At 42.2% G+C, this 57,671-nt stretch carries 53 protein-coding genes and 3 tRNA genes (2 of these 56 running past the window's edge); 45 read left to right on the top strand and 11 right to left on the bottom strand.

Annotated features, from left to right (window positions below):
* From CYCME_RS13175 to CYCME_RS08850, 7 genes are all read left to right on the top strand, one after another.
* Positions 1–417 carry the 3' portion of an alpha/beta fold hydrolase gene (locus CYCME_RS13175; RefSeq protein ID WP_020932801.1) on the top strand. Its footprint begins 120 nt before the window's first position, so the window shows 417 of its 537 coding nt (coding positions 121–537); its start codon lies off the left edge, out of view; its stop codon occupies positions 415–417.
* Positions 418–464: 47 nt separating this feature from the next.
* Positions 465–749: an alpha/beta fold hydrolase gene (locus CYCME_RS13170; RefSeq protein WP_020932800.1), complete on the top strand. Its 285-nt coding sequence runs from the start codon at positions 465–467 to the stop codon at positions 747–749.
* 133 nt (positions 750–882) lie between these two features.
* Complete coding sequence (locus CYCME_RS08870; RefSeq protein ID WP_015005575.1) at positions 883–1,425, top strand: zinc ribbon-containing protein; 543 nt, start codon at positions 883–885, stop codon at positions 1,423–1,425.
* Positions 1,426–1,606: 181 nt separating this feature from the next.
* Complete coding sequence (locus CYCME_RS08865; protein WP_020932799.1) at positions 1,607–3,400, top strand: ABC transporter transmembrane domain-containing protein; 1,794 nt, start codon at positions 1,607–1,609, stop codon at positions 3,398–3,400.
* A gap of 186 nt (positions 3,401–3,586) precedes the next feature.
* The gene (locus CYCME_RS08860; protein WP_144276113.1) at positions 3,587–3,835 is read left to right on the top strand and encodes a hypothetical protein; all 249 of its coding nucleotides are present in this window, start codon (positions 3,587–3,589) and stop codon (positions 3,833–3,835) included.
* Between the two features lie 98 nt (positions 3,836–3,933).
* Positions 3,934–4,497, top strand: a complete 564-nt coding sequence (locus CYCME_RS08855; protein ID WP_020932797.1) for a hypothetical protein — start codon at positions 3,934–3,936, stop codon at positions 4,495–4,497.
* Positions 4,498–4,528: 31 nt separating this feature from the next.
* Positions 4,529–5,341: a hypothetical protein gene (locus CYCME_RS08850; RefSeq protein WP_041932944.1), complete on the top strand. Its 813-nt coding sequence runs from the start codon at positions 4,529–4,531 to the stop codon at positions 5,339–5,341.
* A gap of 276 nt (positions 5,342–5,617) precedes the next feature.
* Here the strand turns inward: CYCME_RS08850 and CYCME_RS08845 are convergent.
* Positions 5,618–5,693, bottom strand: a tRNA-Asn gene (locus tag CYCME_RS08845).
* Positions 5,694–5,762: 69 nt separating this feature from the next.
* Positions 5,763–6,953 (bottom strand): pyridoxal phosphate-dependent aminotransferase, encoded by a 1,191-nt coding sequence (locus CYCME_RS08840; protein ID WP_020932795.1) that lies wholly within the window; start codon positions 6,951–6,953, stop codon positions 5,763–5,765.
* 126 nt (positions 6,954–7,079) lie between these two features.
* On the opposite strand from CYCME_RS08840, the gene uvrB reads away from it, so the two are divergent.
* The 18 genes from uvrB (at position 7,080) to CYCME_RS08750 (ending at position 27,791) form a co-directional block, all read left to right on the top strand.
* The gene (gene uvrB / locus CYCME_RS08835) at positions 7,080–9,080 is read left to right on the top strand and encodes an excinuclease ABC subunit UvrB (protein ID WP_015005581.1); all 2,001 of its coding nucleotides are present in this window, start codon (positions 7,080–7,082) and stop codon (positions 9,078–9,080) included.
* Positions 9,081–9,162: 82 nt separating this feature from the next.
* Positions 9,163–9,239, top strand: a tRNA-Val gene (locus CYCME_RS08830).
* A gap of 44 nt (positions 9,240–9,283) precedes the next feature.
* Positions 9,284–11,203, top strand: a complete 1,920-nt coding sequence (gene thrS, locus CYCME_RS08825; RefSeq protein ID WP_020932794.1) for a threonine--tRNA ligase — start codon at positions 9,284–9,286, stop codon at positions 11,201–11,203.
* Between the two features lie 75 nt (positions 11,204–11,278).
* Complete coding sequence (infC, locus tag CYCME_RS08820) at positions 11,279–11,806, top strand: translation initiation factor IF-3 (RefSeq protein WP_223253239.1); 528 nt, start codon at positions 11,279–11,281, stop codon at positions 11,804–11,806.
* Positions 11,807–11,818: 12 nt separating this feature from the next.
* Complete coding sequence (rpmI, locus tag CYCME_RS08815) at positions 11,819–12,016, top strand: 50S ribosomal protein L35 (protein ID WP_015005584.1); 198 nt, start codon at positions 11,819–11,821, stop codon at positions 12,014–12,016.
* 24 nt (positions 12,017–12,040) lie between these two features.
* Positions 12,041–12,394 carry a 50S ribosomal protein L20 gene (gene rplT / locus CYCME_RS08810; protein WP_015005585.1) on the top strand — a complete coding sequence of 118 codons (354 nt, stop codon included), beginning with the start codon at positions 12,041–12,043 and terminating at the stop codon, positions 12,392–12,394.
* Positions 12,395–12,527: 133 nt separating this feature from the next.
* Positions 12,528–13,547 (top strand): phenylalanine--tRNA ligase subunit alpha, encoded by a 1,020-nt coding sequence (gene pheS, locus CYCME_RS08805; RefSeq protein ID WP_015005586.1) that lies wholly within the window; start codon positions 12,528–12,530, stop codon positions 13,545–13,547.
* Positions 13,548–13,567: 20 nt separating this feature from the next.
* Entirely contained in the window at positions 13,568–15,946 is a 2,379-nt protein-coding gene (gene pheT / locus CYCME_RS08800; RefSeq protein WP_020932793.1) for a phenylalanine--tRNA ligase subunit beta, read from the top strand.
* 4 nt (positions 15,947–15,950) lie between these two features.
* A complete protein-coding gene (locus tag CYCME_RS08795; RefSeq protein WP_015005588.1) occupies positions 15,951–16,250 on the top strand; it encodes an integration host factor subunit alpha in 300 nt (99 codons plus the stop codon).
* The gene (locus CYCME_RS08790; RefSeq protein WP_015005589.1) at positions 16,231–16,584 is read left to right on the top strand and encodes a MerR family transcriptional regulator; all 354 of its coding nucleotides are present in this window, start codon (positions 16,231–16,233) and stop codon (positions 16,582–16,584) included. Before CYCME_RS08795 ends, CYCME_RS08790 begins: the two co-directional genes overlap by 20 nt.
* A 12-nt stretch (positions 16,585–16,596) precedes the next feature.
* Positions 16,597–16,673 (top strand) — tRNA-Pro (locus CYCME_RS08785).
* An 809-nt stretch (positions 16,674–17,482) separates the two neighbouring features.
* Positions 17,483–17,872 carry a BlaI/MecI/CopY family transcriptional regulator gene (locus CYCME_RS08780; protein WP_020932792.1) on the top strand — a complete coding sequence of 130 codons (390 nt, stop codon included), beginning with the start codon at positions 17,483–17,485 and terminating at the stop codon, positions 17,870–17,872.
* Between the two features lie 74 nt (positions 17,873–17,946).
* The gene (locus tag CYCME_RS08775; protein WP_189244273.1) at positions 17,947–18,840 is read left to right on the top strand and encodes a M56 family metallopeptidase; all 894 of its coding nucleotides are present in this window, start codon (positions 17,947–17,949) and stop codon (positions 18,838–18,840) included.
* A 9-nt stretch (positions 18,841–18,849) separates the two neighbouring features.
* Complete coding sequence (locus tag CYCME_RS08770; RefSeq protein ID WP_016389605.1) at positions 18,850–20,178, top strand: TolC family protein; 1,329 nt, start codon at positions 18,850–18,852, stop codon at positions 20,176–20,178.
* Between the two features lie 55 nt (positions 20,179–20,233).
* Complete coding sequence (locus CYCME_RS08765) at positions 20,234–21,481, top strand: efflux RND transporter periplasmic adaptor subunit (RefSeq protein WP_016389604.1); 1,248 nt, start codon at positions 20,234–20,236, stop codon at positions 21,479–21,481.
* 25 nt (positions 21,482–21,506) lie between these two features.
* Positions 21,507–24,626 carry an efflux RND transporter permease subunit gene (locus CYCME_RS08760; RefSeq protein WP_020932790.1) on the top strand — a complete coding sequence of 1,040 codons (3,120 nt, stop codon included), beginning with the start codon at positions 21,507–21,509 and terminating at the stop codon, positions 24,624–24,626.
* A 992-nt stretch (positions 24,627–25,618) separates the two neighbouring features.
* Positions 25,619–26,401 carry a 3-hydroxybutyrate dehydrogenase gene (locus tag CYCME_RS08755; protein WP_020932789.1) on the top strand — a complete coding sequence of 261 codons (783 nt, stop codon included), beginning with the start codon at positions 25,619–25,621 and terminating at the stop codon, positions 26,399–26,401.
* Positions 26,402–26,693: 292 nt separating this feature from the next.
* Positions 26,694–27,791: a patatin-like phospholipase family protein gene (locus CYCME_RS08750; RefSeq protein ID WP_020932788.1), complete on the top strand. Its 1,098-nt coding sequence runs from the start codon at positions 26,694–26,696 to the stop codon at positions 27,789–27,791.
* 368 nt (positions 27,792–28,159) lie between these two features.
* Here CYCME_RS08750 and hypE read toward each other — a convergent pair whose 3' ends face one another.
* Genes hypE through hypF form a run of 4 tightly spaced genes read right to left on the bottom strand, consistent with a single transcriptional unit; the run spans position 28,160 to position 32,862 of the window.
* A complete protein-coding gene (gene hypE / locus CYCME_RS08740; protein ID WP_015005592.1) occupies positions 28,160–29,215 on the bottom strand; it encodes a hydrogenase expression/formation protein HypE in 1,056 nt (351 codons plus the stop codon).
* Positions 29,212–30,324 carry a hydrogenase formation protein HypD gene (gene hypD / locus CYCME_RS08735; RefSeq protein WP_020932787.1) on the bottom strand — a complete coding sequence of 371 codons (1,113 nt, stop codon included), beginning with the start codon at positions 30,322–30,324 and terminating at the stop codon, positions 29,212–29,214. Before hypD ends, hypE begins: the two co-directional genes overlap by 4 nt.
* A gap of 5 nt (positions 30,325–30,329) precedes the next feature.
* The gene (locus CYCME_RS08730) at positions 30,330–30,566 is read right to left on the bottom strand and encodes a HypC/HybG/HupF family hydrogenase formation chaperone (protein ID WP_020932786.1); all 237 of its coding nucleotides are present in this window, start codon (positions 30,564–30,566) and stop codon (positions 30,330–30,332) included.
* Positions 30,544–32,862 carry a carbamoyltransferase HypF gene (gene hypF / locus CYCME_RS08725; protein WP_020932785.1) on the bottom strand — a complete coding sequence of 773 codons (2,319 nt, stop codon included), beginning with the start codon at positions 32,860–32,862 and terminating at the stop codon, positions 30,544–30,546. Before hypF ends, CYCME_RS08730 begins: the two co-directional genes overlap by 23 nt.
* A 74-nt stretch (positions 32,863–32,936) precedes the next feature.
* Between hypF and CYCME_RS08720 the strand changes: the two genes are divergently transcribed.
* The 7 genes from CYCME_RS08720 to hypB are packed head-to-tail and all read left to right on the top strand — an operon-like array spanning position 32,937 to position 39,061.
* The gene (locus CYCME_RS08720) at positions 32,937–34,721 is read left to right on the top strand and encodes an NAD(P)H-dependent oxidoreductase subunit E (protein ID WP_223253179.1); all 1,785 of its coding nucleotides are present in this window, start codon (positions 32,937–32,939) and stop codon (positions 34,719–34,721) included.
* Complete coding sequence (locus tag CYCME_RS08715; RefSeq protein WP_020932783.1) at positions 34,718–35,440, top strand: 2Fe-2S iron-sulfur cluster-binding protein; 723 nt, start codon at positions 34,718–34,720, stop codon at positions 35,438–35,440. The genes CYCME_RS08720 and CYCME_RS08715 overlap by 4 nt, the downstream gene beginning before the upstream one ends.
* Positions 35,424–35,963 carry an NADP oxidoreductase gene (locus CYCME_RS08710; RefSeq protein WP_015005598.1) on the top strand — a complete coding sequence of 180 codons (540 nt, stop codon included), beginning with the start codon at positions 35,424–35,426 and terminating at the stop codon, positions 35,961–35,963. The genes CYCME_RS08715 and CYCME_RS08710 overlap by 17 nt, the downstream gene beginning before the upstream one ends.
* 15 nt (positions 35,964–35,978) lie before the next feature.
* Positions 35,979–37,472: a Ni/Fe hydrogenase subunit alpha gene (locus tag CYCME_RS08705; RefSeq protein ID WP_020932782.1), complete on the top strand. Its 1,494-nt coding sequence runs from the start codon at positions 35,979–35,981 to the stop codon at positions 37,470–37,472.
* Positions 37,465–37,974 (top strand): hydrogenase maturation protease, encoded by a 510-nt coding sequence (locus CYCME_RS08700; protein WP_020932781.1) that lies wholly within the window; start codon positions 37,465–37,467, stop codon positions 37,972–37,974. The genes CYCME_RS08705 and CYCME_RS08700 overlap by 8 nt, the downstream gene beginning before the upstream one ends.
* Entirely contained in the window at positions 37,967–38,308 is a 342-nt protein-coding gene (gene hypA / locus CYCME_RS08695) for a hydrogenase maturation nickel metallochaperone HypA (protein ID WP_020932780.1), read from the top strand. Before CYCME_RS08700 ends, hypA begins: the two co-directional genes overlap by 8 nt.
* Before the next feature lie 9 nt (positions 38,309–38,317).
* Positions 38,318–39,061 carry a hydrogenase nickel incorporation protein HypB gene (gene hypB, locus CYCME_RS08690; protein ID WP_015005602.1) on the top strand — a complete coding sequence of 248 codons (744 nt, stop codon included), beginning with the start codon at positions 38,318–38,320 and terminating at the stop codon, positions 39,059–39,061.
* A gap of 128 nt (positions 39,062–39,189) precedes the next feature.
* Here hypB and CYCME_RS08685 read toward each other — a convergent pair whose 3' ends face one another.
* On the bottom strand, positions 39,190–40,452 hold the full coding sequence (locus tag CYCME_RS08685) for an MgtC/SapB family protein (RefSeq protein ID WP_015005603.1): 1,263 nt from the start codon (positions 40,450–40,452) through the stop codon (positions 39,190–39,192).
* Between the two features lie 61 nt (positions 40,453–40,513).
* Positions 40,514–43,228: a cation-transporting P-type ATPase gene (locus CYCME_RS08680; protein ID WP_020932778.1), complete on the bottom strand. Its 2,715-nt coding sequence runs from the start codon at positions 43,226–43,228 to the stop codon at positions 40,514–40,516.
* A gap of 266 nt (positions 43,229–43,494) precedes the next feature.
* On the opposite strand from CYCME_RS08680, the gene CYCME_RS08675 reads away from it, so the two are divergent.
* The 13 genes from CYCME_RS08675 (at position 43,495) to CYCME_RS08615 (ending at position 54,692) form a co-directional block, all read left to right on the top strand.
* A complete protein-coding gene (locus CYCME_RS08675; RefSeq protein ID WP_015005605.1) occupies positions 43,495–43,974 on the top strand; it encodes a Na+/H+ antiporter subunit E in 480 nt (159 codons plus the stop codon).
* The gene (locus CYCME_RS08670; protein ID WP_020932777.1) at positions 43,971–44,276 is read left to right on the top strand and encodes a monovalent cation/H+ antiporter complex subunit F; all 306 of its coding nucleotides are present in this window, start codon (positions 43,971–43,973) and stop codon (positions 44,274–44,276) included. Before CYCME_RS08675 ends, CYCME_RS08670 begins: the two co-directional genes overlap by 4 nt.
* Complete coding sequence (gene mnhG / locus CYCME_RS08665; protein ID WP_041230487.1) at positions 44,273–44,608, top strand: monovalent cation/H(+) antiporter subunit G; 336 nt, start codon at positions 44,273–44,275, stop codon at positions 44,606–44,608. Before CYCME_RS08670 ends, mnhG begins: the two co-directional genes overlap by 4 nt.
* Positions 44,605–45,189 carry a DUF4040 domain-containing protein gene (locus CYCME_RS08660; protein ID WP_015005608.1) on the top strand — a complete coding sequence of 195 codons (585 nt, stop codon included), beginning with the start codon at positions 44,605–44,607 and terminating at the stop codon, positions 45,187–45,189. Before mnhG ends, CYCME_RS08660 begins: the two co-directional genes overlap by 4 nt.
* A complete protein-coding gene (locus CYCME_RS08655) occupies positions 45,179–45,631 on the top strand; it encodes a Na(+)/H(+) antiporter subunit B (protein ID WP_020932776.1) in 453 nt (150 codons plus the stop codon). The genes CYCME_RS08660 and CYCME_RS08655 overlap by 11 nt, the downstream gene beginning before the upstream one ends.
* A gap of 7 nt (positions 45,632–45,638) precedes the next feature.
* Positions 45,639–45,995, top strand: a complete 357-nt coding sequence (locus CYCME_RS08650) for a cation:proton antiporter subunit C (RefSeq protein WP_015005610.1) — start codon at positions 45,639–45,641, stop codon at positions 45,993–45,995.
* The gene (locus tag CYCME_RS08645; protein WP_020932775.1) at positions 45,992–47,482 is read left to right on the top strand and encodes a monovalent cation/H+ antiporter subunit D family protein; all 1,491 of its coding nucleotides are present in this window, start codon (positions 45,992–45,994) and stop codon (positions 47,480–47,482) included. Before CYCME_RS08650 ends, CYCME_RS08645 begins: the two co-directional genes overlap by 4 nt.
* A 10-nt stretch (positions 47,483–47,492) precedes the next feature.
* The gene (locus tag CYCME_RS08640) at positions 47,493–48,968 is read left to right on the top strand and encodes a monovalent cation/H+ antiporter subunit D family protein (protein WP_020932774.1); all 1,476 of its coding nucleotides are present in this window, start codon (positions 47,493–47,495) and stop codon (positions 48,966–48,968) included.
* Positions 48,969–48,980: 12 nt separating this feature from the next.
* On the top strand, positions 48,981–49,268 hold the full coding sequence (locus CYCME_RS08635) for a hypothetical protein (RefSeq protein WP_015005613.1): 288 nt from the start codon (positions 48,981–48,983) through the stop codon (positions 49,266–49,268).
* Positions 49,252–51,000: a Na(+)/H(+) antiporter subunit D gene (locus CYCME_RS08630; RefSeq protein WP_020932773.1), complete on the top strand. Its 1,749-nt coding sequence runs from the start codon at positions 49,252–49,254 to the stop codon at positions 50,998–51,000. The genes CYCME_RS08635 and CYCME_RS08630 overlap by 17 nt, the downstream gene beginning before the upstream one ends.
* A gap of 618 nt (positions 51,001–51,618) precedes the next feature.
* Positions 51,619–52,062, top strand: a complete 444-nt coding sequence (gene cynS, locus CYCME_RS08625) for a cyanase (RefSeq protein ID WP_015005615.1) — start codon at positions 51,619–51,621, stop codon at positions 52,060–52,062.
* Between the two features lie 35 nt (positions 52,063–52,097).
* Positions 52,098–52,907 carry a formate/nitrite transporter family protein gene (locus CYCME_RS08620; protein ID WP_015005616.1) on the top strand — a complete coding sequence of 270 codons (810 nt, stop codon included), beginning with the start codon at positions 52,098–52,100 and terminating at the stop codon, positions 52,905–52,907.
* Between the two features lie 63 nt (positions 52,908–52,970).
* A complete protein-coding gene (locus tag CYCME_RS08615; RefSeq protein WP_020932772.1) occupies positions 52,971–54,692 on the top strand; it encodes a bifunctional protein-serine/threonine kinase/phosphatase in 1,722 nt (573 codons plus the stop codon).
* Between the two features lie 25 nt (positions 54,693–54,717).
* Here CYCME_RS08615 and CYCME_RS08610 read toward each other — a convergent pair whose 3' ends face one another.
* From CYCME_RS08610 to CYCME_RS08600, 3 genes are all read right to left on the bottom strand, one after another.
* Positions 54,718–55,392, bottom strand: coding sequence for an NnrU family protein (locus CYCME_RS08610; protein WP_016389576.1), 675 nt, complete (start codon positions 55,390–55,392; stop codon positions 54,718–54,720).
* Positions 55,393–55,617: 225 nt separating this feature from the next.
* Positions 55,618–57,321 carry a bifunctional protein-serine/threonine kinase/phosphatase gene (locus CYCME_RS08605; protein WP_020932771.1) on the bottom strand — a complete coding sequence of 568 codons (1,704 nt, stop codon included), beginning with the start codon at positions 57,319–57,321 and terminating at the stop codon, positions 55,618–55,620.
* Between the two features lie 18 nt (positions 57,322–57,339).
* Positions 57,340–57,671, bottom strand: partial view of a NarK family nitrate/nitrite MFS transporter gene (locus tag CYCME_RS08600; RefSeq protein WP_015005620.1) — the final stretch only. It continues 1,135 nt past the right edge of the window; the window shows 332 of its 1,467 coding nt (coding positions 1,136–1,467); its start codon lies beyond the right edge, outside the window; it ends in the stop codon at positions 57,340–57,342.

Genomic DNA, 57,671 nt, shown 5'->3' with positions numbered 1-57,671 from the left:
GGAACCGGCGGGCATGCTGAGGCCTACGTTAGAAATATTGAAGAACACGCGAAACACTTTCATGTTTATGCCTACGACATGATTGGTCACGGCTATACAGATAGACCCGACTGTGAATACGATATGGATGATTTTGTTGAACATTTGGTTAACTTTATCGACACAATAGGGGCGGATAAAGTGTATTTGTCTGGTGAGTCGTTAGGGGCAATGGTGGCATCGTGGACAGCTATAAAACACCCTGAAAGAGTTATTAAACTAGTACAAAATACGGGCATCCTAATGGCACCAAACTGTGAAGGGAAAGCCGAATTAGCCGATGCGCTGGAACGTTCAAAAAAAGCAGCGGGTCAATTAACTAAAGAGATCGTGCGAGCTAGAATGAGCTGGTTGATGGCTGAGCCTGAAAAACATTAACTGACGAGATTATAGATGTTCGTTATCAAATCTATGATCAGCCCGGTATGTTGCCGGTGATGGGGAAAATTGCCAATAGTATTTTAGGGGGTGTTATTAATGATCAATGGTGCGATAAATGGGTTAACCCTGAATCCATGCGCAACATTCAATGCCCTACATTGGTTTTATGGACACGACACAACCCAGGTCAGCCTGTTGAGTTAGCGCAAGAAGGCATGAAGAAAATTCCTAATGCACGGATGATTATTTTGGAACAAAGCGCGCATTGGCCGCAATGGGAAGAACCAGAAGAGTTCAATAAACTGCATTTAGAATTCTTGCTCGAATAATTCAACTTTATCGCTCTGTGTTAAGAGAGGTGGCGCTAAGGTAATAATCGCAAAAAATTGCGATAAATCATTTCGTTTGTTTCTTTGTGTGTTATTTTTTAGTAAAGCGAGTCGCCTTTCTATAGGCGACTTTTTGAAAACTAAACCGGAGAATGAAATGAAAAACCAACAAAGCAGTGATTTTATTGATGTACTCGGTGCAGTTTACGAAAGACTATTTGAACAGGTTGTCGAGGGCTTTCATAAAGCGGAAAAAGCCTCTGCACCGGTGCTTCATCAACTAATAGATGATGCAAAAGAAGAAGCCGTTAAGCTCGAAAAGGTTACTAGGGATGAAGGCGAAAAGTTAGCTCAATGGTTAAAGCAAGATATTCATGAAGCGGCTCATTACCTTACAGAAACAGGGCAAGAGTTAGAAGACTGGCTTGGTTTTGAAAGCAATATCTTGCAAAGTGTAGCCTTAGAAAAGCTACTTAAAACGGCAGATAAGGCAACGGTACAAATGTTGGCGCTAAAAATGGAATTGGCCCGGCGCATGACTCCACACACGGGTGAAGTAACAGGGGCAGGTACGCTGGTGTGTGATAAATGCGGCGAGAAACTACATTTCCATAAAGCCGGCAAAATCCCTCCTTGTCCAAAATGCCACGCCACTGAGTTTCACCGTGGGCATTAAATAATTCCTGTCTGGCTTAAAGAGGCTTATTGCTCATAACCAGCAAGGTAAGATAGAACCATTTTCATACCTTAATGGGGCGGTTGATTAGTGGTAAGCCTTAACAAGGCCGGTGGTCACTAACTGGGTATTTGTTATGCCTTAAACCCCCAAATAATTTTAAGAGAGAAAGTTTCAGCTAATGGCGCAAGCAAATAATTCGGATCAACCAAACAGCGCCAAACCAAAACGCGTTATCTCATTAAAAGATTTATGGCCTTTTTTAAGGCCTTATCGCTTACAGCTGGCTATTGCTTTTGTCTTATTAAGCTTGGCGTCTGCCACCTTATTGTTAGTACCCTTAGCCTTTCGTGATTTAATTGATGTAGGCTTTGGTAATAACGATGCTACAACCCCCGCTATTAATATTAATACCAAGTTTGGTGTACTGTTTGGCTTGGCTGCTTTTTGGGCGCTGATGGTAGCTTCGCGCTTTTATGTGGTTTCATGGATAGGTGAGCGAGTAACGGTAGACTTACGTAGCGGGGTGTATGCCCGTGTACTAAGGCAATCACCACAGTTTTTTGAAACGCTACAAACCGGTGAGGTACTGTCGCGCTTAACTGGCGATACAACGCTTATTCAAACGGTTGTCGGTAGTTCGGCATCCATGGGCCTACGCAGCTTGTTTCAGTTTACGGGCGGTATGATCATGCTAGCGGTCACCAGCTTTTACTTGTTTTCGATCAATATTGGATTAATGATCTGTTTGATTTTTCCCATTATCTTAATTGGTCGCTCAGTCAAAAAGCTGTCACGTGAGTCGCAAGATCGTATTGCCGACAGCTCCGCCATGGCGGGTGAAATTTTAAACGCCATGCCCACGGTGCAATCGAATACACAAGAAACGCGAGAAATTGATCGTTTTACCCAGAGCGCACAGTTGAGCTTTTTAGCCGCAATGCGCAGAACAAAGGTAAGAGCCTTATTGACGGCGGTGATTATTACAGCCGTGATGGGTACGATAATTTTTGTATTGTGGCTAGGTGCGCGCCAAGTCAGTGAGGGCATAATGACCGGTGGCGAACTCGCCTCATTCGTCTTATATGCCGCCATGGTGGCTGGTAGCGTTAGCACCATAGCGCAGGTATGGGGCGACATTATGCGCGCAGCAGGCGCCACCGAGCGATTACTTGAATTGCTGCATGCAGAAACAGCCATTACCGATACGCCAACCCCAGTACCATTAGCCAGTGTATCTCAGGCCGATATTCAATTTACCGACGTCACATTTTACTATCCATCACGGCCAGCTAACCCCGCTTTAAATAACGTAAGCTTGCATATTAACGCAGGGGAAACCCTTGCCTTAGTAGGGCCATCCGGCGCCGGTAAAACCACCATTTTTCAATTATTGTTAAGGTTTTACGAAACGCAAAGTGGCAGCATTGCCATCAATGGTCAAGCAATTAATGAGATTAGCTTAGATGACTTACGGCGCTTAATAGCCATTGTCCCGCAAGACCCAGTTATATTTTCTGCCAATGTATTAGAAAACATTCGTTACGGGCAGCCCAATGCCACCGATGAAGCAGTAATCGCCGCGGCCAATGCCGCCCAAGTTGCGCCATTTATTCCGCAACTACCCGATGGTTACAACACCTTCCTGGGTGAACGCGGTACACGTTTATCGGGTGGGCAACGGCAACGCATTGCCATCGCCCGCGCGATACTAAAAAACGCACCTATTTTATTATTAGACGAAGCCACCAGCGCATTGGATGCAGAATCTGAAATACTCGTACAAGAAGGGCTTAATGCCGCCATGCAAAATAGAACCACGCTGATTATTGCCCACCGCTTAGCCACGGTACAAAAGGCCGATAAAATTGTCGTTATGGAAAATGGCGAAGTAGTAGAAACAGGCGATGCGACCGAATTACGCAAAAAAGGTGGTTTGTACGCAAGGCTTGCTGAATTGCAGTTTGAAGGTTAATTGTAAGGGGTAATTTATTAATCAAGCTGGCCGACCCCTTGATTCTCCTTCCGTGCTATGGGGGTTTTTGATCATAGCGTTTTTGAGCCTATAGGTGTTGATGGACACTTTACAGCTGAAAGAGAGCGGATGTGGGCGTTACACGAAAAGCATGTAACTTCAGGCATGGCTCCCGGAGCGGTATATATGAGTAATCCAATAATGACTTCGGGACACCCAACGTATTTAACTAGGCTGTGTGACTATTACGCTCAGATTATTAGAAATAATGACCCCATGCTTGATGAAAGACATTTTATAAACGACCTTTATGGTCAAGGTGGGTTGTCACATCCAGATAAGTACAATTTTGAATGGCGGATGGACAGTCTTGATTTAGGGTTGCTTGATAAGAAAAATGATGTTTTCTTCAGTATACATAAAGGGCATATGTAGCATAGTTAGAAACTTTGTATAACAATCGTGGGCATGCGGGCAAATTTTTTGCTGCGCTACAAATTTGCTGAAAAGCGCTAAGTTTAGTTCTTTAAAATATGACACCAGAGCAACTACATATTTACACGGAAGAAACATATATTCATGCGCAATTAGCGTTGTCGAATTATCAAACGTTTAGGAATATTGTTGATAACCCAGATACCCGGCAACATAAGGAGGCATGGATGTATCTTCAAAGTTTTTTGTCACATTTTGGAATGGTTTCTAAATTGTTATTTGCTCCAACAGGTAACAGGCGCGCAAAAGACCGCGCAACCGAACTTAGTGCACATTTAGAAACAAGTAATGTTAGTGCTCTAAACAATAGGGATGCCAGAAATGCTGTAGAGCACCTTGATGAAAGAATGGATAATTGGCTGGATGCCGACCACAAAGGGATACTAGAAAATATATTCGAAGCGGAAAAAGACTTTGCTTATCTATCTCCTGATAGGTGGATTGTTCGTAGAGTCTTTATTTTGGCTGAGTCCTTGTTTGTTACTGAAGAGCGAGAAGGGCCTAAGAAAATGGAAATTTTGCCTTTAATTGAGGAGTTGAATAGGCTGAATGATCTATGTTATCTAAAACTGAATAGTGAAAACCCATATTATATAATTTAATCAAACCTCGGTTAACAATGGAAATACAGACATGAAAAATAAATCAGGGTGGGTATTCGGCACATTAATGATATTGATAGTGCTTACTATATTTTTCTTCATGGGCTTATCAGTTGGCCTAGGTTCACAAGGAGACCTTGTCTTATCTAGTGATACTCTTTCAGCATGGGTGTCAGCGCTGGCAACGGTATGTATAGCAATATTGACTATTTTCCTAGCAAAAGAAACGTGGGCGTTACGGCAGGTTCAACTGTCTCAAATAGAGCAAATTAGAAAGGATTCCATTAAGCCAAATGTTGACATATACCTAAAGTCATCACATGCGGGGTTTAACTTTATGGACGTTTATATTATTAATAATGGATTTGGGGTGGCTCAGAATATTAAATTCAACTTTGCCAATAAAAATTCACAAGCGGAAGATGTGTTCCAAGAGTTGAATAAGAAATATGAAAAGCTTTCTATGTTGGCAAATGGCATATCTTCTCTAGGCGCAGGAGATAAGCGGTCAAGCTTCATATTTAGCTTTATTGAACTACATGCCTCATTTGGTGATAGGGCGCTCGAATATCAATCAGAAGTTGATATACGGTACCAAGATAATGAAGGTAAAGACTATGTGTCGCGCGCATATTTTAACTTTTCTGAATACAAAGGTATTACTGAGTTAGGCGATGGTGACCCGCTTCGTAAAATATCTAGAATTCTCGAAAAAATACAAAAAGACATTGGGCATTTTTCGAGTGGTTTTAAAAAACTAAAGGCGGATATTTATACAAGTGATGATCGAGAAAGAGAAAGGGAGGAATGGGAAGAGGATAGAAAACAAAATGAAAATAGCTAACAAATAGCTTGTTCGGCTTCTCAACCACGTGAGCAAGAAAAAGCATAACCAGTTGAGGCTGATGCCCAATAAATAAAAAACTATATTTGACATGCCATGATGCCGGTTCAGCACATAGAAATACACATGAGCATTTAGTTATTATTACTTAGGCTGAAATCACGGGGGTGGGTGGTAGTGACTAATCATTATCTTAGACAGAGCTAATTTAAAAGTAGCCCCTGAGTAGCCCCCAATAAAAAAGCCCTAGCGTTTTCACGCTAAGGCTTTGATATATGGCTCCTCCGACTGGACTCGAACCAGTGACCCAATGATTAACAGTCATTTGCTCTACCAACTGAGCTACAGAGGAATTGTTCAGGTCGCGTATCTTACGAAACGCGGCTGTTTTGGTCAATAGCTAATAAGCTTTAAAACACATTTAATTGTCGTTTAGTAACTTTGCTATTCGATCCATGGCGTTTACTAGGTTATCCATGCTGGTTGCAATGGATATACGCATGTGACCATTAAGCCCAAAAGCTGAACCGGGAACAAGCGCGACGCCTGCCTTTTCAAGAATATATTCAGCTAAGTCTACATCGTTGTCGATGCTGTCCATGCGATTCAGTATGGCGTTGAAATCAGGGAAGCAGTAAAACGTTCCGTCAGATGAGATGCAGCTGACGCCATTTATTTGGTTCAGTTGTTCTACAACATAATCGTGGCGTTCTTTAAAGGCGACGAGCATTTCACCGATGCAAGATTGATCTCCTTCTAGTGCGGCTTGCGCAGCGTATTGTGAGATAGATGTTGGGTTTGATGTGCTTTGCGACTGAATCTTCTTCATCGCTTTGATCAGCTCGCTAGGGCCTGCTGCGTAACCAATGCGCCAACCAGTCATGGAGTAGGCTTTTGATACACCATTAAGCACAATAGTTTGGTCGTATAGTGCTGGGCACGCCATAACGATGTTGCTGAAAGGCTCGTCAGTCCAAAGGATGTGTTCGTACATATCGTCGGTCGCGATGAGGATATGTGGGTGTTTGACCAACACATCGCCCAGTGCTGCTAATTCGTCATTGGTATAGGCTTTACCACTTGGGTTTGATGGGCTGTTGATCACAACAAGTTTGGTTTTTTCGGTGATGGCAGCCTCAAGCTGTTCAGGGGTAATTTTAAAAGCTTGATCTTGGCCTGCTTGAACGATGACCGGTACGCCACCTGCCAATAAACTCATATCAGGGTACGACACCCAATACGGTGCAGGAATAATAACTTCATCGCCATCGTCTAATAAGGCTTGAGCTAAGTTGAAAAAGCTTTGTTTACCACCGCATGAGACAAGAATTTGGTCGGCTTGATAATCAAGACCATTGTCGCGTTTTAATTTATTGATAATGGCATCTTTAAGTTCAACCGTGCCATCAACGGCTGTGTATTTGGTTTTACCTGCATTAATAGCGTCTTTAGCGGCTTGTTTGATATGCTCTGGTGTATCAAAGTCAGGCTCGCCTGCGCCTAGGCCGATGATGTCTTGTCCGGCTGCGCGTAAGGAAGCCGCTCTTGCTGTTACAGCAAGTGTTGGAGAAGGTTTTATGCGTTGTACGCGTTGTGACAGTTTAATGCTCATTTGTTATAGCCTCTATGAATAAAATTCAGCTTAAATGGGGTGTTGACAGCTTTTTTAGAATAAAATTAAGTATTTGGTCCCCTAAAGACAGTATTCTACTAGATGCTGCGTTCCCAGATAATCCCTATGAATAAAAAATTCGAAATTCACTCATCTTTTAAACCAGCAGGCGATCAACCAAAGGCGATTAAAGCGCTGGTTGAGGGAGTTAATCATGGCGAAGCGAATCAAACCTTATTAGGGGTAACAGGCTCAGGTAAAACTTTTACGATGGTGCATACCATCGCAGAGCTACAACGGCCTGCTTTGGTGTTGGTGCATAATAAAACGCTGGCCGCGCAGTTGTATGGCGAGCTTAAAGAGTTTTTACCCGATAATGCGGTTGAATATTTTGTGTCGTATTACGATTACTATCAGCCAGAAGCCTATATGCCGGCATCAGATACCTTTATAGATAAAGATGCGTCATTAAATGAGCACATTCAGCAAATGCGCTTGTCTGCGACTAAAGCACTGATGGAACGCAAGGATGCGGTGATTGTTGCGAGTGTTTCTTGTATATATGGCTTAGGTGATCCGGAACTATATTTTAGTATGATTTTGCATTTATCTCGTGGTGAGCGGGTGAGTCAGCGCGAGATTATTCGTCAGTTAACAGACATGCAATACAAGCGGAATGATGTTGAATTACTTCGGGCAACGTATCGAGTAAGAGGGGATGTGATTGATATATTTCCTGCCGAGTCAGACCAAGATGCGCTGCGTGTGGAATTGTTTGATGATGAAATTGAGCGTTTGTCGTTGTTTGATCCATTAACCGGTGAAATTATCCAACGCATACCGCGTTACACAATTTTCCCTATTTCTCATTATGTAACCCCGCGCGAAACCATTTTAGAAGCGATAGAGAAAATAAAATCTGAATTGGCAATTCGCTTAGAACAGTTACGTTCGTTAAATAAACTGGTTGAGGCGCAACGGTTAGAAGAACGTACAAAGTTTGATTTGGAAATGATGCGTGAAATTGGCTACTGTTCGGGGATTGAAAATTACTCACGTTATCTATCCGGTAGAAAGCCTAATGAGGCGCCGCCCACGTTATTTGATTATTTGCCAGATAATGCCTTGCTCTTTATTGATGAGTCACATGTGACGGTGCCGCAAGTAGGGGCGATGTATAAAGGTGATCGTTCAAGAAAAGAAACGTTGGTTGAATATGGCTTCCGTTTGCCATCTGCGTTAGATAATCGGCCGATGCGCTTTGAAGAGTTTGAAGCGAAAGCGCCTCAAACGATTTATATTTCAGCGACACCTGCTAAGTATGAAATCGAGCGCTCGGGGGCGGTGGTGGAGCAAGTTGTTAGGCCAACAGGCTTACTTGACCCGATTATTGAAGTAAGGCCGGCCACAACACAAGTGGATGACCTGTTGTCAGAAATTAAAAAACGAGTGGCAGTTGAAGAGCGTGTGTTGGTTACAACGCTAACAAAACGAATGTCTGAAGATTTAACCGATTACTTAATGGAGCACGGGGTAAAGGTTCGCTATCTGCATTCTGATATTGAAACGGTTGAACGGGTAGAAATTATTCGTGATCTTCGTTTGGGTATATTTGATGTGTTAATTGGTATTAACTTATTACGTGAAGGCTTGGATATTCCAGAAGTGTCCTTAGTAGCTATTTTAGATGCAGACAAAGAGGGATTTTTGCGATCTGAGGTGTCTATGATTCAAACAATAGGGCGTGCGGCAAGGAATGTAAAAGGAAAGAGTATTTTATATGCCGATAAAATAACACGGTCAATGCAACGGGCGATGGATGAGACCAGTCGCCGCAGGGAAACTCAGCAGGCGTTTAATGAAAAGCACGGAATTAGCCCAACCGGAATCATTAAAAAGGTCACCGATATCATGGAAGGGACGGCCCGATCTCAGCGAAGTACAATGAAAAAAGTAGCTGATGAAGCGGCAAAATATCAAGCCTTATCACCAGCTCAAATGGCTAAAAAAATAAAAGAATTAGAAGCGAAAATGTATCAACATTCACGAGATTTAGAGTTTGAGGAAGCCGCTAAAGTACGGGATGAGGTGAATGAGTTACAAAATCAGATGGTTTTGAATAGCTAGCATTGGCAAATTAAATAAACTGATAGCTTCACTAACGAGGCAACATTCAGTACAATGCGCGGTCTTAAGAAAATTGGCTTGCAGGCGCGTAGCTCAGTTGGTTAGAGCGCATCCTTGACATGGATGAGGTCGGTGGTTCGAATCCACTCGTGCCTACCAATTTTTAACACCAAATTCAAACATCAAAACACAAAGGTTCTAACGTGCCAGTTATTACATTACCGGATGGAAGTCAGCGCGAATTTTCACAAGCAGTTAGCGTGCTGGACGTGGCCGCTGATATTGGCGCAGGCTTGGCAAAAGCAACCTTAGCAGGGAAGGTGAATGATGTATTAGTTGATGGTTCTTATTTAATAGAGCAAGACTCAACGCTAGCGATTGTGACCGCAAGAGATGAAGACGGTCTTGAGATTATTCGCCATTCAACCGCACATTTATTAGCACAAGCAGTTAAGCAGCTGTTTCCATCGGCTCAAGTCACCATAGGCCCGGTTATTGATAATGGTTTTTTCTATGATTTTGCATTTGAGCGTTCGTTTACGCCAGATGACCTTGAAAAAATTGAAAAGAAAATGTCTGAACTGGCAGAGCAATCTATACCGGTTGAGCGTTTTGAGCTGTCTCGTGATGATGCAGTAACGTTTTTTAGAGACAAAAACGAGGAATACAAAGCACAAATTATTGAAAGCATTCCGCAAGATGAAGTGTTGTCACTTTATAAACAAGGTGATTTCACTGATTTATGTAGAGGGCCGCATGTACCAAATACTGGTAGTTTAAAAGCGTTTAAACTAACTAAACTGGCTGGTGCGTATTGGCGTGGTGATTCTAATAATGAAATGCTTCAGCGTGTATATGGCACGGCTTGGGGCGATAAAAAGGCGCTGAAAAAGTACCTGCATAGAATAGAAGAAGCTGAAAAGCGTGATCATCGTAAGATTTCTAAATCACTGGATTTGTTTCATATTCAAGAAGAAGCACCAGGGATGATTTTTTGGCACGATGCAGGCTTAAGTGTTTATAGAACAATTGAGCAATATATTCGTTCTAAACTACAAGACAATAATTACGTAGAGGTACGTACACCGCAATTAGTGGATAAGTCATTGTGGGAAAAATCAGGTCACTGGGAAAAATTCCGTGATGATATGTTTACCGTAGACTCGGATAACCACGAGTATGCTGTTAAACCAATGAATTGCCCATGTCATGTGCAAATATATAACCAAGGCTTAAAAAGCTACCGTGACTTGCCCTTAAGAATGGCCGAGTTTGGTTCGTGTCATCGTAATGAGCCATCAGGTACCTTACATGGACTGATGCGTTTGCGTAACTTTATTCAAGATGATGCGCATATATTCTGTACAGAAGATCAGGTTCAATCAGAGGTGTCTGATTTTATTGACCTGTTGTTTGAAGTGTATGCGGATTTTGGTTTTACCGACATTCTTATCAAGTTATCTACACGCCCTGAAAAAAGAGTAGGCTCTGATGAGGTTTGGGATAAGTCTGAAAAAGCTTTAGAAGAGGCCTTAAATGCAAAAGGCTTAGACTGGGAATTACAACCGGGTGAGGGTGCCTTCTATGGGCCTAAAATTGAGTTCTCACTGAAAGACTGCTTAGATCGTGTTTGGCAATGTGGCACCATCCAAGTGGATTTTTCAATGCCGGGTCGTTTAGATGCGCAATTTATTGCAGAGGATGGTTCAAGACAATCGCCGGTTATGTTGCACAGAGCGATTTTGGGTTCTTTGGAGCGTTTTATTGGCATTTTAATAGAAGAATATGCGGGTAAATTTCCTGTGTGGTTGGCACCGACCCAAGTCGTTTTAATGTCAATTACGGATAAAATTGACGAATATGCGACCTCAATTGCAAAAATCCTTCAAAAACAAGGCATCAGAGTCAAATTAGACTTGAGAAATGAGAAGATCGGCTTTAAAATTCGCGAGCATACTTTAAAACGCATTCCGTATCTCATCGTTATCGGTGACAAAGAAGTAGAAAATAACGAGTTGGCAGTGCGTTCGTTAAGTGGAAAAAACCTGGGTCATTTCAATCCTGAGGACTTTATTTCGTTAGTAACCAAAAATGTTACTGAACGAAATGCATTAGAGTCTTAAGTTTTTGCACAAGGTGCATTAGCGTACGTTGCTAATATTAGAAATGGCTTAATTTAGCGTTAAAAATTTTCGGAGATTGTTAAGATCGCAACAAAAAGAGTAAGAGTAAACGAAGAGATTACAATACCAAGTGTAAGACTCATCGATCATGAGGGTGAGAAAGTAGGTGTTGTTACACTAGAACAAGCGATGAGCTTGGCGGCTGAAGTCGATTTAGATTTGGTTGAAGTTTCTCCAACAGCTAAACCACCTGTCTGTAAAATAATGGACTATGGTAAGTTTAAATTCGAGGCTAGCAAGAAATTGCAGGCATCGAAAAAGAAACAAAAAAATGTTCAGGTTAAAGAGATTAAGTTTAGACCTGGAACCGATATTGGTGATTACAACGTAAAATTACGTAATCTGCGTTCATTTTTAGAGAACGGTGATAAAACCAAAATCACAGTAAGATTTCGCGGTAGAGAAATGGCCCATAGAGAGTTAGGTATGGAGTTGTTAAATCGCGTAGAAAAAGATTTAGAAGAATTAGCCTTGGTCGAACAGCGGCCAAAGTTTGAAGGCCGCCAAATGGTAATGGTTATGGCGCCGAAAAAAATTAATTAACGGAGTATTGTAATGCCAAAGATGAAGTCAAATAGCGGAGCATCCAAACGTTTTAAGAAAACGGGTACGGGCGCTTTTAAATGTAAGCAAGCTCACTTGCGTCACATTTTGACCAAAAAAACCACTAAACGTAAACGTCAACTACGTAAAGCATCACTGATTCACGCTTCAGATATGAAAAGCGTGACTCGTATGTTGCCGTATAGTTAATTTTAAGATTTTCGAGGATAAGAAATGCCAAGAGTAAAACGCGGTGTTGTTGCTAGAGCAAGACACAAAAAAGTATTAAAACAAGCAAAAGGATACTATGGAGCACGTAGCCGTATTTATCGTGTTGCTAAACAAGCGGTGATTAAAGCGGGTCAATATGCCTACCGAGATCGTCGTCAAAGAAAACGTCAATTCCGTGCTTTATGGATTGCACGTATTAATGCTGGTGCCCGTAGCTGTGGTTTGTCATACAGCCGTTTTATGAATGGCCTTAAAAAAGCATCCATCGGTTTGGATAGAAAAGTATTAGCTGATCTAGCAGTGTTTGATAAAGATGCGTTTTCGCAATTAGTAGCGACTGCAAAATCTAACCTGTAGAAACAGCTTTTGGGTAATTAACATTACCCACATATTTTTTATACTGTATTGACTACAAGCTGATAGTGAGTCGTGAGGGAAAGGTCTAGAGGCCTTTCCCTTATTTATTTGGATTAAATAAAAAGATAACAACGTGGAAAATTCATTAGAAAACATTGTTAAGCAAGCGCAAAAAGAATTAGCTGATGCGTCATCTCTTTCAGTTGTTGAAGAAATTCGAGTTACTTACCTAGGTAAAAAAGGTGTATTTACGCGCCAAATGAAAACGCTGGGCAAGCTATCTGCTGAAGAAAGGCCAAAGGTTGGTGCCGTTATCAACCAAGCTAAACAAGAATTTCAAGCGCACTTAGAACAGCGTAAGGTACAACTTGAAAATGAATTATTAGCAAAGCGCTTAATAGAAGAAACTATTGATGTGACCTTACCTGGCCGTGGCCAATCAGTGGGTGGTGTTCACCCTGTGACAAGAACGATGCGCCGTATTGAACAGATTTTTAATCGTGTTGGTTTTGATGTGGCAACTGGGCCTGAAGTGGAAGATGATTTTCATAATTTTGAGGCATTGAATATTCCTTCTCATCATCCTGCACGAGCCATGCACGATACTTTTTATTTTGATGAGCATACCTTATTAAGAACACATACATCACCTGTTCAAATTAGAGTGATGGAAAATCAACAACCGCCACTTAAAGTGATAGCGCCGGGTCGTGTTTATCGTTGTGATTCAGATATTACGCACACACCCATGTTCCACCAGGTTGAAGGCTTTGTTGTAGATAAAGATATTAACTTTGCCGACTTAAAAGGTGTTATTAGTGCGTTTCTAAAGGCCTTTTTTGAAAAAGATGTCAAAGTAAGGTTTAGACCCTCCTATTTTCCATTTACAGAACCCTCTGCTGAAGTAGATATTGAATGTGTGATGTGTGAAGGTGAAGGTTGTCGTGTATGCGGGCATACCGGTTGGTTAGAGGTATTGGGCTGTGGAATGATTCACCCAGAAGTATTTCGTCATATCAACATTGATGCAGACCAATTTACCGGCTTTGCTTTTGGTATGGGTGTAGAAAGACTGACCATGCTTCGGTATAAAATCAATGACTTACGGTTATTTTTTGAAAATGATCTTAAATTCTTAAAACAGTTTAATTAAGCTTAAATAAGGACTCATAAATGTTAGTAAATGAAGCATGGCTTAAAGAGTTTGTTGACTATTCAATTCCAACGAATGAATTGACAGAAAAATTAACAATGGCTGGCTTAGAAGTAGACTCTGTAGAAGCGGCTGCGGCTGAGTTTACCGGCGTGTTAGTAGGTGAAGTATTATCAGTTCAAGCACACCCAAATGCGGATAAATTACGCCTTTGTAAAGTCTCTATTGGGCAAGAAGAACCTTTAGATATTGTTTGTGGTGCGAGTAATGTTAGAACTTCGTTACGGATTCCTGTGGCAACTGTTGGTGCCGTCTTACCCGGTAATTTCAAAATCAAACCATCAAAGTTACGTGGTGAGCCTTCTAATGGCATGTTATGTTCCGAAGAAGAGCTTGGCCTCGCTGATTCAGCTGATGGGTTGATGGAGCTACCAAGTGATGCGCCGATTGGAACTGATATTCGGGACTATTTACAACTTGACGACACGATTATCGAAGTAGATTTAACGCCAAATCGTGCCGATTGCTTAAGCGTGGAAGGTGTTGCGCGTGAAATTTCTTGTTTTGCTAAACAGCCTGTCAAAAACAAACCAGCACCAAAAATAGAAACTTCAATAAACGACCATAAAAATGTAAACGTTGAGGCTACTATAGATTGCCCTCGTTACCTAGGTCGTGTGATTAAAGGCTTAGATCGTTCAGCACAAACACCTATCTGGATGCAGGAAAAATTGCGTCGATGTGGTCAGCGTAGTTTAGGTCCGTTAGTGGATGTGACAAATTATGTTCTATTGGAATTAGGGCAACCGCTTCACGCATTTGATTTAGCTAAAATCGATGGTGACATTGTTGTTAGACATGCGAGAGAAAAGGAATCTCTAAGGCTATTAAACGAACAACAAGTTGAGTTAGATGAGAGTGTGCTGGTTATTGCAGACCAACATAAAGCCTTGGCTTTTGCTGGTGTGATGGGTGGTGAAGCGTCAGCAGTTAATGACGAAACAACAGATATATTCTTAGAATGTGCATTTTTTAGTCCTCTGTCAATTGCGGGTAAATCTAGAAAGTTTGGCTTACATACAGATTCATCACACCGGTTTGAGCGTGGTGTAGACCCAGAGCTTTGTTACCGTGCATTAGATCGGGCGATTGAATTGTTGACCGATATTGCTGGCGGGCAAGTAGGGCCATTAACGGACGCATCGTCAACCAAAACGCTTCCGGTTAATAAAGCAGTGCCTTTTAGGTTTCAAAGAGTGCAGCGTGTGCTGGGTATAGAACTTGATGAAAATACAGTCGAAGCATACTTTGATAGCTTGGGAATGATTGTTAATAAGACGGCAAGTGAGTGGTTTGTTACAGCACCAAGTTATCGATTTGATATTGCAATTGAAGCAGACTTGATAGAAGAGGTGGCACGCTTATATGGCTACGATAATCTGCCACAAAATGAATTAACCGTTTCGGGTACTTTAACAGCCATTGAAGAGCAGTTGCAGCCCCTAGACAGGATTAAAGACTTACTGGTTGATTTAGGGTATCAAGAAGCGGTTACATACAGTTTTACAGATGACTCGTCGCTCAAGCTGTTGACTCCTCAGGATGATGTGTACCGATTACAGAATCCAATATCGGCTGATTTGTCTGTTATGCGTACAACCTTATGGGCTGGCTTATTAAAAGCAATGGATGCAAACATTAAACGTAATGAAGAAACAATACGTTTTTTTGAAACAGGCTTAAAATTCACGGTTAAAGATGGGCAGCTAGTGCAAGAGCAAATGTTGTCTATATTAGCGACAGGACTCGCTCAGCCAGAACAGTGGGGTGAGTCATCTAGAAGCATTGATTTTTATGATGTTAAACACGATATAGAAGCTATTTTATCGTTGAATGGCAGTTTGTCAGACTACCAGTTTAAACCGGCTAAGCACGAAGCTTTACACCCGGGACAAACAGCAGAGCTGATTAATAATTCAGGGGAGCATGTTGGTTATATTGGTTTATTACACCCAGCTTTGGAAGGTGAGTTTAATATTAAGAAACCAGTGTATTTAGTAGAACTAAAACAATCTCTGATTCAGACAAAACAGATACCAGAATTTCAAGCAGTGTCAAAATATCCAGCGGTAAGACGTGACCTAGCACTCATTGTGGATGAAAAGTTCCACGTAAATGAAATGGTCGGCTATATTACTAAGCAATACACGCTTGTTAATGAGGTTATTGTGTTTGATATTTACCAAGGCAAGGGAGTAGAAACTGGTAGAAAAAGTGTTGCTTTGGGCTTGATTTTACAGGATAAATCTAAGACACTAGTTGAGCAAGATGTTGAGGAACTCATTAATGAATTGCTCGCTAATCTTAATAATTTATTTAATGCTCAGCTAAGGGAATAAAAAAATGTCATTAACGAAAGCTGATTTAACAGAGCAATTATTTGACGAGTTAGGTCTCAATAAACGAGAAGCTAAAGAGATCGTTGAGCAAATGTTTGAAGCAATAAAGGAATCGTTAGAAAAAGGTGAGCAAGTTAAAATTTCAGGATTTGGAAATTTTGAACTTAAAGACAAAGAGGCTCGACCTGGACGAAATCCAAAAACAGGCGAAGATGTATCTATTTCTGCAAGAAGGGTGGTTACTCTTAGAGCAGGTCAAAAACTTAAAGACAGAGTAGAAGCATATGCTGGAACCCAGTCATAACAATGAGTTGCCGGCGATACCGGCGAAACGTTATTTCACTATTGGTGAAGTGAGTGAGTTATGTGCTGTAAAACCCCATGTACTAAGGTATTGGGAGCAAGAGTTCTCACAACTAGAGCCGGTAAAACGCCGTGGTAATCGTCGTTATTATCAACGTAAAGATGTTGTGCTGATAAGGCAAATTCGTGGGCTGCTTTATGAGGATGGTTACACTATTGGTGGCGCTCGTTCACACCTTTCAGGTGAAAGTTCACAAAAAGACACCTCACAGACAAAAATAGAAATTCAGCAAATAAAAGCTGAATTAGAAGAAATTTTAGACATACTCAAGTAATTTTAATTCCATCGGGGCGTAGCGCAGCCTGGTAGCGCACCAGTATGGGGTACTGGTGGTCGGAGGTTCAAATCCTCTCGCCCCGACCAAATTTACTAACTTATTCAATAAGTTACGTCTATACTAAAACCTTGATAATACAAGATTGTCTAACCTTTCACCTAAAATAAGTCACTTTTGCAACAGCACTAGCAAAGCCACTAAGCCACTAAGGTAATTAGCTTTTCCAGTTCCAACGTTGAAGCTTTTATTATCAGCGTGTTTCTTAGCGTAAGAGGCAGAATGTGTTCCCATGTGCCATCCATCAGCAAGTAGAACCATTGAGCCAGATATGGTACCAACGGTAATTTCAAATGAGGGTAGTAAGCCAAAATGCTATCTTTACTTTTTTATCACTATGATTATTATCAATACCGAAATCATGTGAATGATTCCACTGAATACTGTTATCGTCTTGAACTGTTGCTCCTAACTATAATTTTATTGCGTATTAATACACTGTACCCTCAGGATATTATCTAAAGTAAGCGTAATATGTCTCATGCAACCATTGGTAAAAAAGTTACTAACTCGTGCCCAGAAGGTTAAAGGACTGGTATTAGCTCTAGAAAACAGCTTAGAGGGAGAGCCTGACTGCATGAAAGTTTGCTTCAGATTGAGGCTATATAAGGTGCAGTTAATGGACTAATGAAATAAGTACTGGAAGATGATTTGTGATAACTTTTGGGTGGGGAAGATATGTCACAGGAGCAGCGAACGGAAGAAGTAGAGCAGGTAACCTCAGTTTTAAAAAGTTATTTGAAGTAAATCTCTTAATACCTTTTTAAAAAACCGATTGTTAATCGGTTTTTGTGCTACAATTTTATAAATTATCTTCATAGGCTTGGTTAAATAAAAAATGTTTCTTGGCGAATTGGAAAAATTAGTTCTTCAGTACCTATGGGAAACAGAATCTGCTGATGCGAAACAGGTCTTTGCCTACTTTGAGAAAAGTCGTGGTGGCACACTCAATACAATTCAGAGCACCCTAGATCGCCTGTTTAAAAAAGGATTGTTGGCGCGAGAGAAGCATGGGCACGCATTTCAATACCGTGCGGCAGTCGATCGTGATGTTTTCATTGGGCGATTAATTACTAATATTTCGAGTGACTTCGGTTCAAGTGGCGAGAATATGTTGCTCGCGGCATTTAATTCGCTGTCGAATGGGATGGATGAGAAACAATTAGATGAGCTAGAGCGGTTAATAGATGAGCGGCGTTTAAAAGCAAATTCGGATAGACAAATATGATACTAGGTGATTGGGGGCTAGCACTTAATATACTCACGATTGCTATTCTAAGCGTTTGTTTTACAGTGTTCTTAATGTCATTATTTATTAATAGGTTAGAAGGTTTATTGTTGCGGTTTGATGCCTCAAGTCGATCACTTTTACTTTGGTTTATTGTTATTTTGCCTTGGTTTGTAAGTTGTGCCTGTGTAGCTGTATTAGTATTTCCAGAATTATTTATATGGAAAACTCTACCATTCACATCGCCTTTACATTGGCATCATATTTACACCTTTCCTCTTGTGAGCTGGCATGGAGCTACTTTAGTGCTATTTAGCTTTTTATGTCTATTTTTGATGCTAACGAAGTTGCTTAAAGCCTTAAAGATTACATCGCATTTAAATCAACTCAAGGATTTTTTAAATCCGGCTACTTTGCCTAATGGGTGTGTACTCATTGAATCTCAAGAAATTAGTGCATTCACCTCGGGGTTTTTTAGGCCACAGGCTTATATTACACGTGGGCTGTGCGACCTCCTAAGTAAAGAAGAGAGTTTTATTGTTCAACAACATGAGCTTGCGCATGCTAAGTATGCGCACCCCCTTAAAAAATATATCTTTTCACTTTTTGCATTGTTTTTCCCACAGCGTGTCGAAAATAAACTGAATGATTCTTACGCACTTTCGCTTGAACAGTTAGCTGATGACACTGTGTTAAAACAGACGCTTGATGTCACTTTAATTTCAAAAACCATTCTAAGGGTTGTTCGCTTGCAAGGGGGGGTCCGTGTTAATCAAAGAGAGTTTATCGCAGATTGCGCCTTCACTGCGCACCCATCGGCGCTGAGAATTAAATATTTATTAAATGATAATAAAGGCCGTTCTTTCCCATATCTATTTGTATTTATATCAACACTAACTGTTTTAGCTATTAACTCATTTTCAGTTGATTATATTCATCATTCTTTCGAACACTTATTTAGCCATTAAGGAAACATAATGCTTCTTATCCAATATAAACATGTGCCCAAAAAACCGACCTTTAATCGGTTTTTTGGGCATCGGTTATCTGTCCATGTAGGACTATTGTTTGCAATATATATAGCCGTATCCACTCCTGTATATGCGGCTGATTATTTAGAAAAGTCGCTTTCAATGCAAGAAGCGATTTCACGAAGTCTTAGCCTACATCCAGAGCTTGCAAGCATTGGTTATCGGATAAAAAGCGCAGAAGGTGATATTAAGTACGCCGCCGTTGGCCAAAAACCAGAACTGTCCCTGGCAGTAGAAGATGCTTTAGGTACCGGTGATTATTCAGGCTTAGATAATGCTCAATCTACGTTAAGTATTGGTTGGATTTTAGATGAGGGGTTATCAGGTAGTCGAGTTGGGAAATACCAAGTAAGAAAAACGCTTATAGAGATAGAGAGGGATATCAAACGATTTGATATTGCTGCACAAACTGCGCACCAATTTTCAACCGTGCTTGCTCTTCAGGAAAATTTATCTATTGCTAAGAGAGCGCAGCAACATACAAAAGTGATTCTTTTCGATATTGTGAAACGTGTTAAAGCAGGAAAAGCCCCTGTTGCAGATCAACTTCGTGCGGAGGTTGATCAGGAGCGCCGCGAGCTTGAGGTCGAAGACATCACACATGAATTATTATCTGCAAAAAAAATCTTGGTATCTAAGTGGGGAGAGACTGACATAGATTTCATATCAGCAGTGGGTTCATTGGATACTTCAAGGGCATTAGTTGATTTTGCAAAGTTAGAAAAATCTATAAAAACCACACCAAAAATGCGGTACTTCTTAACGCAACAACGACTTGTTGATAGTGAGATTATTTTGGCAAAAGAAGAGGCTAAAAATAGATTACGTTTCGATGCTGGGGTCAGGCGTTATGAGCGAGAAGAGGATTACAGCCTAACGTTCGGGGTGTCGTTACCGATTGGAAAACCTAGTCGAAATCAAGGGAAAATTTCAGCATTAACTGCGGACAAAGACAGTTATCAAGCGGATGCTAATGCTACCAAAACTCAACTTCTCACTAAAATATTTGTGCTCTATGAGGAGCTGAAACACGGGCATCACATTATAGAGTCTATTGAAAACAAAATTATGCCACGCCTTGAGCGGGCATTAAAAGAAACCCAAAAGGCTTATCAAATTGGAAAATACAGCTATCAGGAGTGGTCAGTAGTTCAGCAAGAAGTACTCGATACGCAGCTAGCACTTGTTGATGCTCGTTTGAAAGCGCATAACAATATGGTTGAGCTGGAGCGCTTAACGGGGTTATCGCTCTTAAGCCGTAAAGTAGCTCAGTAATAAATCAGGTTCTTCCGTACTACGCACTTAAAACATTAATTAATAGAGGAAAGAAATGAAGAAGAAATCACTATTGCGCCCTGTAACTTTTGGGCTTGTATTGTGGACAGTTGTAATGCTCTTAGTGACGACCTCAATATCGGCAGTTGCCGCTAAAAATACTGTAGAAGAGGCGGAGCCAGAAAAAGGCCCACATGGAGGGCGTCTATTAAAACAAGAGGGGTTTGTTATTGAACTATCTATTTTTGAAAAAGGTGTGCCGCCAGAGTTTCGTGTTTGGATAACAAATAACGAAAAAGCAGTACCCCCCGAGGCTGTTTCCTTAACCGTGGAACTCATTCGCTTAGGCGATGTTGTGGATGTAATTAATTTTAAACCACAGGGTGATTTTTTACGTGGTGATCTGGAAATTTACGAACCCCACTCTTTTGTTGTAAGGATTAATGCGAGCTATCAAGACAAGAGTTATCAATGGAAGTACGATAATTTTGAAGGACGCACGTCAATTGAGGCACAAGTCGCAAAAGCCATGAATATACAAACAGAGGTTGCAGGCCAAGCAACGCTTTCTGAGGTAATACATGTATTTGGTCGTATAGAGCCAGCACAGAATGCTCAGCGTCAAATTATGGCGCGTTTTGATGGGCAGATAAAATCGATGCCTGTGAGCCTTGGGCAACCAGTAAAAACGGGCGATGTGCTCGTTAGAGTTGAAAGTAATGAGAGTTTGAAACCCTACTCGATTACGTCGCCCATAGATGGTGTTGTTGCGATAAAAAATGCGAATGTTGGCGAACAAACTGCTGGGCGTGTCCTGTTGTCCGTTACTAATTTACAAGATTTAACGGCAGAATTTTCGGTGTTCTCATCGGATCGTGGGAAAGTTCTCCTTGGTGCTCCTGTGACCATTAGTGTAAACGGAGTTGAAAAGAACTTAATAGGAGAGGTGGTATCTTTTGGTAGCACTGTTCAAAGCAACCAATCCACGATCGTGCGTGTCTCAATAGATAATACTTCTGGCCGTTATTTACCAGGTCAATATGCGACGGGGAGTATAGAGGTGGATCGATACTCTGTTCCTTTGGCGGTTAAACGAGCCGGGCTTCAGGCCTTTCGAGATTTTACTGTTGTTTATGCCAAAGTTGGCGAGCAGTATGAAGTGAGAATGCTCGAGTTAGGGCGAGAAGCAGGGGAATGGGTTGAGGTTTTAGGTGGCTTAGATGTGGGTACTGAATACGTGACACAAAACAGCTTTATCATTAAAGCTGATATTGAAAAGTCCGGCGCGTCTCACGACCACTAACGATAACCACATTTAGGGGATTCCCATGCTCGAATATCTTATTAAGTTTTCTATTCAGCGGCGCGCCTTAATTATGGTTGCCGTTGTTGTTTTAAGCGCACTTGGTTTATGGAACTTTACGAAGTTACCTATTGATGCCGTTCCTGATATAACAAACGTTCAGGTTATGATTAATACTGAGGCTGCAGGTTATACGCCGTTAGAGGTTGAGCAGCGTGTGACTTTTCCTATCGAAACGGCTATGGCTGGGTTGCCGAACCTCCAATATACGCGTTCAGTCTCTCGTTATGGGTTATCACAAGTCACAGTTATTTTTAGCGACGAGACAGATATTTATTTCGCTCGCCAGTTAGTTGGTGAACGTTTGTCGAGTGTGAAATCTAATTTACCTCGTTTACTTGAGCCAGAGCTTGGGCCTCTATCTACAGGCTTAGGTGAAATTTTTATGTTTACGGTAGATGCTGAGCCAGGTGCATTAAATCAAGATGGGTCATTGGTTTCACCTACAGACTTACGTTCCGTCCATGATTGGATTATCCGTCCGCAATTGTTGCGCGTGCCTGGTGTTGTTGAGGTTAACCCAATTGGTGGTTATAAGCGGGAGGTATTGGTCGCTATTGAGCCAGAAAAGCTTCTAGCGTTTCAACTTACACAAGCGGATGTTATTGGTGCAATTCAAAATAACAATCAAAATCGCGGTGTTGGTTTCGTCGAGCACAACGGTTCACAGTGGTTGCTACGTGTTCCTGGTCAGCGTGCAAAGGTGGCGGAGCTAGGTGAATTACTAATACGCAGTGATAACGGTATTCCTATTAGGATAAAAGATGTAGCTAGCATCGAAGAAGGCAAGGAGCTGCGAACAGGCGCCGCGACGCAAAATGGTAGAGAAGTTGTCATGAGTACAGTGTTTATGTTGATGGGTGAAAACAGTCGCACAGTGGCTGAAGCCGTTGCTAAAAAACTCGAGGAAATTAAGAAAGGCCTGCCGGAAGGTATTTCGGCTACAGCCGTATACGACCGTACAGGGTTAGTTGATAAAACACTAAAAACCGTGCAAACAAACTTACTTGAAGGGGCATTGCTAGTTATTGTTATTTTATTTTTTCTGCTGGGTAATGTTCGAGCTGCTTTACTTACTGCAGCTGTTATCCCCATTGCTATGTTAATGACAATAACAGGTATGGTACACGCAGGTGTAAGCGCAAATTTAATGAGCTTAGGTGCATTGGATTTTGGGTTGCTTGTAGACGGTGCGATCATTATTGTTGAAAACTGCTTACGTCGATTAAGTCATGCTTCATCTGATAATAAGAGGATGGCTATCGGGGAGCGTTTTGATATTGTATTTAATGCTACTGGCGAAGTTATTCGCCCTGCCTTATTTGGTGTGTTTATTATTACAGCAGTTTATTTGCCAATATTCGCACTAAGCGGTGTTGAGGGAAAAATGTTTCACCCTATGGCATTAACGGTGGTGATTGCACTGGGGTGCGCAATTGTGCTTTCAATTACGTTCGTTCCCGCCTGTGTAGCATTATTTTTTCGCAAGCCTATTGAAGAGAAAGACAGTGCAATTATTCGAGTTACACGATCAGTATATGAGCCTTTATTAACACTAGCGCTAAAGGCTCGCTGGTTAGTTGTTGGGTGTGCTGTGGTTTTAGTGTTGGCTTCTGCTTTACAGGCAACGCGGCTAGGTAGTGAGTTTGTTCCGAATCTAGATGAGGGCGATATTGCTATGCATGCGTTACGCATACCAGGTACCTCTTTAACTCAATCAATAGAATTACAAAAAGTGCTAGAAGAAAAGATTACAGAACTGCCCGAAGTTGCTCGCATTTTTTCGAAAATAGGCACGCCTGATGTAGCCACGGACCCGATGCCGCCGAGTGTCGCCGATACATTTATTATGCTAAAACCGAGAGGTGAATGGCCGGATCCGAATAAGATGAAATCACAAGTAGTAGAAGAATTAGCTGCATTGGTTGAGCCCATACCTGGTAATCGCTACGAATTTCTTCAGCCTATTCAAATGCGCTTTAATGAATTGCTATCAGGTGTACGGGCAGAGCTAGCCATTAAGGTATATGGTGATGACTTTGAACAGCTGCAGGCTTTGGGGGGTGAGATTGAGAGGGCTATTGCGAAAGTAGAGGGTATTGCCGATATTCAAATGGAAAAAATTACAGGCTTACCTATCATGACCATGCAACCAAAGCTGGATGTACTTGCACAATACGGGGTATCACTAAGTGATTTACAAGATCAGTTGGCCATTGCATTGGGCGGTGAAGTTGCCGGGCAGTTTTATGAAGGTGATCGGCGGAGCGATATTGTTGTACGTCTACCTGAGCAGCGTCGTACTGATATGGATCGTTTACGGTACTTACCCATTCATCTGTCCAGTACGGAAGCGGTGCCCCTACAGGAGCTTGCAACATTAGAGTTAGTGGAGGGATTCAATCAGGTAAATCGTGAAAATGGAAAACGACGAATAGTTGTTACAGCTAATGTACGGGGGCGTGATTTGGGATCATTTGTTTTAGATGTCCAGTCAGCCATTAATGAATCAGTGGAAGTGCCTTCAGGTTATTGGGTGGAGTATGGTGGTACTTATCAAAAGCTTCAGTCTGCATCGAAACGTTTAACATTGGTTGTACCTATTACATTGATCATGATTATTGGCTTGTTGTTTCTAGCTTTAGGTTCCTTTAAAGATGCCATGATTATTTTTACTGGCGTACCTTTAGCACTAACGGGTGGCGTTTTATTTCTTGTAATGCGTGATATTCCATTTTCTATCTCGGCCGCAGTAGGCTTTATTGCTTTGTCTGGTATTGCTATCCTCAATGGCTTGGTCATGGTGTCATTCATTCGAGAGTTAATACAGGAAGGGTTTACTGTAGAAAAAGCGGTGATTGAAGGTGCATTAACACGTTTGCGACCAGTTATAACCACAGCACTTGTGGCTTCTCTTGGCTTTGTTCCTATGGCGTTAAATACGGGGATTGGTTCAGAGGTGCAGCGACCTTTAGCGACGGTTGTTATCGGTGGCATAATATCCTCGACTTTACTTACTCTGTTTGTATTACCGGTGCTTTATCGCTTATTACATAAAGATGTACCGTTAACGGAAAACGTTTAGATTTAAAATATTCACGTGGTTATCAATATTGATAACCACGTGAAAAAATCGTGTTAGATTTTTTAGTCGTTGTGTTCAATTCGCAATGTAATTACACTATTTGAAATGCTTTTTTCATAAAACAAATAAACGTACGCAATTCCTGTGGTTAGTTTTTCTTTCCATTGCATTACTATGTAACCAAGGAATGAAGCTTCATTTGCATGGCATTGATGAACCACATCATGCTCATCAATCAATTCCCGCAGAACACGAGCATATAACGCTATCTAACTTAGACTCTTTAAATGCTCTGTCTCACTAGACCACTAGGACCAGAAGGTTGCTAAATTGATCTGAGCCAAAATGGTGTCTTGAAAAATCTTACAAGCAAAGTGCCTGTACTGGCTTTCTTGGTTTTTATAACATTATTACTTCGTAAGAGGCAGAGGGTGTGCAAAGCCCGTTAAGCAACTTATAGACACTGCAACAGTGTTAGCATATCTAGCTAACTAATTGTCGGTACAAATGAGGAAGCGGGTTGTAGTTGAAGTGTCTTATCATGTGCTTAAGTTTTTTGATACAGCCAAATTCTTTTTAATATCAACTGCTAAATAAGTTATCTACGATTGTAGGTCTGATTTTTAGTTAAGCATGAATCGTGGTTAGACCATTTTAGTTGGTACTTAACAAATTCAAATAATTATGGCTATAAGATGCTAGTTATTAAGACTGGTGCTCTAAGTGGTTCGTTATTCCTCTGTAGTTACGTTATTGGGCTTTTTGGCTAGGAAAGCCTTTATTAAGAATATCAGGTAGTCTATTTGCAAGGGCCATTAATAGTATTCCCACCACAGAGGCAGGAGGATAGGTTAGTTGTAGCGTAATAAATTTTATACAGGACTTGAACTGTGTTGTGTCACAATGTTATTAGATTTATTGTCTTTTTTGATTAAAAAGGGGTGGGTCTTAGGCAATAGAGACTGTTCACTAAACAACAGTAGGGTAGATAAATGGATTTGAAAGGAAAAGCAGCGATAATAACCGGTTCAACATCGGGAATTGGTTTAGGCATTGCGCAGGGGTTTGCAGCGCAAGGCATTAATATTATGTTGAATGGGTTTGGTGATTCGGTTGAGATTGAAAAAGAACGGCAGGCGATTGAAAACCAAGGGGTTAAGTGTATCTATAATGATGCTGATATGACCCAACCGGATGAAATAACAGCCATGGTCGAAGAGGCTATGAAGGTTTTTGGTTCTATTGACATTGTTGTTAATAATGCGGGAATTCAGCACGTTGCACCCGTTGAAGAATTTTCGCCTGAGAAGTGGGATAGCATTATAGCGATCAATATGTCCTCAAGTTTTCATACCGTACGTGCCGCTATTCCGCATATGAAAAGACAAGGTTGGGGGCGAATTATTAATATAGCATCGGCACATGGACTTATTGCATCGCCTTTTAAATCGGCATACGTTACCGCTAAGCATGGTGTTTTGGGGTTTACAAAAACAATTGCCTTAGAAGTGGCGGAAGACAATATTACTTGTAATGCTATTTGCCCGGGTTACGTATTAACTCCATTAGTTGAAAAACAAATTCCGGATACGGCTAAGGCTCGTGGTATTAGTGAGGAAGAAGTAAAACGAGACGTTATTTTATCGGCGCAATGGACTAAGAAATTTGTAACTGTTGAGGAGTTAGCAGGGACGTCTTTATTTTTGTGTTCGGAACACGCTGAGAATATTACAGGTACACATATATCGGTCGATGGTGGTTGGACGGCTGGCTAAGTCACTCTATTGAGGTAATAAGGTGAATACTAGAGATATTTTAAGTTTACTTTCGATGCCGCTTGCATCGCCGAATTACCCAAAGGGCCGTATCGTTTTATTGATCGCGAGTATTTGATTATTACGTATGAGTCAGGCCCTGCTTGTTTGCAACTCATTCCACATGTAAAGGCACCCGTAACTGATCTGCCTGTTAAACAAGTTATTGGGGGCATGTAGATCTAACACTACCATATGGACGTGTAATACATGACTACATGGGCTCTAAATAATCTATTAACTGAGGAATTCCATGACGCAAAAAAGCAGTAAAGTAGAAAAGACAATCAACCTTGCGCTTCAGGGCGGGGGAGCACACGGTGCATTTACTTGGGGTGTGTTAGATAAACTATTAGAAGATGGTCGTATTGGCATTGATTGCATCTGTGCAACCAGTGCCGGAACGATGAATGCCTGCGTGTTAGCGTCGGGGATGCAGCAAGGCGGTCCTGAGAAAGCGCGTGAGAGTTTGCATAATTTTTGGTGGCGCATTTCAGAGGAAGGTAAAGCCTTCAAGCCAATGAAAAAATGGGCTCTAGATAAATATATGCCATGGAAAGTGCCTGATGCATTGAATTTTATGGTTACAGACTTCATGTCGCGGATCTTTTCACCGCATCAACTTAACCCATTTGATATAAACCCTCTGCGTGATGTATTGGCCGATACGGTCGATTTTGAAGCGCTAAATAATAGCAGTGACATTAAATTGTTTATCAGTACAACGCATGTCCATAGTGGCAGAGTACGGGTATTCAATACCAAAGATGTCACATTAGATGTAGCTATGGCATCCGCTTGTCTACCATTGATATATAAAGCGGTGTCGATAGACGATGAAGACTATTGGGACGGTGGTTATGTTGGAAACCCTGCCTTGTTTCCTCTGTTCTATAAAACGGATAGCAGAGATTTGTTGATTGTGCATATTAACCCCATCAACCGTTTTAGCACGCCTACAACATCGGCAGAAATTGTTAGCCGCATTAATGAAATTAGCTTTAACTCATCACTATTATCAGAAATGCGTGCGATAGCCTTCGTGAAAAAATTACTCGAACACGATATGCTCAAAGATGAGCATAAAGGCAATTTTAAGGATATTCTCGTACATTCTGTTCGGGCAGATGAGGCATTAAAAGACTTATCACTGAGTAGTAAGTACAGTTCAGATTGGGATTTTTTAACCTCTCTGCGTGATAAGGGTCGAGCAGAAATGTCTTTATGGTTGGAACAAAATTTTGATGCAATAGGCGTTAATGACTCTGTGGATTTGCATAAGACCTTTCTCAATTCGAATACAAAAATATTTGAAGATGAAAATGGTCGGCATAGACACGAGAATAAGTAAGAAAGCATTTATTCATTACTACGGAAGCCTCCAAAATAAGCTGAGCAAGTAACATGCTAAAAAGCTAATCAGCGTTTTGCATGCCCCCAATGCTCGTTACTCCCTTTGTGAAACTTTGTAGTGGCCGGTTTTTTGGTGGGGATTTTTTTGCAGTGCCTTTAACTGATCAGTTGGGCCTTGTAATAACGAGGTGTTTTTCCTGTCTTGTCTGGAGAAGTCGTGGGTGTACGAAGAGTATCGAGATCGGTTTATTAATCTTTATATTGAATAGCTTTAAGAAAGCCCGTTCCGGTATGCAAGAAGGTAGTAGAAGCGGTTATCAGAGCAATGCTTTTATGGTGAGCCTCAAGTTAACGACAGCTTGATCATTAACATATTCTAGGCAGTTGCGAGCCACTTAGCAGTTGCAAAATACGTGTTGTACCAATTCGGTTTTTTATTGTAACCATGGCCTGAGAGCCCTTGTGTACGTTACCGATAACGGCGGCTTGTTTTCCTAAAGGGTGAGCGTGCATTATGGCTAATGCTTGAGCAGCTTGGGCTGATGGTAATATGCTAATAAAACGTCCTTCATTGGCAACATAGTACGGGTCTAGGCCAAGTACTTCACAAACACTACGCACGGGATCGGCAATGGCGATAGCGGTTTCGTCAAGCATGATTTGTTTGTTAGCGGCAGTGCTAATTTCAATTAAGGCAGTGGCTAATCCTCCCCGAGTTAAATCACGCATACAGTGAATGTCAATGCCGCTATCAAGCAATAATTTGACCAGTCCAGATAGGTCAGCGCAATCACTTTCCAGAGTTTGTTCGAGTTTAAAACCTTCTCTTTGCGCCATAATGGCGATGCCATGGCGACCAATATCGCCATTAATAATAACAACATCATCATGCTGTAGCATGCTTGGGGAGAGGCTCATGGCTGTATCTAGCACGCCGATGCCACTGGTATTGATGTACAGCCCGTCGCCTTTTCCTTTCTCAACGACTTTGGTGTCGCCAGTTACAATGTTAACGCCAGCCGCTTTGGCTTGGTGGCTCATGGAGTGGATAATTTTTTGCAAGGAATCAATAGCAAAGCCTTCTTCAATGATTAAACCACAACTTAAAAATAACGGTCGAGCGCCACTCATTGCCAAATCATTTAATGTGCCGCAAACCGCCAGTTTGCCGATGTCACCTCCGGGAAAAAATAGGGGGTTAACCACGTAGGAGTCAGTGGTAAAAGACAAACGCTCACTATTGATAGCCAGCACAGCGCTATCATTTTTTTCATTGAGTGCAGGGTTGTCGAATTCAGCCAGCATGAGTTTGTCGATGAGTGACTGTGTCAATTGACCGCCACCACCATGCGCCATCACTATTTTGTCATACAGGCCAATAGGTAGGGGGCAGGCGTCTTCTGAATTATCCGTTTTACTCACTGGCTAATGTTCTCCGTAATACTTTGCTGACGACGGTAGGCGTAATAAGCGGCGCAGGCACCTTCAGCGGAAACCATGGTGGCACCTAAAGGGGTTTCTGGCGTGCAGCGGCTAGCAAACTCTGGGCATTGTGATGGTTTGATAATACCTTGTAACACCTTACCGCTTAGACATTGCTCGTGTTCTTGTGTGTTGATATGTGCGATTTGAAAGTAATTTTCTGCATCAAAAGCAGCGTAATCTGCACTGAGCTCAAAACCACTCATCGGGATATCACCAAGTCCTCGCCATGAACGAGTAACCGGTTTAAAAATTCGATTAACTATCTGTTGCGCGGTGGTATTACCTGATGCTTGGACGGCCCGAGCATATTGATTTTCAACTGTTACCTGACCTTGTTCTAATTGGGTAATACACAACAAAATTCCTTGCAGAATATCGACGGGTTCAAAACCAGTAACGACAATCGGCACCTGATATTTCTCAGTAATGGGTAAATATTCCTGATAGCCCATCACCACACAGACATTGCCTGCGGCGAGAAACCCTTGCACTTTATTTTCTGCTGATGAGAGTATCGCTTCCATAGCCGGAGGAACGCGAACGTGTGACACCAGCAATTTGAAATTTTTTAAACCCATTTGTTGCGCCTGATATACGCTCATGGCGGTCGTTGGAATAGTGGTTTCAAAACCAATGGCAAAAAACACCACCTGCTTATCAGGGTGCTGTTGAGCGATCGTGACCGCTTCTAAAGGCGAATAGACTGTTCGCACATCGCCACCTTCGGCTTTGACGGTCATTAAATCTTTTGTTGAGCCGGGTACGCGAAGCATATCGCCAAAGGTGCAAAAGATAACGTGATTCAAGGCCGCTATGCCGATTGCCTTATCAATGGCTTGCAATGGGGTAACGCAAACAGGACAGCCAGGGCCATGAATGAGGTTAATATCGCTTGGCAGTAGTTGATCAATACCGTATTTCATGATCGCATGTGTTTGACCACCGCATAATTCCATAATGGTCCAAGGGCGTGTGCAGGTATTCCTTATCGCTGTTGCCAATAACTCAACATGTGGCTGATGTCGAAAATCATCAATATATTTCACTGAACTTAGTCCTGTGCGCTTTTCAGGTCATCAAGGTTGGCCAAGGTGGCAAGTGCTTCTTCTTCATCTAGCAGGTTAATGGCAAAGCCTGCATGCACAATCACATAGTTATTTTCTTTCGCTTCAGGCACCAGAGCGAGGCTTACAGTGGTCACTAGCCCTGAAAAACTGACATCCCCTGTACGAGTGTAAATGTCTTCACCTGAAATGGAGATGATTTTACCGGGAATTGCCAAGCACATTATGTGTTCCTCTATTAGATGCGGCGAGTAATTGACCAAGCGCTAAGCCGCCATCATTACACGGTAGTTTTTGTTGCCAGTAGACCTTAATGTCAAGGGCTGATAAGCGGCGGATGAGCGTTTCGCTTAGGTAGCGGTTTTGAAAGCTGCCTCCGCTTAATATTACTCTTTTTTGTCCTGATTTGTGTGTCATATCAACCATCATTTCTACTAGCGTGTTATGAAATTTACATGCAATGAGTGGTTTGGGCACGGCGTTGTTCAAATCATCAATAATATCGCTCAGTAGCGGTTGCCAGTCAAATCTGGTCAATTCTTTGTTTTGCTGCCATAACACGCGATAGTAGTCGTCACTTGCTGTTGCGGCGAAACATTGTTCTAAACGCTGTGCAGCTTGGCCCTCATAGCTTGAAACCTGGCATAAATCGAGCAAACTGGCGACACAGTCAAATAGCCGGCCAAGACTAGAACTGCGCGGGGAGTTGATTCGCCTGTTGAGCATAGGCTGTAACAGTGCTTTTTCTTCCTCGGTGAAGGCTGATATGGGAGCGAGTGACGTGTGTTCAAATACCCTGTCACCCATGTATTCCCATAATATTGCCAATGCTGATCGACGTGGCTCTTTGATGGCAATAGCGCCACCTAATAGAGAAAATGTCCGCAAGCTGGCGATGCGTGAAATGCTTGACGATGGATCCAAGGTGAAAAACTCGCCACCCCACAGGGTGTCATTATCACCCAGTCCATTGCCATCGCAAACAATGCCCAACAGCGGTGGTTTAATAGCATGTTCTGCCATACATGACAGTAGGTGGGCGTGATGATGTTGTACGCTAACAGTCGGTAAATGGAGCGATTTAGCATAATGGCTGCTGGCATACTCAGGGTGTTGATCATGAGCAATCAGCTCGGGGTGGTATTCAAGCAATTGCGATAAATCAGCAATATTGTGTTTAAAACCAGTGATGCTCTCAAGGCTTTCAAGGTCACCATTGTGTTGACTGATCATGGCGTAATCACCATTACTAATGGCAAAGGTGTTTTTTAAATGTCCACCAACGGCCAATGTAGGCCTTTGCGGGTGTTGAGCAGATTGATTATCCGCTAGTTTTATTGTGATAGGCGCATAGCCTCTAGCCGCACGTAGCAATGTTGCTTCGTTATGAATGGTTTGTACAACAGAATCATCAACGGGTCGTAGAATAGGGCGATTATGAATAAGAAAAAGGTCAGCGATATTAGCTAGCCGGTCTAGTGCTTGTTGATTATCAATACAGATCGGTTCGTTACAAAGGTTGCCGCTAGTAGTAACAAGAGGGAAAGGTAAATATCTAAGCAGTAAATGATGCAAAGGCGAGCAGGGTAGCATGATGCCAATGCGGGTATTGTCAGGCGCGACTCCTTCAGCCAAGGTGGAACACGCGATTAATTTATCCATTAACACAATCGGAGCAGCTGCTGAAAGTAGCAGCTTTTTTTCCAGTGCTGAGGGTGTGGCGATGGTGTCGACTTGGGCAATGTCTCGGCACATCAGCGCAAATGGTTTCTCAGGACGTGATTTATGGAGTCGTAATTGTTCAATACTGGCCTGAAGGCTCGCATTTGCTAACAGTTGAAAGCCGCCAATCCCTTTCAGCGCGATAATTTTACCCTTAGTTAATGCCGCTGACGCTTGCTTGATAGCCGTTATATTGTCAGCAAGGTATTTACCTTGATGGGTTAATAACTCAACAGTGGGGCCACAATCTGGGCAAGCAATAGTTTGCGCATGAAAACGACGATCGCTAGGGTTCTCATATTCATGCTGGCATGCCTGACACAAAGGAAACGTGTGCATTGCTGTGCGTTCACGATCATAAGGTAATGCGTTAATAATGCTATAGCGAGGGCCACATTGGCTGCAACTGGTAAATGCATACTGATAGCGACGATTGCTTGGGTCAAGCAGCTCATCGATGCAGGCGGGGCAGGTAGCAATATCGGGTGAAATAAACATCGAGTGTTGCTGACCGGCACTGTTGCGTAATTCAAATTGTTGATAACCGCAGACAGGTAGATTAGTTATAGTTAATGATTCTATTTTGCTGTTGATAGGAGGTTTTTTTTGCAGTGTTTCAATAAATGCCTCTAACGCGCTTGGTGAGCCTTCAATATCCACCGTTACACCATCACCGGTATTGCTGGCCCATCCCTTCAGTGCTAATTGGCTGGCTTGCCGGTAGATAAAGGGACGAAAACCAACACCTTGAATTATGCCTGTGACTTGTAGTTTTTTTCTGTTAATCTGAATGCTCATGGTGTTTCCATACTATCGAACTATGGACTTGGAATGAAATCAAATTTGTGCAGGTTTAATCGCTTTGGAAAGAGATGATGGAAACCAAAATCAGTACAATTATTGATGAGCATGCGGCTGACCCCGCACGGCTGATTGATATTTTACAGGCCTTGCAAAACCACTTTGGCTTTCTTTCGACAGATACCGTTGAACAAACAGCGCATCTTCTGAATATTCCCCGTAGCCAAATTCATAGCGTTATCGAATTTTATAGTTTCCTACATTCAGAACCCGTTGGGACTTACCGCATTCTGTTAAGTGATTGTATTATTGATACCTTACATGGTTTCCAAACAGTAATGGATGCATTTTGTCAGAAGCTTGATATTCAGCCAGAGACCATTCGCAGTGATGGCAAAGTGAGCATTGCGACCACCTCGTGCACCGGCTTTTGTGATCAGGGTCCCGCAGCACTTATCAACGGTATTGCAGTGGTCGCATTAGATGCCGATCGCGTTGAGCGGATTGTTAATTTTATCGAAAGGGGTGTGCCAATCAGTGAGTGGCCAGCTGATTTTTTTCACAATGAAGATAATATTCAGCAACACGGCTTTTTATTAAAACAAGGTGTTGAAGCTGGGTCGGCCATTGAGGCCTTGTTAGATCGTGGCATTGAACATATCTTAAATGAGTTAGAACAGTCTGGCTTACGTGGCTGTGGTGGTGCAGGGTTTCCTACGGTGAATAAATGGCGTTTTTGTCGACAGATCGAAGCTGATGCACATTATGTGGTTTGTAATGCAGATGAAGGTGAGCCAGGTACCTTCAAAGACCGTGTTTTGCTGAATAATTATGCCGATCAAGTGATCGAAGGGATGACGCTGTGCGGGCGCATTATTGGTGCCTCTCAAGGCTTTATTTATTTGCGTGGAGAATATCTTTTTCTGCGACAAAAATTACAACAGATCATTGATCAACGTAGACAAAATAACTGGTTGGGGCAAGCCATTGCTGGTGTCGAAGGCTTTGATTTTGATATAGAGATTCGCATGGGTGCAGGGGCATATATTTGTGGTGAAGAATCCGCCTTGCTCGAGTCGCTGGAAGGTAAGCGTGGTGTCCCACGGATAAGGCCGCCTTTTCCTGTTACGCATGGTTATCTTGATAAACCGACGGTCATCAATAATGTAGAAACATTTGCCTCAGCGGCGAAAATAGCGCTAGCAGGCGCTTCATCTTATAATCAGGTCGGTACGGAAGACTCTCCCGGAAGCCGCTTGCTAAGTATTTCTGGCGATTGTGCTCGCCCAGGTATTTATGAATACCCTTTTGGCACGACGATTAAACAGATCCTTATTGATTGTGGTGCTAGCCATACACGTTGTGTGCAAGTGGGTGGGCCATCGGGAGCACTGGTGGCGAACACCGATTTTCAGCGTCAGATTAGCTTTGAAGATTTGCCAACAGGTGGTTCATTTATGATCTTTAATGACAGCCGTGATCCTTTAGCAATTGCGACTAATTTTGCTCATTTCTTTGCCCACGAAAGTTGTGGCTTTTGCACACCGTGTCGGGTGGGCACAACGTTGGTGAAAAACAGACTCGATAAGGTAGTCAAAGGCTTGGGGAGTGAGAATGATCTTGCGGAATTAAAAAAACTAAGTCATTTGGTTCAGCATTACAGCCATTGTGGCTTGGGGCAAACGGCAACCAACCCAGTAATGGACTCATTGACTCATTTCCCCGAGCACTATCAGGCCAAGGTTAAAGATCAGCCGTTTACCCCTGCCATTGATCTTGAACAGGCTTTACAGCAAGCGCGTGTGCTGACCGGTAGAACGGATGCGGATGCCCATCTGGAGCAATTTAACGAATGAAAACGCTGTCGATAATGATTGATGGGCAACAGGTTCCTTTCCAGCAAGGTCAGACGATTATTGAGGCTGCGTCAGCGGCCGGAATTTATATTCCTCACCTGTGTTACCAGCCTGAGTTTGCACCCCATGGTAGCTGTAAGGTGTGTGCTGTTAAGGTGAATGGTCGGGCTTGCTCGGCCTGTACAACGCCAGCGAGTGAGGGCCAAGTGGTCGATAATAATAGCGATGAAATGAATGCTTCGCGTCGCAGCATTACACAAATGTTGTTTGTTGAGGGTAATCATTTATGTCCTTCGTGCGAAAAGAGTGGCGATTGTGAGTTACAAGCGCTGGCTTATCATTTAAAAATGTTCGATGCTCATTTTCCTCATTTGTTTCCCCTGCGTGAAATAGATGCCTCACACGCCGATATTATGTTGGATCGAGATCGCTGTATTTTTTGTGAATTATGTGTCCGAGCAAGTCGCGATGTTGACCAAAAAAATGTGTTTGCGATCAGTGGACGAGGTATTGAGAGCGAATTGATTGTTAATTCCCCGTCAGGGACATTACACGACAGCGACCTTGATGTGAACGATAAAGCGGCCCACGTTTGCCCAGTAGGGGCGATTTTAATTAAAAGAAAAGCATTTGATGTGCCCATCGGTGAACGTACTTATGACAAAAAGAGCATTGATGGAACAGAGCTGAATAAGGTGGAAAATGACCGCCAAAATTAGTATCGCTACAACATCACTGGCTGGTTGTTTCGGTTGTCATATGTCCTTGTTGGACATTGATGAGCGTATAACCGGTTTGGCGGAAGTGGCGGTGTTTGATCGTTCGCCATTGACTGATATAAAAAATTGTCATCATTCAGATATAGGCTTGATAGAAGGTGGGGTCTGCAATGCGGAAAATGTGCATGTATTACGAGAATTTCGAAAAAACTGTAAGACCTTGATTGCTGTTGGAGCCTGCGCCATTAATGGCGGGCTGCCGGCATTGCGCAATAAGATATCGCTAAAAGAATGTCTTGAAGAGTCGTATATTGATGGGCTTGGCGTAGTGAATCCGCAAATCCCTAATGACCCAGAACTGCCTTTGTTATTAGACAAGGTTTATCCGGTTCATGAAATCGTCAAGGTTGATTATTCGCTACCAGGCTGCCCACCATCAGCTGATGCGATATGGACATTTATTACCGATTTACTTGCAGGGCGCGAACCGACCTTGCCAGGCGAACTAATGCATTATGATTAATGAGATGTTGAACTTATGAGCACGACAGACCAGCAAGCATCTAATTCGGAGTCACTGCGACGAGTTGTTATTGACCCTGTTAGCCGTGTAGAAGGGCATGGCAAGGTTACGTTACTGTTAGATGAAAACAATCATGTCGCGCAAGCGCGCTTACATATTGTTGAATTCAGGGGCTTTGAGCGTTTTATTCGAGGCCGCCCCTACTGGGAGCTACCGGTTTTAGTGCAACGTTTATGTGGAATTTGCCCTGTTAGCCATCATTTAGCTGCGGCAAAAGCCATTGATCAATTAGTCGGTGTGGATCAACTAACGCCTTCGGCAGAAAAGCTGCGTAAGTTGCTACACTTCGGCCAGGTGTTACAGTCACATGCGTTACACTTTTTTTATTTAGCCTCACCTGACTTGCTATTTGGTTTTAGCAGTGACAAAAGTAAACGCAATATCCTTGGTTTATTAGCTGACTACCCTGAACTTAGCATGCAGGGCATTAAACTGCGAAAATTTGGTCAAGAAGTGATTCGGATTGTTACTGGTAAACGCATACATGGAACGGGGGCTATTGCAGGTGGAATGAATAAATCATTAACGCCTGATGAGGTTAATTATTTACTGAATGATATTGATGATGTTATTGAGTGGAGTAAGGCAGCGGTTAAGTTAGCGGCTGATATTCATTTAGCGGATGTCCCTTTTAACAATGAATTTGCCACCATCAAAAGTGGCTTTATGGGGTTGACCGGCTCTTCTGGTGAGTTGGAGCTTTATCATGGCGGTTTACGCGGTATAGATCGTAACGGTCATCCTGTGTTCGACCATTTTGATTACCGTCATTATCATCAAGTGATCCACGAGGAAGTGAAGCCGTGGACTTATATGAAGTTTCCATTTTTTGAGTCATTAGGTGTAGATGATGGCTGGTACCGTGTTGGACCCTTAGCCCGAGTTAACTTGTGTGACCTCATTACTACGCCTGCTGCTGAGCAGGCGCGTGTGGCATTTAAAGCTCAAGCAGGGGCTGATGCGATGGGAATGGTACAAAGCTCACTCGCTTTTCATTGGGCCAGAATGATTGAAATTCTTCATTGCGCCGAATCAATTAAAGCACTGTTGCATGACGCCGACTTGCAGGGGAAAGATTTAGTTGTTACGGGTGAAAAACGGTTGGAAGGTATCGGGGTGATTGAAGCACCGCGTGGCACCTTGTTTCATCATTATGAAATTAACGAAGATGATATTGTGACAAAAGCCAATCTAATCGTTTCAACCACGAGCAATAACCAGGCAATGAATGAATCTGTGCGGCAGGTTGCCGCCCGTTATTTGGATGGTCAGGAACTGACAGAAGGGCTGTTAAATTATATCGAAGTAGCCATTCGTGCTTATGATCCTTGCTTGTCTTGCGCCACTCATGCTCTTGGTAAAATGCCATTACAGGTGGAGTTACGCGATGTTGAAGGAAAGTTATTACAGCAACTGGTTAAAAATAGTCAGGGTGAAGTAAGTGGCTAAGCTGCTGATTATTGGTTATGGCAACCCAGCGCGTGGTGATGATGCCTTGGGGCCTTTAGTTGCCGAGCATATTGAATCGCTTAAGTCGTTAAGACATTGGCAACATATCGATGTGTTAACGGCGTACCAATTACAAATAGAAAACGTCATGGACTTGGTCGATTATCAAACCGTATTGTTTATTGATGCAGATAGCCAAATCAATAGCCCCTATCTTCTAACGCGTTGTCAGCCTGAAGTCGGGCAAAGCTATACCTCGCACGCATTGACACCGGATGCGTTGTTAGCGGTTTACCAGCAGGTGTATAAAACAGCACCACCAGCCTGTTATTTATTGAAAATGGCTGGTTATGCATTTGAGTTAGGTCAGCCATTGTCGTCTATAGCCACTGAGAACCTACGGTTAGCAAAGGACTTTGTTGAGCACTGTTGTCAACGGTCAGAGCAAAGCGTGCTATTTGATGATCATGAAATGATGGAGCTTAGTACTGCTTATGCATGAACTATCGTTGTTAGAGGGTGTACTAAGCATTATTGAGGATAATGCAGACACTCAGGGCTACACATCAGTAAAAAAAGTGTGTTTAGAAATTGGAGCGCTTTCGTGTGTTGAGCCAGAGGCATTGCGATTTGGTTTTGATATAGTGATGAAAAATAGCGTAGCCGACGGCGCGACTCTGGATATTGTAACCATGCCAGGGCAGGCAATATGCCAACAATGTGGTTGCGAAACAAAAGTTTTTGAACTACATACGCCTTGTCCCGACTGCCAATCCTTTAGCTTGGATATCCAGTCTGGACTGGAGATGCGAGTGAGAGACTTGATTGTTAATTAGGAGAGATTTATGTGTACCACTTGTGGCTGCGGTTCGACTGAAACAGTAAACCATCAACATACTAGCAAAGAGAATGCAACTGATACGGCTGATCTTCGATTGGTGCAATTAGAAAAGGATGTGCTGGGAAAAAACAAACGCTATGCAGCAAAAAATAGACAGTATTTACAGCAACATGAGATTTTTGCATTGAATATTATCTCCAGTCCAGGCTCTGGTAAAACTTCATTATTAACGGCAACGATTGATGCGTTGAAAGATCAGCTGGACATTAATGTGATTGAAGGCGATCAGAGCAGTCAACTGGATGCTGAGCGCATTCGCAATTCTGGCGCGAAGGCTATTCAGATTAATACCGGTAAGGGTTGTCACTTGGATGCTCATCAGGTGGGGCATGCCATTGAGGACTTAAACCCAGCAGATAAAGGCGTGTTATTTATCGAAAATGTAGGCAATCTGGTCTGTCCGGCACCATTTGATCTTGGCGAGGCCTACAAGGTCGTTATGCTGTCAGTAACCGAAGGCGAAGACAAACCGCTTAAATACCCAGATATTTTTTATGCAGCGGATTTGATGATCATTAATAAAACTGATCTGTTGCCCTATGTTGATTTCAATATGGATAAATGTGTCGAATACGCTAAGCAGATCAATCCGAACTTAATAATTATTGAACTCTCAGCGACAAAGGGCGATGGTTTAAGCGAGTGGGTGCAATGGATCAAGGCGCAACTAACATTAAAGGCTGTTTAGGCGCGTCACTGAAATTTATAACGAACATTGTGCATAACCCACAGTAGATGATTAAAACAATCAATTTTAATATTATTTAGCAGAACCTGTTGGAGAAGAGGCTAGAGCACCAATCACAAGAAAACTCATCACATTAGCCAAGCAGTTGTAAGTCCAACTGCAGACGCAGCCAATAATGGCAGTAGAACGCGCATCCCCAGCCCCGGGCCGCCAATAAAGCTGGCTAATAATGCTTTAACAAGCGTGTTTGACGATGCAGCAATAACAATGCCCAATGCGGCGAGGTTGACTGATAAATCGGTGGTACTCATTCTAGACAGTGCCAGGTTAATCGGGTCCACATCGGCAATGCCCGATATCATTGCCATCAAATAAATACCCGCTTCACCAAAATAATCAATCGCTGCCTTACTTAACAAGATGACGAGCACCAATAAAGCGCCGAAAAACAGTGCAGATTTTAGCTCTAGTGGATTAATCAAATGGGTCATCTTAGCGGGTGTCTGAGCGGCTTTTTTATGCCAGATGACAAGTGATGATAATAAAACCACAGCCATCATAACTGACATGGGAACCAGTAGTTTACTGAACAGCGCTGGATTGATAAGGCTAGAAACCAATAGAACACGAGGAAACATGGTGCCACAGGCAAGTAAGATACCTGCCGCTAGCAGGTTCCTCATGGTCTCTTGCTTTTGGGATAACCGAGCATAATGCAAGGTCAAGGCAGTGGATGATGCCATACCTGCTGCTAGTGCAGTTAAGATGACCCCTCTGCTTGGCCCAGCTATCTTCATCGCAAAATAACCGCTGAATGAAATGCTTGCGATGAGAACAACCATCCACCATATTTCATAGGGATTTAAAGCTTGCCAAGGCCCATAACCACGGTCGGGGAGGATAGGCAGAAGAACGACAGAAATAAGAAGAAGTTGCAAAGCGGCATGCAGTTCCTTTTTTTCTAGTTTTTTTAACCAGCCATGTAATGCCTCTTTATATCGTAATAATATTGCTGTCAGTACAGCGATAGATGCTGCCAGATCTACATGCTCTAGGGTAGCAAATACGCCCAATATAAAGGTCAGCAGCATTGTAATGAGGCTGGTAATGCTGGCATCTTCGCTATTGTTTCGCTGCACTGTATAGGCCGTTGCTACGGTGATAGAGAATCCCAAAAAAATAAAACCTAATACCATTGCATCAAGGTACTGTGACAGCAAACCAGCTCCGCCACCCAGAAGCCCTGTCAGACCATATGTTCGCAGGCCAGCTATCCTTTCACCGTCTTTTGCTTCACGGGATTTCCAGCCACGTTCGGCACCGATAAGAAGACCTATAGCTAGCGCTATGCCCATAAGCGTTATCTGTTTAGCATCAACAAAACCGTTCACTTTTTTTCTCCAGTGGCTGGCTTATAGAAGGTTGTAGCATGTATAAAGTTGGATTTTTCCATCACTCTCCTTTCATTTTTTGGAATGCGAGCCGCATCTGTTTTTCTGCCTCAATAATAGTAAACAGTGCGATACCAACCGCGATAATGATAAGACCGTCTAAGAAGGGGATAGACTCGGTGGAAAAAACAGTTTGTAGTAATGGCAAATAGGTAATAGCAAATTGTGCAATCGTTATGGAGATAACAACAGCCCAGACGACTTTGGTGCCGCGTACTCCCTGCCAAGTTAATGAGGCACTATAAATGTTTCGAATAAAAAACAGATGAAAGATTTCCATCACGACCAAGGTGTTTAGCGCGATGGTTCTTGCTAAATTGACTGAATAACCATTATCTATGGCGTAGCTGTAAGTGCCAAAGACGCCACAGAGAAACAAAAACGATACTAGTACGATATGCCAAAGCAAACCACCATTTAATAGTAGTTCATGACGTGATCGCGGTGGTCGCCGCATGGTGTTTTTCTCGGTGGGTTCAAACGCCAAAGCAATGCCCAGTGTTATGGCGGTAATCAGGTTAACCCATAGAATTTGAATCGGGGTGATCGGTAGCGTCATTCCCAAAAGCAATGCTAATACGATGGTCATGGCTTCACCGGCGTTGGTCGGTAGCGTCCAGCTGAGGACTTTTTTTAAGTTATCGTATACCGTGCGACCTTCGCGTACAGCGGCCACAATGGAAGCAAAGTTGTCATCGGCTAATACTAGGTCTGCTGCTTCTTTTGCCGCTTCACTGCCCTTTAACCCCATGGCAATACCGGCATCAGCTCTCTTTAGCGCGGGTGCATCGTTAACACCATCACCAGTCATCGCAACGGTCTTTCCGTGGGCTTGTAAGGCCATGACCAAGCGTAATTTATGCTCTGGGTTGGTGCGGGCAAATATATCGCATTCTAATATTGCTTGACTCAGTGCTGTGTCATCAAGTTCATCAAGCTCTTTACCGCTGAGGACTTTAGTGGTGTTTTGTAGACCAACCTGCTTACCGATGGCAGCAGCTGTTTTCGTGTGATCACCAGTAATCATTTTTACTTGGATGCCAGCATCATGACACTCTGCTACCGCTGTAATGGCGTCTTGTCTGGGCGGGTCAATCATGCCCAACATACCAATCAACGTTAACGAACCTGATACCTCTGCATGTTCTAATACTGTGTGTGCTGGTGAAGTGGGATTAACCGCAATCGCCAGTACACGTTGACCGAGTGCGGCAATGGCGTCTGCCTGCTCGCTCCAATAAACGGTATCTAAAGGTTCAGTGCCACCATTGGCGCTTCGTTGATTCGCGCACATGGCGAGCATACGTTCTGGCGCACCCTTTACATGTATAAAAGCGTGATGCTCATGATCGTGATTGAGTGTTGCCATAAACTGATGTTTAGCGTCAAAAGGAATGGCATCGGTTCGAGCCCAGCTAGCTTGTTCTTGACGGGTATTCAAATCCATTTTTCCGGCGAAGCTTAGTAGCGCGCCTTCCATTGGGTCGCCTTCAACAATCCAGGCCCCATTGTGTTCGCGCAGCGAGGCATCATTGCAGAGTATTGAGGCGCGGGCCAACTCTTCCAGTACGGCGTGTTGCGCTGGAGACACAAAAGCGTCCTCCAGCATGAGTGAACCTTTGGGTTCATAGCCACTACCTTCTAGGGTAAAAAGATGGCGGTGAGTGAGTACAGAGGAAACCATCATTTCATTGCGAGTTAGGGTGCCAGTTTTATCTGTGCAAATGACTGATACCGATCCAAGCGTTTCTATGGCAGGCAAGCGTCGTACGATGGCGTTGCGCTGAGCCATGGCTTGCACACCAATAGCCAAGGTAATAGTGAGGACTGCTGGTAGGCCTTCAGGAATCGCCGCCACAGAAAGCCCCACTACAGCCATGAATATCTCAGTAAAATCGTAATGTGCAACAAAGTAGCCGAATGCCAATAAGATCACAGCGATGACAAGAATCAAAATGGTCAGCCATTTGGCAAACACATTCATCTGTGTCACTAACGGTGTTGTTAGCGTTTCGATTTGCGATAGTAGTCCACTGATTCGACCGATCTCAGTGTCTGACCCTGTCGCCACTATCACCCCTTTGCCCTGACCACTAGTGACGAGGGTACCAGAGTAAGCCATACAGCTACGGTCTCCTAAGGCGGCATTCTCGGCAACTAAGTGTGTGTGTTTATCCACTGGTACAGACTCACCGGTTAAAATTGCTTCTTGCACAGTTAATCCATGTGCGTTAATTATTCGAAGGTCAGCGGGCACTTTATCACCGGCCTCCAGTATGACGATATCGCCGGGAACCAATTGCTCGCCAGCGATATTGGCGCGCTCTCCAGCACGAATAACATTGGCTTGAGGCGCTAACATATGGCGGATGGCATCCATAGCCTGTTCGGCTTTTCCTTCTTGCATAAAGCCGATAATGGCGTTAACAACGACCACCGTCAAAATAACCCAAGTATCGACCCAATGACCTAGAAGGGCGGTAATTAGAGCAGCGCCGAGTAGTACATAGATAAGGATATTATGAAAATGCAGAAGAAAGCGTACCAAGGAGTTACGACGGGGTGCTTGTGGCATTCGGTTGGGACCATGGGTGGAAAAACGAGCTTCAGCGTCGATTTTAGTCAAGCCGTTTTGTGAGGAGCCTAGGGCCTCCAGTGTAAGGTCGGAGGAAATTCCATGCCAATTAGTCTTTGACGACGCACCTGTGTTTTTCATATTTGCCCATTGTTAGCGTATAAAAAAATATCAACGTTGGTAAGCACCTTATCTATCATCCTAACAGATCTTGTATAAACTGCTTATTGGAAAAAAATCGGTTCTGGTAAGTGGGAGTGACCGGCAAAGTTTAATTTAATCGTTTTTCAGACACCGCATCGGATTCGCTATTATTTCAATCTATTTTCTTTTGTTCTTGAAATACCCCAGCTATACTATTTTCAGCTTGAGGTTTCTAAAACTAAGGTACATGGAAAGTTAAAATAATGAGAACAGTGGTTGTAGCGAGTACAATTTTTATATTCTGGTTTATGCTCTCAGGGCATACCGAAACGTTGTTGATCGGGTTAGGTGTTTTATCTACGGTGATCAGTGTCTATCTTGCAAGGCGAATGGATATTATTGATCATGAAAGTTACCCTTTTCATCTAAGTTTACGCTTGTTACATTATTACTTTTACTTGGGAGCGGAAATTATTAAATCTAATATTGATGTGGCGAAACGCATTCTGACGCTTGGGCCTGTTAATATTAGTCCGCAAGTTGTTACACTTCGCGCCAGTAAAGAAACTGACTTAAGTAAAGTTATTTATGCTAACGCGATTACGCTGACACCAGGTACTGTGACCTTGAAGTTATCAGACGATGAAATTGAAGTACATGCGTTAAGTAAAGAAGGCGCTGCTCATTTAAAATCGGGTGAGATGGCCAAGGCTGTTCCTGATATGCCAGAACACACTTTATGATGTACGCTGCCGCAACACTCGCCATTTTAGTTGTTATTTTATTGCCCTTGGTAAGAGCTTTACTGGGGCCAACGGTTTATGACCGTATTGCGGCAATGAATATGTTGAGCACTAAAACAATTTTATTAATTGCTGTCTATGCCTTTTTGACTGATCGACATGACTTGCTTGATATTGCGTTGGTTTACGCGCTGATTAACTTTATTGGCGTGGTTGCTGTTTTAAAATTAATTGAGCAGGGTAATTTTTATACTGAAGGTAAGACGGTAGTTAATAACGAACAGAAGATGAAAGAAAAATGATGATGGATATACTCAGCTGGGTCTGTTTAGCATTGGGTAGTTTTCTGGGTATTGTTGGTGGTATCGGTATACTGCGTTTCCCTGATTTTTATACAAGACTTCATGCCGTTGGTATTACAGACACCTTATGTGCAGGACTTTTTTTATTAGGGTTAGCTTTTCAGGCAGGCTTAACAATAGCCAGTTTTAAATTATTTCTAATTTTCGTGTTTATTTTTTTTACTAGTCCTACTGCCTCACATTCCCTCGCTAATGCGGCTATGTTGGGTGGGCTTAAACCTAAACTTTCAAACGACGACACAACGGATTCAAGCAAGTTGGGTGATGAATGATAGATAATGTTGTTGATATTATATTGCTCAGCCTTATTGCCATCCATGCGATTGCGATTATTCGTCTGAAAAGTATATTTACGGTCATCATGCTATTTGCTGGATTTAGTTTTCTATCAGCTGGTTTGTTTGTGGTTATGGATGCCGCTGATGTGGCTTTTACTGAGGCTGCAGTGGGTGCTGGTATATCGACGGTGTTGATGTTGGCAACGCTCGGGCTGACCTACTCACCCAAAGATATTAATAAAGAAGAAAAACGAGCAACACATAACCCGTGGCTCCCTTTCATGGTGGTGTTAGTTACCGGTGCGTTATTAATTTATGGCACATGGGATATACCCGCATTTGGTGATTTGGCAGCACCGGCGAATCAGCACGTAGCACCCTATTACTTAGGTAACAGTTTATCTGATACAGGCGTGCCCAACGTGGTGACTTCGATACTAGCGAGTTATCGTGGGTTTGATACCTTGGGTGAAGTCACTGTTATTTTTACTGCAGGTATTGCAGTACTATTGTTGATTGGTGGCCGTCGGCGTAAACCTCAATTAGAGAAAAGAGACGATAACGGTGAAGCATAATTTAATTTTACGGGTTGTTTCAAAATTCCTTATCCCCCTTATTTTGCTGTTCGCACTTTATGTTCAGTTCCATGGCGATTTTGGCCCTGGTGGTGGTTTTCAAGCGGGGGTGATTTTTAGCGCAGCAATTATTTTATATGCGTTAGTCTTTGGCGTAGATAATGCAAAAGCAGTGATTTCACCGTATGTTCTTCGCCTTCTTGCCAGTTTAGGTGTATTAATTTATGCAGGAACGGGTGTAGCGGCATTAATCTTAGGTGGTAATTATTTAGAATACAGCGTGCTAGGGGCTACGCAAATAGCGGGTCAGCATCTTGGTATCTTGGTCATTGAGTTGGGTGTGGGTATCACCGTAATGTCTGTGATGTTGCTAATGTTTTTTACGTTTGCTGAACGCGGCAAACCAAACTTAAAATCAGAGCCTGAGTCAGGATTGGAATAAGTTATTTATGGAGATGATTCTTGGGCATTATAATTACTGGTTGGTCATTGTTATTATGATGGCTGGGTTTTATACCGTTATTAGTCATGGCAATTTGATAAAAAAAATTGTTGGCTTGAATATTTTTCAGGTCTCAGTTTTTTTGCTTTATATCAGCATTAGTAATGTAGAAGGCGGTGCGGTACCGATTATAGAAAAGGGCGTCGATCTTTACTCTAATCCCTTGCCTCATGTATTAATTCTGACGGCTATTGTGGTCGGTGTGGCAACAACTGCCTTGGGTTTAGCGCTTGTCATTCGAATCAAAGAAGCGTATGGCACTATCGAAGAAGATGATATTCATCGTCAGGATCAATCATTATGATAGAAAGCCACCTAAGTCTACTGTTAGTTGTTTTACCTTTAATGGCAGCACCTATTATAGCGGTGCTACCAAATGGCCGTTTGCCTTGGGCCGTTAGTACGATAGTGAGCTGGTCAGTTTTTTATATGGCGGCTTGGCAATTAATCAATGTCAGCACAGGGCATACGATCAGTTATGAACTTGGTGGCTGGGCTCCTCCTTGGGGTATTGAGTACCGTATTGATGCGGCAAATGCACTGGTTGCCTTGGTGGTTTCTGGTATTGCTGCGCTAACCTTACCCTACGCATTAAAAAGCGTTATTAAGGAGATTCCAGAGAAGCAGCACGCGCTTTTTTATACGGCGTTTATGTTGTGTTTGACCGGTTTATTGGGTATTGCGCAAACAGGCGATATATTTAACTTGTTTGTCTTTTTAGAAATTTCGTCTTTGTCATCATATGCATTAATAAGTTTGGGTAGGCAACGTCAGGCATTGACGGCGGCTTATCAATATCTAATTATGGGGACGATTGGAGCAACATTCTTTATTATTGGGGTGGGTTTACTCTATGCGATGACTGGCACGCTTAATATGGCGGATTTATCGCAACGGTTACCAGAGTTATATAACCATCGTACTATTCATACCGCTTTTGCATTTATTATGGTGGGCTTTGCATTAAAGTTAGCCTTGTTTCCATTACACCTTTGGTTACCTAATGCTTACACTTATGCGCCGACGGTTGTGTCTATTTTTCTTGCAGCGACGGCAACAAAGGTTGCAGTTTATGTCATGTTACGTATGGTATTTTCAGTGTTTGGCTTTTCGTTTATTGAAAATACACCAGCGGATGAGTTGTTTATATTGTTATGCGTAATGGGTATTTTATCGATGTCATTTTATGCCATTTACCAGAAAGACAGTAAACGCTTACTGGCATACTCTAGTGTGGCTCAAATTGGTTATATGATGCTGGGTATAGGCTTAGGAAGTGTCCTAGGTGTTACGGCAACTATGGTGCATTTATTTAACCACGCCTTAATGAAGGGAGCTTTATTTATGGCAATCGGTGCCTTAGTTTATAGAGTCAGTTCTAGTCGCCTTGAGCACTTTTCTGGGTTAGGTAAGCAAATGCCGTGGACCTTTGGGGCGATTGTGATAGGCGGGCTTAGTTTAATTGGCGTGCCCGGTACGGCAGGTTTTATTTCTAAATGGTATTTAGTACTGGCGGCGATTGAAAAACAGAATTGGTTTATTGTTGGTGTAATCTTAACGGGTTCGTTGTTGGCCGTTGTGTATGTTTGGAAGCTCGTTGAAGTACTGTACTTCAAAGTAGCTGATAAACCACAACAAGGGCAAATAAGTGCAACAGAGGCACCATTAATGATGCTAATCCCCATGTGGGTATTGGTATTGGCTAATGTGTATTTTGGTTTTAATACTGAGCTGACCGTGGGTACGGCAGAGCAGGCGGTTAAATTATTGCTTCCAGGTGCTAGCGAATGAGGTTGAATAAATGATCGGCTTAGCAGGCGAGCAAATAATCCAATTAGCTATCTTAATGCCGCTAGTGGCGTCAGTTTTAATTGTGTTAGCGGGTAAAAAACCTAATCTTCGTGAAGCAATAACACTCATTACAGCCGTGATGGTTGCTCTATTAGTGATGACACTTGCTGGCCAAGTGAACGCTGGTGAGCGACCAAGTTTTGATGTGTTTGAAGTGATTCCTGGCATCAATATTAGTTTTTCAGTAGAACCGTTAGGGATGTTGTTTGCCTTGGTGGCGAGTATTTTGTGGCTAGTAACCTCCATTTATGCGATCGGTTATATGCGAGGTCACCATGAAAAGAACCAAACACGCTTTTATGCCGCATTTGCAATTGCCATTGCTAGTACGCTAGCGGCAGCATTTTCTGGCAATATGTTTACCTTATTTCTTTGCTATGAAATATTAACGCTATCAACCTATCCACTTGTTACGCATGCGGGTACTAAAGAAGCAAAACGCAGTGGCCGTATCTATTTGGGTATTCTTTTGGGAACCTCTATTGGTTTCCAGTTGTTGGCTATTTTACTGACTTGGTCAATAACGGGTACGCTTGATTTTAAAGATGGCGGTATTTTGGCTGGTAAGCTAGATCCTGCCTATGCTGGTATTCTGTATGCCTTGTTTGTTTTCGGTGTTGGTAAAGCGGCTATCATGCCATTCCATAAATGGTTACCTGCCGCGATGGTTGCACCTACGCCAGTCAGTGCTTTGTTACATGCTGTTGCCGTTGTGAAAACGGGTGTATTTGCGATCCTTAAAGTGACGATTTATATTTTTGGTAGTGATTTTATTACAAGCTCAGGAGCCGGTGATTGGCTTATTTGGTTTGCCGCAGTAACTATCTTATTGTCCTCATTGATTGCAATGACTAAGGATAACCTTAAAGCACGTTTAGCGTATTCAACCATCAGCCAACTCAGTTACATTGTATTGGGCGCACTGGTGGCTGTTGAGATGAGCTTAATCGGCGCATCTATGCATATTGCAATGCATGCATTTGCGAAAATCACCTTGTTTTTTGCTGCAGGGGCTATTTTAGTAGCAGCGCATAAAAAGGATATTAGTGATATGGACGGTTTAGGCCGTGTGATGCCGATCACTTTTGCCGCATTTACTATTGGCAGTTTGAGTATTATTGGTCTACCTCCTTTTGGTGGCATGTGGAGTAAGTGGTATTTAGCATTAGGTATGGTGCAAACTGAACAATGGGTATTGTTAACTGTTTTAATGCTTAGTTCATTACTTAACATCGCATATCTATTACCAATATCAGTGCGTGCGTTTTTTGCAAAACCTAAAGAAGGTGTGGTGTATACACAGATAAAAGAGGCGCCCATCAGTATGTTAATGGCTATAGGGTTTACATCACTCGCTTGTATCGTTTTGTTTTTTTATTCTGACCCATTTTATAACCTCGCTGTAGATGCAGCGACGGGTCGTTAGAGAGTACTTAATATGTCAAACAAAATTGAAGATGAAAAAACTTACTTGTTTGATAACCCACGCAATGTTTCGCGTCTGTTATTAGGCTTTTATATCATTTCTGCAGGGTTGTTTATTGCAGACTTCTTTGTTCATCGTCATACCGTTCACCCCTGGGAAGGCTTTCCAGGTTTTTATGCCCTATATGGTTTTGTGGCTTGTGTGTTGCTAGTTTTTATTTCTAAGGAAATGCGCAAGGTACTCATGAGGGATGAAGATTATTATGAAATGAAGGAAAAGAAAGATGATGTGGATAAGTAATTTACCACCCTTCATTCCTTTTTTTATTGCCGCGATATTGGTGCTGGTTACGCGTGGTCAGGTACGTAATATAATTCTACTTGCAACACCGGTTTTGGGTGGTTTACATTTATGGTTAGATGTACAACCGTTTGTTCCAATGCAGGCAAGTGATACCTTAGTCAAAGCAACTGCATTATCATATCCATTAACCGTATTTACGTATCAACTTGAGTTTATGCGAGTTGATAAGTTGAGTTTGTTATTTGGTTATTTATTTCATATTGCCAGCTTTATTGCCATCGTGTATGCCTTACATGTGCGGGATACCACGCAACAGGTGGCAGGGTTACTTTATGCAGGCAGTGCGCTAGGGGCAGTGTTTGCAGGGGATTTAATAAGTTTATTTATTTTTTGGGAATGCCTGGCATTAAGTTCAGTATTCTTGATTTGGGCTAACCGTACTGACCGTGCCATTCAGTCGGGCATGCGTTATTTGATATTTCAGGTAGCCTCTGGTGTGTTATTACTAGCGGGTGCTTTGGTCTATTACAATGAACATGCTTCATTGGCTTTTGATTATATTGGGCTTAATGGTATCGGCAGTTGGTTAATATTTTTAGCATTTGGTATTAAGTGTGCGTTTCCTTTTTTACACAATTGGTTAACAGACGCTTACCCTGAAGCGACCGCTAGTGGGACAGTCTTTTTATCTGCATTTTCGACTAAGCTTGCGGTATATGCTTTAGCACGTGGGTATCCTGGAACAGAGCTTCTGATTTATATCGGTGCTGTAATGGCCTGTTTCCCAATCTTCTATGCGGTCGTTGAAAATGATCTCAGGCGTGTTCTAGCGTACAGTATGATTAACCAGTTGGGTTTTATGGTGGTAGGTGTTGGTATTGGCACTGCTCTAGCGCTAAATGGCACAGTTGCACATGCCTTCGCGCATATCATTTATAAATCACTGTTGTTTATGTCAATGGGTGCAGTCATGTATCGTGTTGCTAACATTAGAGGCTCAGATCTTGGCGGCTTGTATAAGAGCATGCCCTGGACAGCAACATTTTGTATTATTGGCGCCGCCTCAATTTCTGCTTTTCCCTTATTTAGTGGTTTTATTGCAAAATCATTAATCATGGTTGCTGTGCTGAAAGAAGGGCATGAAGTAGTTTGGTTGATGTTATTGTTTGCAGCGGCGGGTGTATTCCATCACGCGGGTATTAAGGTACCGTACTTTGCTTTTTTTCATCATGATTCGGGAATTAGGGTTAAAGAGGCGCCGATTAACATGTTAATTGCAATGGGCGTTGCGGCTTTCTTATGTATATTTATTGGTACACAGCCACAATACCTTTATGCGTTATTACCATGGAAATTTGATTATTGGCCGTATGATTTGACACATGTATTGACCCAGTTACAGTTACTCTTTTTCTCTGCGTTAGCCTTTGTTTGGTTAAACAAAAAAGGCTTGTACCCACCTGAGCTACGCTCGGTTAATATTGATGTTGAGTGGACGTATAGAAAACTATTACCTGCAACAGCAAGGGCGAGTTATAAACTATTGGATCAGCTTAACCGTGTTGTAGTAGCCACTCTTCGTCAAAGTTGGGAAGGTGCTCAATCGGCTTTTCAAGCCAGTCGTTTATCTCAATATCATTTAGCGAGTAGCTGGCCAACCGGAAGTATGGTGTTGTGGATTGGCGTTATTTTAGGTGGATACCTATTAGCTGATATTTATTTTAAATAACAGCTAATAGGCTTATAACAAGAACTTAAAGTCTTTTTGCTATTGCCATAGGGTATTAACCCACAGTAGAAAACTTTCTCTGTACTCTAATCGTTTTGTTTTTTCCCAGCAGTTTTGACTTGCGTCTCATCGTGAGCACAACAGGCCAAGGTGCCGTATTATAAAAATAATAACGTAGATGAGTGTTCACTCATTTCGTTAATTAATAGGGCTGTTTGTTATACGCTGGCCCATTTCTTACGCCTACCGTATCTAATAATTACCTAAATATATCGTTTAAGACGATTTATAAAACACAGATTTTAAAGTGGAAGACTGTACATAAGGCACATTTATGGTGCGCTGCATGATGAAGGTTGCGCATATATAGTGCAGTAGCGTATATGGATTCTTAAATTTGAAAATAAATTTATTTAGACATTTATTATTCGAGTTAAGTATAAAAATATTTATTTTTAATAGATTGATTCTAAAGTCTTTTTTAATAAGAAGGTGTTAAAAAAAATAGGGTGGCATTGTAGTTGCTTTAAGTAAACTTAAAGTGCGACGTGGTGAAACTAATTCTACAGCACTAGAGGTTAGTAATCATTATTTAGACTATTTATAAAGGAGTTTGCAATGACACGTAATGAGGTAACTGAATTAATTATCTTACAAAAATCAGCCATGGGTTTTACCTGGTCTGAGTTAGCAAAAGCGATAGATAAGAGTAAAGAATGGACAACGGCGGCTTTATTAGGGCAAATGACATTAACGAAAGAGCAAGCTGAGACACTTGGTACGATGCTTAATTTGCCTGTTGATGCGACGACCCAATTACAAGTAGTTCCTTATAAGGGCTCCTTACCTACAGCCGTTCCAACAGACCCTTTAATTTATCGTTTTTATGAACTAGTTAATGTGTACGGAACGACGTTTAAAGAACTGATACATGAGGAGTTTGGTGATGGAATTATGAGTGCTATTGATTTCAGCATGGATCTTAAACGTGAACCAGACCCATTGGGTGATCGTGTGAATATTGTAATGAGTGGGAAGTTTCTTCCGTATAAAAGTTACTAATCATTTAATTAATTTGTAAAACTGGAGTATATAAAATGTCATATTTAGAGCCGAGTGAATTCGTTACAAAAATGGTGGATTCTGGTGAATCCAAAGTGTATATGTCGACAAAAGATACGTTTATTCGTGCTTTTATGGCCGGTGCTATTCTTGGGCTTGCCGCCATTTTCGCCATTACGGTTGCTGTGAAAACGGGGTCTCCATTAATTGGTGCTATTTTGTTCCCTGTGGGTTTTATCATGCTGTACTTAATGAAGTTTGATCTATTAACAGGGGTATTTACCTTAGTGCCATTAGCATTAATTGATAAGAGGCCAGGTGTCACCATCGGTCAAGTATTTAGAAACTGGGGGCTTGTGTTTATTGGTAACTTTGCAGGAGCGCTCACAACAGCGTTTATGATGTCGTTTATCTTAACCTACGGCTACAGTGTCGATGGAGGCGCTATTGCTGCCAAAGTCAGTACGATTGGTGAGTCTAGAACGTTAGGCTATAAAACACACGGTGTTGATGGCTGGTTTACGATTTTTATTCGCGGCATGTTATGTAACTGGATGGTTTCAATGGGTGTGGTTGGTGCAATGATTTCGACTTCTGCTACCAGTAAAATGTTAGCGATGTGGATGCCTGTTATGCTGTTCTTCTTTATGGGTTTTGAACACTCAATTGTTAATATGTTCCTGTTCCCATTTTCAATGATTATGGGTGGGGAGTTTACGTTTGTTGACTATTTAGTTTGGAATGAGCTGCCAACAGTACTTGGCAACCTAGCTGGTGGTTTGTGCTTGGTAGGGCTTCCACTATACTTCACTCATGTTAGAACCAGTCCAAATCGTTCTATATAATCATTTCCATTAAACAACTGATGGACCAAGGCCAGCCTAAGCTTAGGCTGGCCTTTATTTAAAATGACAAATCGATTAAACATATCCGTAGGTCAATATTCAGATAAAGGTAAAAAGGATATAAACCAAGACTTTCATGGTGTTTATATTCCTGATGAGCCGATGCTAACATCTAAGGGCATAGCGGTTGTTTTATCCGATGGTATCAGTAGTAGTGATGTAAGCCATATTGCCAGTGAATCATCGGTGAGTGGTTTTATCTCGGATTATTATTGCACCTCCGAGACTTGGTCTGTTAAACAATCAGCTGAACGGGTGCTAAGGGCTACCAACTCTTGGCTATACGCCCAAAGCCAACAAAGTACACACCGGTTTAATAAAGATCGTGGTTATGTGTGCACGTGCAGTGCCATGGTTATTAAGTCAAGAACAACACACATTTTTCATGTTGGAGACAGCCGAGTATATCGCCTGAATGATCAGTCGTTAGAACAACTTACCAACGATCATAGATTATGGGTAGCAGAGGGTAAAAGTTACCTTAGCCGAGCAATGGGGGTTAAGCAACAACTCGATATTGATTATCAAAGCATGGCTGTGGCAGAAGGTGATACATTCTTTTTGGCAACAGACGGGGTGTATGAGTTTGTTAATGATGCGTTTATCGTTAATACAATAAATGAGCACGCCGATCAATTAGATGAGGCGGCAAAGCTTATTGTTAATACAGCATATGAGCAAGGTAGCGATGATAATTTAACGGCGCAAATTATTCGTATTGATGCACTACCAGATCATGAGACAAGTGAGCTTTACCAACACATTACTGAGCTTCCATTTGCCCCGTTATTAGATGCTCGCATGACAATGGATGGATATAGAATTATTCGCGCTATTCATCAAAGTAGTCGTAGTCACGTTTATTTAGCGCTTGATGACGACACTGGAGAGCAGGTTGTTATTAAAACGCCCTCCGTTGATCTAAGAGATGATTCTGCTTATCTAGAGCGCTTTACAATGGAAGAGTGGATTGCGAGACGTATCAATAATGCACATGTGCTGAAACCCTGTAAACAGAGTCGCAAACGAAACTACTTGTATCTAGCAATGGAGTTTATTGAAGGGCAGACTTTAAAACAATGGATGATAGATAATCCTACGCCTGATTTAGAAACAGTACGCGGCATTATTGAGCAGGTTGCTAAAGGCTTACGGGCTTTTCACCGATTGGAGATGCTGCATCAAGATTTAAGACCAGACAACATCATGATCGATTCAACAGGGACGGTGAAGATTATTGATTTTGGTTCGACACGGGTGGCTGGCATCATGGACATATCAAGTTCAAGGCAGCAAGACGACATACTCGGCACTGCTCAGTATACAGCCCCGGAATATTTCCTTGGACAAAGCGGTACAAGCCGTTCAGACCTATTCTCTTTAGGTGTTATTACGTATCAGATGTTAACAGGTCGGTTACCTTATGGCGTTGATGTGGCGAGGTGTAAAAGCAAGTCGGCGCAAAATAAATTGAATTATAAAACGGTGCTCGATGATGAAAAAGAGATTCCAGTATGGTTTGACGATGTGTTAAAAAAGGCAGTGCATCCTGATCCTTATAAGCGATATGGGGAGCTATCAGAGTTTATTTTTGACCTGCGACAACCAAATAAAGAGTTTATAAATAAAACTCGTCCACCTTTGATGGAGCGTGACCCTGTGCTTTTTTGGAAGAGCACCACGTTAATGTTAACGATCTTGGTTTTATATTTACTTAGCCAATAACGGGTTTTATGTTTATTGGTATAGGCTAAATCAAAGGGGAGCCGCCGAACCATGTTTGATGAAAGTACATAACGGCAAAGAATATAGCGGTACCTGCTAGTGCTGCCCAGATATTAAGTTCGCTCAAAACAAGTTTATTACGTTTGTCTAAAATAGCTACAAAAGGAATATAGGATGTTTGTTCGGTAAATTTAACCCAAGACTCACCATACCGAGCCTTGTATTTACGGTCTAAATTCATAGGCGCAATAAGCCCTTCAAATGCAATTGTTCCAAACAGAAGGTGGGAGGCCCAATCGCCGTTGACAATAAAATGAGCGAAGCCCCATAATCCTAACCCAATAAGTCCTGCATGCCGTGTGATGCGTACCATGCCACGGGTTGTGACTTGGTCGGGTGGAACAAGCCCCATTAAGGTTGGGTTTTTATCAAAAATACTCATTGGTAATAACAAAAAGGCAAAGAAGGTGAGCCCAATGCTGACTGGTTTTAAGGCTTCAGCTGTTCCCCAAGTGGCAATATAAGGAGCGCTTTGATAGGCGAACCCCATCCAAGCTAAAGCAATAAATATACTCAGCGAGAATAAGACCTTAAAGACGGTTTCGCCAAGAATGTTAACAATGTGAGCACGCAAGGGGCTGCCAGAAATAATCCAGTGCATGCCAAGAAAAAAAAGACAAGCCGCGGTTAGTGAGTTCATGGGGTTGCTCCTCCAGCTAGTTATTAGCGCCCTTTTTAGCTATGGGCTGTTATTCGAACTAGCATAAAGCATACTTAAAATTTTGCGAAGCGTCGTGTATTTATGTAATTGTTAATTCAAAAAGCTAGTTTTTTTTGGCATGAGAGGATGTAGATCAAGAAAACGCTAGTGATATAGGGTCGCTAAGATGATAGCGAAAAGCGTTATCGTTATGAATACATGGATTTACTTTATGAGCAAAAGGGCTGCATTGGAGAATAAGCTTAATAGCGCGACTGCCTTCCAGAAGGCGAGAGGGTTTCGTTCAACTAAGGGTGTGTGAACGGCAGTGGTGAATAATTTATTCGGGTGTGAGAGGTCGTGAATAAATTCTGATATTTCCTCGTATCGATTTGAAGGTTTTTTGTTGACGATTTTTCTGATTGCACCATCAATCCAAAGTGGAATGTCCGTATCGATTTCTAATATTGGAATATAGTGCAATTTACTAAGTGCTTTTTCACCGTATTTTTCCCCAAAAGGGAGTTTTCCTGTCAGCATTTCGTAGGTAATAACGCCTAAAGAGAAAGCGTCTGAACGGTAGCTAGCGGGCTGACCTAATAGGTATTCTGGTGCTGTGTAGTGTTGAGTTCCCAATAAATTTAAACGTTGAATGGGAGAGGCTATTTCTTCTACACCGGCAACTTTTGTAGAGCCGAAGTCTATTATTTTAACGGTGCCTTGGGTATCGATAATGATGTTTTCTGGTTTCAGGTCTTGGTGAATCATTTCCTTTTTATGAAAAGCTCTGAGGCCTCGAGCAATTTGCCTAACGATGCCTCTAACATCGTGCAAGCTGGGTTGGGGGTTGTCACTCATCCAATGCCTGAGTGTTTGTCCTTCGATGTATTCGGTGACGTAATAAAGAAAGCGACGTGTCCTTGTTTGTTCAATAATTTTTAGAACATGATTGTTATCAATTCGGCGGCCAATCCATTCTTCTTGCACAAACATATCTAAAAATGTAGGGTCATCTACATAATTAACAGACGGTGTTTTAATAACAACTTGCTGTTGTGTTTGAATATCTGTTGCCAGATACACTTGTGTACGATTACTGGCATGTAGTTCTCGCTCAATTCGGTAACCATCTAAGGTCATGCCGGCACTTAAGTCAGGAGGAAAAGGTAGCTCAGTTAATTTACGGTATATTTCCTGTTCATTAACGTGTGGTCGTTGATTAAACCTGACAATTTGGCAGGTGACATTGTCATGGCTGCCATTTTTCATTGCAAGATCAGTAATGTTTCGAGCAGCACGGTCAAAATTGTCGGTATTATTATTTACTTGTGCCAGCATGATGTTGTCACTGACAAACTCATGAACACCATCCGTGGTGAATAAAAAAGTATCGCCTTCTTCCAATAGAAAATGGCTGTAGTCAATTTCTAAATGTAGATCAATGCCTATTGCACGAGTGAGGTAATTTTTTTCTTTGGATACCCAGAAACGATGATCGTCCGTGAGTAGCTCCAATTGCTTATCGCGTATTCGGTAAATACGTGTATCGCCAATATGGAATAAATGCACGGTGGAAGATTTAACAACTAAGGCGCTCATAGTAGTGGCTAAGCCTTTTTGGTTAGCACCACCTTGCTGTGCCATCCCCAACATCCAACGGTTAGTAGCGGTTAAAACCTTTTGAACAGAGGTTTTAACCGTCCAAGTGTCAGGTGTGCAGTAATAATCACCCAATAAGCTTTTTACACAAGATTCACTGGCAAGTTTACCGGCATCACAGCCACTAACACCATCAGCTATAACCGCAGCCACCCCTTTTTGCTCTAAAACAGGTGATTCAGGCAGTAAAACACCATAACTGTCTTCATTGTCCGTTTTAAGGCCTTTATCGGATGATTGACCAAGGTCTATAATCGATTCTGATTGCATGTTAGTGGTGTTGATGGGTTATGTCACATCGATAAGTTCTACTGTACCATCTTCAAGCACCTCGGCTGTTTGTCCTTTAGGCTCTTCTAAGAAAATAAACATAAATAATAAAACGGTGGCGGCTGTTCCTCCAATCACCATAAAGAAGACTTGCGGAGAAACAAAAGAAAGAACAGTTAGAAATATAAGGCCACCTACATTGCCGTAAGCGCCCACCATACCAGCGACTTGGCCAGTCATACGACGTTGAATTAGAGGCACCATGGCATACACTGCACCAGACCCGCCTTTAGAAAATAGCCCACATAAAATAGTACATGCCACAACTAACGGTACAGCCCATGTTTCAC

It is taken from the genome of Cycloclasticus zancles 78-ME (assembly GCF_000442595.1).
Classification (GTDB): domain Bacteria; phylum Pseudomonadota; class Gammaproteobacteria; order Methylococcales; family Cycloclasticaceae; genus Cycloclasticus; species Cycloclasticus pugetii.
The sequence above is the reverse complement of the archived record's forward strand: the minus strand, read 5'-3'. Positions and strand labels throughout refer to the sequence as shown.

What these genes read in the sequence shown, in the direction of transcription:
- CYCME_RS13170 (WP_020932800.1), top strand. Translation starts at nt 465, where the DNA reads ATGTTGCCGGTGATGGGGAAAATTGCCAATAGTATTTTAGGGGGTGTT.
- CYCME_RS08865 (WP_020932799.1), top strand. Translation starts at nt 1,607, where the DNA reads ATGGCGCAAGCAAATAATTCGGATCAACCAAACAGCGCCAAACCAAAA.
- CYCME_RS08860 (WP_144276113.1), top strand. Translation starts at nt 3,587, where the DNA reads ATGAGTAATCCAATAATGACTTCGGGACACCCAACGTATTTAACTAGG.
- CYCME_RS08855 (WP_020932797.1), top strand. Translation starts at nt 3,934, where the DNA reads ATGACACCAGAGCAACTACATATTTACACGGAAGAAACATATATTCAT.
- CYCME_RS08850 (WP_041932944.1), top strand. Translation starts at nt 4,529, where the DNA reads ATGAAAAATAAATCAGGGTGGGTATTCGGCACATTAATGATATTGATA.
- CYCME_RS08840 (WP_020932795.1), bottom strand. Translation starts at nt 6,953, where the DNA reads ATGAGCATTAAACTGTCACAACGCGTACAACGCATAAAACCTTCTCCA.
- uvrB (WP_015005581.1), top strand. Translation starts at nt 7,080, where the DNA reads ATGAATAAAAAATTCGAAATTCACTCATCTTTTAAACCAGCAGGCGAT.
- rpmI (WP_015005584.1), top strand. Translation starts at nt 11,819, where the DNA reads ATGCCAAAGATGAAGTCAAATAGCGGAGCATCCAAACGTTTTAAGAAA.
- rplT (WP_015005585.1), top strand. Translation starts at nt 12,041, where the DNA reads ATGCCAAGAGTAAAACGCGGTGTTGTTGCTAGAGCAAGACACAAAAAA.
- pheT (WP_020932793.1), top strand. Translation starts at nt 13,568, where the DNA reads ATGTTAGTAAATGAAGCATGGCTTAAAGAGTTTGTTGACTATTCAATT.
- CYCME_RS08795 (WP_015005588.1), top strand. Translation starts at nt 15,951, where the DNA reads ATGTCATTAACGAAAGCTGATTTAACAGAGCAATTATTTGACGAGTTA.
- CYCME_RS08790 (WP_015005589.1), top strand. Translation starts at nt 16,231, where the DNA reads ATGCTGGAACCCAGTCATAACAATGAGTTGCCGGCGATACCGGCGAAA.
- CYCME_RS08780 (WP_020932792.1), top strand. Translation starts at nt 17,483, where the DNA reads ATGTTTCTTGGCGAATTGGAAAAATTAGTTCTTCAGTACCTATGGGAA.
- CYCME_RS08775 (WP_189244273.1), top strand. Translation starts at nt 17,947, where the DNA reads ATGTCATTATTTATTAATAGGTTAGAAGGTTTATTGTTGCGGTTTGAT.
- CYCME_RS08770 (WP_016389605.1), top strand. Translation starts at nt 18,850, where the DNA reads ATGCTTCTTATCCAATATAAACATGTGCCCAAAAAACCGACCTTTAAT.
- CYCME_RS08765 (WP_016389604.1), top strand. Translation starts at nt 20,234, where the DNA reads ATGAAGAAGAAATCACTATTGCGCCCTGTAACTTTTGGGCTTGTATTG.
- CYCME_RS08760 (WP_020932790.1), top strand. Translation starts at nt 21,507, where the DNA reads ATGCTCGAATATCTTATTAAGTTTTCTATTCAGCGGCGCGCCTTAATT.
- CYCME_RS08755 (WP_020932789.1), top strand. Translation starts at nt 25,619, where the DNA reads ATGGATTTGAAAGGAAAAGCAGCGATAATAACCGGTTCAACATCGGGA.
- CYCME_RS08750 (WP_020932788.1), top strand. Translation starts at nt 26,694, where the DNA reads ATGACGCAAAAAAGCAGTAAAGTAGAAAAGACAATCAACCTTGCGCTT.
- CYCME_RS08730 (WP_020932786.1), bottom strand. Translation starts at nt 30,566, where the DNA reads ATGTGCTTGGCAATTCCCGGTAAAATCATCTCCATTTCAGGTGAAGAC.
- hypF (WP_020932785.1), bottom strand. Translation starts at nt 32,862, where the DNA reads ATGAGCATTCAGATTAACAGAAAAAAACTACAAGTCACAGGCATAATT.
- CYCME_RS08720 (WP_223253179.1), top strand. Translation starts at nt 32,937, where the DNA reads ATGATGGAAACCAAAATCAGTACAATTATTGATGAGCATGCGGCTGAC.
- CYCME_RS08715 (WP_020932783.1), top strand. Translation starts at nt 34,718, where the DNA reads ATGAAAACGCTGTCGATAATGATTGATGGGCAACAGGTTCCTTTCCAG.
- CYCME_RS08710 (WP_015005598.1), top strand. Translation starts at nt 35,424, where the DNA reads ATGACCGCCAAAATTAGTATCGCTACAACATCACTGGCTGGTTGTTTC.
- CYCME_RS08705 (WP_020932782.1), top strand. Translation starts at nt 35,979, where the DNA reads ATGAGCACGACAGACCAGCAAGCATCTAATTCGGAGTCACTGCGACGA.
- hypA (WP_020932780.1), top strand. Translation starts at nt 37,967, where the DNA reads ATGCATGAACTATCGTTGTTAGAGGGTGTACTAAGCATTATTGAGGAT.
- hypB (WP_015005602.1), top strand. Translation starts at nt 38,318, where the DNA reads ATGTGTACCACTTGTGGCTGCGGTTCGACTGAAACAGTAAACCATCAA.
- CYCME_RS08680 (WP_020932778.1), bottom strand. Translation starts at nt 43,228, where the DNA reads ATGAAAAACACAGGTGCGTCGTCAAAGACTAATTGGCATGGAATTTCC.
- CYCME_RS08675 (WP_015005605.1), top strand. Translation starts at nt 43,495, where the DNA reads ATGAGAACAGTGGTTGTAGCGAGTACAATTTTTATATTCTGGTTTATG.
- CYCME_RS08670 (WP_020932777.1), top strand. Translation starts at nt 43,971, where the DNA reads ATGATGTACGCTGCCGCAACACTCGCCATTTTAGTTGTTATTTTATTG.
- mnhG (WP_041230487.1), top strand. Translation starts at nt 44,273, where the DNA reads ATGATGATGGATATACTCAGCTGGGTCTGTTTAGCATTGGGTAGTTTT.
- CYCME_RS08660 (WP_015005608.1), top strand. Translation starts at nt 44,605, where the DNA reads ATGATAGATAATGTTGTTGATATTATATTGCTCAGCCTTATTGCCATC.
- CYCME_RS08650 (WP_015005610.1), top strand. Translation starts at nt 45,639, where the DNA reads ATGGAGATGATTCTTGGGCATTATAATTACTGGTTGGTCATTGTTATT.
- CYCME_RS08645 (WP_020932775.1), top strand. Translation starts at nt 45,992, where the DNA reads ATGATAGAAAGCCACCTAAGTCTACTGTTAGTTGTTTTACCTTTAATG.
- CYCME_RS08640 (WP_020932774.1), top strand. Translation starts at nt 47,493, where the DNA reads ATGATCGGCTTAGCAGGCGAGCAAATAATCCAATTAGCTATCTTAATG.
- CYCME_RS08635 (WP_015005613.1), top strand. Translation starts at nt 48,981, where the DNA reads ATGTCAAACAAAATTGAAGATGAAAAAACTTACTTGTTTGATAACCCA.
- CYCME_RS08630 (WP_020932773.1), top strand. Translation starts at nt 49,252, where the DNA reads ATGATGTGGATAAGTAATTTACCACCCTTCATTCCTTTTTTTATTGCC.
- cynS (WP_015005615.1), top strand. Translation starts at nt 51,619, where the DNA reads ATGACACGTAATGAGGTAACTGAATTAATTATCTTACAAAAATCAGCC.
- CYCME_RS08620 (WP_015005616.1), top strand. Translation starts at nt 52,098, where the DNA reads ATGTCATATTTAGAGCCGAGTGAATTCGTTACAAAAATGGTGGATTCT.
- CYCME_RS08615 (WP_020932772.1), top strand. Translation starts at nt 52,971, where the DNA reads ATGACAAATCGATTAAACATATCCGTAGGTCAATATTCAGATAAAGGT.
- CYCME_RS08610 (WP_016389576.1), bottom strand. Translation starts at nt 55,392, where the DNA reads ATGAACTCACTAACCGCGGCTTGTCTTTTTTTTCTTGGCATGCACTGG.
- CYCME_RS08605 (WP_020932771.1), bottom strand. Translation starts at nt 57,321, where the DNA reads ATGCAATCAGAATCGATTATAGACCTTGGTCAATCATCCGATAAAGGC.